Annotated in this window: 50 protein-coding genes and 2 tRNA genes; 22 read left to right on the top strand and 30 right to left on the bottom strand. The window is 64.0% G+C overall.

Features of this window, described 5'->3' with window-relative positions; translation table 11 throughout:
- The 8 genes from C100_RS34270 to C100_RS34305 all read right to left on the bottom strand — a co-directional run.
- Positions 1-2,688: UvrD-helicase domain-containing protein (locus tag C100_RS34270; protein ID WP_024019564.1), on the bottom strand; the 2,688-nt coding region annotated here is incomplete at its 3' end.
- Positions 2,669-5,638 (bottom strand): double-strand break repair protein AddB, encoded by a 2,970-nt coding sequence (gene addB / locus C100_RS34275; RefSeq protein WP_024019565.1) that lies wholly within the window; start codon positions 5,636-5,638, stop codon positions 2,669-2,671. The genes addB and C100_RS34270, both read right to left, overlap by 20 nt.
- The gene (locus C100_RS34280) at positions 5,631-6,341 is read right to left on the bottom strand and encodes a nucleotidyltransferase family protein (protein WP_031309287.1); all 711 of its coding nucleotides are present in this window, start codon (positions 6,339-6,341) and stop codon (positions 5,631-5,633) included. Before C100_RS34280 ends, addB begins: the two co-directional genes overlap by 8 nt.
- Positions 6,342-6,351: 10 nt before the next feature.
- Positions 6,352-7,338: an aminoglycoside phosphotransferase family protein gene (locus C100_RS34285; protein WP_031309288.1), complete on the bottom strand. Its 987-nt coding sequence runs from the start codon at positions 7,336-7,338 to the stop codon at positions 6,352-6,354.
- Positions 7,335-7,754, bottom strand: coding sequence for a tRNA (adenosine(37)-N6)-threonylcarbamoyltransferase complex ATPase subunit type 1 TsaE (gene tsaE, locus C100_RS34290; RefSeq protein ID WP_442800312.1), 420 nt, complete (start codon positions 7,752-7,754; stop codon positions 7,335-7,337). The genes C100_RS34285 and tsaE overlap by 4 nt, the downstream gene beginning before the upstream one ends.
- A 31-nt stretch (positions 7,755-7,785) precedes the next feature.
- Positions 7,786-10,134 carry a sensor histidine kinase gene (locus C100_RS34295; protein WP_024019569.1) on the bottom strand — a complete coding sequence of 783 codons (2,349 nt, stop codon included), beginning with the start codon at positions 10,132-10,134 and terminating at the stop codon, positions 7,786-7,788.
- A gap of 188 nt (positions 10,135-10,322) precedes the next feature.
- Entirely contained in the window at positions 10,323-11,735 is a 1,413-nt protein-coding gene (gene ahcY / locus C100_RS34300; protein WP_024019570.1) for an adenosylhomocysteinase, read from the bottom strand.
- A gap of 137 nt (positions 11,736-11,872) precedes the next feature.
- Positions 11,873-12,433 (bottom strand): YqgE/AlgH family protein, encoded by a 561-nt coding sequence (locus tag C100_RS34305; protein WP_031309290.1) that lies wholly within the window; start codon positions 12,431-12,433, stop codon positions 11,873-11,875.
- Between the two features lie 145 nt (positions 12,434-12,578).
- Here C100_RS34305 and C100_RS34310 point away from each other — a divergent pair, with 145 nt between their 5' ends.
- Together C100_RS34310 and C100_RS34315 are read left to right on the top strand one after the other, a co-directional pair.
- Positions 12,579-13,061 (top strand): peroxiredoxin, encoded by a 483-nt coding sequence (locus tag C100_RS34310; RefSeq protein WP_031309291.1) that lies wholly within the window; start codon positions 12,579-12,581, stop codon positions 13,059-13,061.
- An 89-nt stretch (positions 13,062-13,150) separates the two neighbouring features.
- Positions 13,151-14,605 (top strand): AMP nucleosidase, encoded by a 1,455-nt coding sequence (locus C100_RS34315; protein WP_024019573.1) that lies wholly within the window; start codon positions 13,151-13,153, stop codon positions 14,603-14,605.
- A 12-nt stretch (positions 14,606-14,617) separates the two neighbouring features.
- Here C100_RS34315 and C100_RS34320 read toward each other — a convergent pair whose 3' ends face one another.
- From C100_RS34320 to C100_RS34340, 5 genes are read right to left on the bottom strand one after another with little or no spacing between them, the layout of a single operon-like run.
- The gene (locus C100_RS34320) at positions 14,618-15,766 is read right to left on the bottom strand and encodes a GGDEF domain-containing protein (protein ID WP_031309292.1); all 1,149 of its coding nucleotides are present in this window, start codon (positions 15,764-15,766) and stop codon (positions 14,618-14,620) included.
- 31 nt (positions 15,767-15,797) lie between these two features.
- Complete coding sequence (locus C100_RS34325; protein ID WP_024019575.1) at positions 15,798-17,618, bottom strand: M2 family metallopeptidase; 1,821 nt, start codon at positions 17,616-17,618, stop codon at positions 15,798-15,800.
- Between the two features lie 53 nt (positions 17,619-17,671).
- Positions 17,672-18,433: an alpha/beta fold hydrolase gene (locus C100_RS34330; RefSeq protein WP_024019576.1), complete on the bottom strand. Its 762-nt coding sequence runs from the start codon at positions 18,431-18,433 to the stop codon at positions 17,672-17,674.
- Positions 18,430-19,128 carry a DUF2238 domain-containing protein gene (locus C100_RS34335; RefSeq protein ID WP_031309293.1) on the bottom strand — a complete coding sequence of 233 codons (699 nt, stop codon included), beginning with the start codon at positions 19,126-19,128 and terminating at the stop codon, positions 18,430-18,432. Before C100_RS34335 ends, C100_RS34330 begins: the two co-directional genes overlap by 4 nt.
- Positions 19,129-19,132: 4 nt before the next feature.
- On the bottom strand, positions 19,133-20,158 hold the full coding sequence (locus C100_RS34340) for an aspartate-semialdehyde dehydrogenase (protein WP_024019578.1): 1,026 nt from the start codon (positions 20,156-20,158) through the stop codon (positions 19,133-19,135).
- Positions 20,159-20,322: 164 nt separating this feature from the next.
- Here C100_RS34340 and C100_RS34345 point away from each other — a divergent pair, with 164 nt between their 5' ends.
- A complete protein-coding gene (locus C100_RS34345; protein ID WP_024019579.1) occupies positions 20,323-21,033 on the top strand; it encodes a class I SAM-dependent methyltransferase in 711 nt (236 codons plus the stop codon).
- Between the two features lie 9 nt (positions 21,034-21,042).
- Here C100_RS34345 and C100_RS34350 read toward each other — a convergent pair whose 3' ends face one another.
- Together C100_RS34350 and C100_RS34355 are read right to left on the bottom strand one after the other, a co-directional pair.
- On the bottom strand, positions 21,043-23,307 hold the full coding sequence (locus C100_RS34350; RefSeq protein WP_024019580.1) for a S9 family peptidase: 2,265 nt from the start codon (positions 23,305-23,307) through the stop codon (positions 21,043-21,045).
- A gap of 115 nt (positions 23,308-23,422) precedes the next feature.
- A tRNA-Val gene (locus C100_RS34355) sits at positions 23,423-23,497 on the bottom strand.
- Between the two features lie 136 nt (positions 23,498-23,633).
- On the opposite strand from C100_RS34355, the gene C100_RS34360 reads away from it, so the two are divergent.
- Positions 23,634-23,762 (top strand): entericidin A/B family lipoprotein, encoded by a 129-nt coding sequence (locus C100_RS34360; RefSeq protein ID WP_024019581.1) that lies wholly within the window; start codon positions 23,634-23,636, stop codon positions 23,760-23,762.
- A gap of 24 nt (positions 23,763-23,786) precedes the next feature.
- Here the strand turns inward: C100_RS34360 and C100_RS34365 are convergent, their stop codons facing one another.
- On the bottom strand, positions 23,787-23,975 hold the full coding sequence (locus C100_RS34365; protein WP_024019582.1) for a hypothetical protein: 189 nt from the start codon (positions 23,973-23,975) through the stop codon (positions 23,787-23,789).
- Positions 23,976-24,151: 176 nt separating this feature from the next.
- Between C100_RS34365 and hslV the strand changes: the two genes are divergently transcribed.
- Together hslV and hslU are read left to right on the top strand one after the other, a co-directional pair.
- A complete protein-coding gene (gene hslV / locus C100_RS34370; RefSeq protein ID WP_024019583.1) occupies positions 24,152-24,721 on the top strand; it encodes an ATP-dependent protease subunit HslV in 570 nt (189 codons plus the stop codon).
- Between the two features lie 17 nt (positions 24,722-24,738).
- A complete protein-coding gene (gene hslU / locus C100_RS34375) occupies positions 24,739-26,040 on the top strand; it encodes an ATP-dependent protease ATPase subunit HslU (RefSeq protein WP_031309296.1) in 1,302 nt (433 codons plus the stop codon).
- Between the two features lie 97 nt (positions 26,041-26,137).
- Here hslU and C100_RS34380 read toward each other — a convergent pair whose 3' ends face one another.
- The 3 genes from C100_RS34380 to phaR all read right to left on the bottom strand — a co-directional run bounded on the left by C100_RS34380 (position 26,138) and on the right by phaR (position 28,705).
- A complete protein-coding gene (locus C100_RS34380) occupies positions 26,138-27,664 on the bottom strand; it encodes an aminoacyl--tRNA ligase-related protein (RefSeq protein ID WP_024019585.1) in 1,527 nt (508 codons plus the stop codon).
- 97 nt (positions 27,665-27,761) lie between these two features.
- Positions 27,762-28,103, bottom strand: a complete 342-nt coding sequence (locus C100_RS34385) for a hypothetical protein (protein WP_024019586.1) — start codon at positions 28,101-28,103, stop codon at positions 27,762-27,764.
- A gap of 5 nt (positions 28,104-28,108) precedes the next feature.
- Positions 28,109-28,705 carry a polyhydroxyalkanoate synthesis repressor PhaR gene (phaR, locus tag C100_RS34390; protein ID WP_024019587.1) on the bottom strand — a complete coding sequence of 199 codons (597 nt, stop codon included), beginning with the start codon at positions 28,703-28,705 and terminating at the stop codon, positions 28,109-28,111.
- Here phaR and C100_RS34395 point away from each other — a divergent pair.
- Both C100_RS34395 and C100_RS34400 read left to right on the top strand, forming a co-directional pair.
- On the top strand, positions 28,704-29,792 hold the full coding sequence (locus C100_RS34395) for an alpha/beta fold hydrolase (RefSeq protein WP_024019588.1): 1,089 nt from the start codon (positions 28,704-28,706) through the stop codon (positions 29,790-29,792). The genes phaR and C100_RS34395 overlap by 2 nt on opposite strands.
- A gap of 48 nt (positions 29,793-29,840) precedes the next feature.
- Complete coding sequence (locus C100_RS34400) at positions 29,841-31,013, top strand: acetyl-CoA C-acetyltransferase (RefSeq protein ID WP_031309301.1); 1,173 nt, start codon at positions 29,841-29,843, stop codon at positions 31,011-31,013.
- 54 nt (positions 31,014-31,067) lie between these two features.
- Here the strand turns inward: C100_RS34400 and C100_RS34405 are convergent, their stop codons facing one another.
- The 8 genes from C100_RS34405 to C100_RS34435 all read right to left on the bottom strand — a co-directional run bounded on the left by C100_RS34405 (position 31,068) and on the right by C100_RS34435 (position 40,045).
- Positions 31,068-32,117, bottom strand: a complete 1,050-nt coding sequence (locus tag C100_RS34405) for an alanine racemase (protein ID WP_031309303.1) — start codon at positions 32,115-32,117, stop codon at positions 31,068-31,070.
- 85 nt (positions 32,118-32,202) lie between these two features.
- Entirely contained in the window at positions 32,203-34,203 is a 2,001-nt protein-coding gene (locus C100_RS34410) for an acetyl-CoA carboxylase biotin carboxylase subunit (protein WP_024019591.1), read from the bottom strand.
- Complete coding sequence (locus C100_RS48285; protein ID WP_152536450.1) at positions 34,182-34,424, bottom strand: hypothetical protein; 243 nt, start codon at positions 34,422-34,424, stop codon at positions 34,182-34,184. Before C100_RS48285 ends, C100_RS34410 begins: the two co-directional genes overlap by 22 nt.
- A 133-nt stretch (positions 34,425-34,557) precedes the next feature.
- Positions 34,558-34,794 carry a hypothetical protein gene (locus tag C100_RS34415; protein WP_024019592.1) on the bottom strand — a complete coding sequence of 79 codons (237 nt, stop codon included), beginning with the start codon at positions 34,792-34,794 and terminating at the stop codon, positions 34,558-34,560.
- The gene (bioB, locus tag C100_RS34420) at positions 34,791-35,792 is read right to left on the bottom strand and encodes a biotin synthase BioB (protein ID WP_024019593.1); all 1,002 of its coding nucleotides are present in this window, start codon (positions 35,790-35,792) and stop codon (positions 34,791-34,793) included. The genes C100_RS34415 and bioB overlap by 4 nt, the downstream gene beginning before the upstream one ends.
- Positions 35,793-37,952 carry a methylmalonyl-CoA mutase gene (scpA, locus tag C100_RS34425; protein WP_024019594.1) on the bottom strand — a complete coding sequence of 720 codons (2,160 nt, stop codon included), beginning with the start codon at positions 37,950-37,952 and terminating at the stop codon, positions 35,793-35,795.
- Between the two features lie 107 nt (positions 37,953-38,059).
- Entirely contained in the window at positions 38,060-38,500 is a 441-nt protein-coding gene (gene mce, locus C100_RS34430) for a methylmalonyl-CoA epimerase (protein WP_024019595.1), read from the bottom strand.
- A gap of 12 nt (positions 38,501-38,512) precedes the next feature.
- Complete coding sequence (locus C100_RS34435; RefSeq protein WP_024019596.1) at positions 38,513-40,045, bottom strand: acyl-CoA carboxylase subunit beta; 1,533 nt, start codon at positions 40,043-40,045, stop codon at positions 38,513-38,515.
- A gap of 124 nt (positions 40,046-40,169) precedes the next feature.
- Here C100_RS34435 and C100_RS34440 point away from each other — a divergent pair, with 124 nt between their 5' ends.
- A complete protein-coding gene (locus C100_RS34440) occupies positions 40,170-41,585 on the top strand; it encodes a helix-turn-helix domain-containing protein (protein WP_024019597.1) in 1,416 nt (471 codons plus the stop codon).
- A 9-nt stretch (positions 41,586-41,594) separates the two neighbouring features.
- Here the strand turns inward: C100_RS34440 and C100_RS34445 are convergent, their stop codons facing one another.
- Positions 41,595-42,047, bottom strand: coding sequence for a DUF983 domain-containing protein (locus C100_RS34445; protein ID WP_024019598.1), 453 nt, complete (start codon positions 42,045-42,047; stop codon positions 41,595-41,597).
- A gap of 119 nt (positions 42,048-42,166) precedes the next feature.
- Between C100_RS34445 and ychF the strand changes: the two genes are divergently transcribed.
- The 5 genes from ychF (at position 42,167) to C100_RS34470 (ending at position 47,244) form a co-directional block, all read left to right on the top strand.
- Positions 42,167-43,267, top strand: coding sequence for a redox-regulated ATPase YchF (gene ychF / locus C100_RS34450; protein WP_024019599.1), 1,101 nt, complete (start codon positions 42,167-42,169; stop codon positions 43,265-43,267).
- Between the two features lie 25 nt (positions 43,268-43,292).
- Positions 43,293-43,796, top strand: a complete 504-nt coding sequence (locus C100_RS34455; RefSeq protein WP_031309306.1) for a DNA-deoxyinosine glycosylase — start codon at positions 43,293-43,295, stop codon at positions 43,794-43,796.
- An 80-nt stretch (positions 43,797-43,876) separates the two neighbouring features.
- The gene (locus C100_RS34460) at positions 43,877-45,154 is read left to right on the top strand and encodes an alkaline phosphatase family protein (RefSeq protein WP_024019601.1); all 1,278 of its coding nucleotides are present in this window, start codon (positions 43,877-43,879) and stop codon (positions 45,152-45,154) included.
- Between the two features lie 10 nt (positions 45,155-45,164).
- The gene (locus C100_RS34465; protein ID WP_024019602.1) at positions 45,165-46,718 is read left to right on the top strand and encodes an alkaline phosphatase D family protein; all 1,554 of its coding nucleotides are present in this window, start codon (positions 45,165-45,167) and stop codon (positions 46,716-46,718) included.
- Positions 46,719-46,779: 61 nt separating this feature from the next.
- Positions 46,780-47,244: a MaoC family dehydratase gene (locus C100_RS34470; RefSeq protein ID WP_024019603.1), complete on the top strand. Its 465-nt coding sequence runs from the start codon at positions 46,780-46,782 to the stop codon at positions 47,242-47,244.
- A gap of 13 nt (positions 47,245-47,257) precedes the next feature.
- Here the strand turns inward: C100_RS34470 and C100_RS34475 are convergent, their stop codons facing one another.
- Complete coding sequence (locus tag C100_RS34475) at positions 47,258-47,755, bottom strand: hypothetical protein (RefSeq protein WP_024019604.1); 498 nt, start codon at positions 47,753-47,755, stop codon at positions 47,258-47,260.
- A 4-nt stretch (positions 47,756-47,759) separates the two neighbouring features.
- Positions 47,760-49,550, bottom strand: a complete 1,791-nt coding sequence (gene mutL, locus C100_RS34480; protein WP_024019605.1) for a DNA mismatch repair endonuclease MutL — start codon at positions 49,548-49,550, stop codon at positions 47,760-47,762.
- A gap of 158 nt (positions 49,551-49,708) precedes the next feature.
- Here mutL and C100_RS34485 point away from each other — a divergent pair, with 158 nt between their 5' ends.
- The 8 genes from C100_RS34485 (at position 49,709) to C100_RS34520 (ending at position 57,436) form a co-directional block, all read left to right on the top strand.
- Positions 49,709-50,755, top strand: a complete 1,047-nt coding sequence (locus C100_RS34485) for a rod shape-determining protein (protein ID WP_024019606.1) — start codon at positions 49,709-49,711, stop codon at positions 50,753-50,755.
- Between the two features lie 16 nt (positions 50,756-50,771).
- On the top strand, positions 50,772-51,683 hold the full coding sequence (mreC, locus tag C100_RS34490) for a rod shape-determining protein MreC (protein WP_024019607.1): 912 nt from the start codon (positions 50,772-50,774) through the stop codon (positions 51,681-51,683).
- Positions 51,680-52,207 carry a rod shape-determining protein MreD gene (gene mreD / locus C100_RS34495; RefSeq protein ID WP_024019608.1) on the top strand — a complete coding sequence of 176 codons (528 nt, stop codon included), beginning with the start codon at positions 51,680-51,682 and terminating at the stop codon, positions 52,205-52,207. The genes mreC and mreD overlap by 4 nt, the downstream gene beginning before the upstream one ends.
- The gene (gene mrdA, locus C100_RS34500) at positions 52,204-54,273 is read left to right on the top strand and encodes a penicillin-binding protein 2 (protein WP_031309309.1); all 2,070 of its coding nucleotides are present in this window, start codon (positions 52,204-52,206) and stop codon (positions 54,271-54,273) included. The genes mreD and mrdA overlap by 4 nt, the downstream gene beginning before the upstream one ends.
- A complete protein-coding gene (rodA, locus tag C100_RS34505; RefSeq protein ID WP_024019610.1) occupies positions 54,270-55,382 on the top strand; it encodes a rod shape-determining protein RodA in 1,113 nt (370 codons plus the stop codon). Before mrdA ends, rodA begins: the two co-directional genes overlap by 4 nt.
- Before the next feature lie 118 nt (positions 55,383-55,500).
- A tRNA-Lys gene (locus C100_RS34510) sits at positions 55,501-55,576 on the top strand.
- 226 nt (positions 55,577-55,802) lie between these two features.
- Complete coding sequence (locus C100_RS34515) at positions 55,803-56,021, top strand: type II toxin -antitoxin system TacA 1-like antitoxin (protein ID WP_024019611.1); 219 nt, start codon at positions 55,803-55,805, stop codon at positions 56,019-56,021.
- 317 nt (positions 56,022-56,338) lie between these two features.
- Positions 56,339-57,436 (top strand): IS630 family transposase, encoded by a 1,098-nt coding sequence (locus C100_RS34520; protein ID WP_037530239.1) that lies wholly within the window; start codon positions 56,339-56,341, stop codon positions 57,434-57,436.
- Positions 57,437-57,533 lie beyond the last annotated feature (97 nt).

The following is a 57,533-nucleotide window of genomic DNA, read 5'->3' on the forward strand; positions in this document are numbered from 1 at the left end:
GGCGCCCCAGAGCGGATCAGCGTCCCAGTCCGCGCCCAACGACAGCATGGCCCCGTCCACGGCGGCGAACCAGCTTTCGGGCTTCACCTCGCCCTTAGCGCGCGGCCCTAGCGATCCGGCGACGACCAGCTTTTCCTCGGCGCGGGTCAGCGCGACGTAGAGCAGCCGCCAATGTTCTTCCCGCTCCACCTGCGCCGCCGCCTCTGCCGCCTCGCCGATCGGCCCCTGCCGTTCGGCCTTTCGCGGGGCCAGGATGGGCAGGCCGTTCCATTCGAGGGAATGGGCGCGGTTGCCCGCGTCGGGATCAAGGCAGGCGTCGGCCAATATCACGATCGGCGCCTGAAGCCCCTTGGCGCCATGCACCGTCAACAGCCGCAGCATGTCGCCCGCCGCCGCGGCATCGCGCACAATCTCCACCTCGCCCCGGTCGAACCAGTCGATGAAGCGTTGAAGCGAGGGATGATCGTCGCTTTCGAAAGCCAGCGCGGCGTTCAGCAACTCCTCGATCGGGTCGGCCGCTTCGGCCCCCAGCCGCTCAATCAGCCGGCGCCGACCGTCCATCGGCCCGGACAGGATCGCCTCCAGATAGCGATAGGGGGTGGAAAAATCCGCCACGCCCAGCAGGTCGCGCAGCGGCCGCAGCAGCGCATCGTCCAGCGTCTGGGTGAGGTGCCGCCACAATCCGGCCTTGCGCCCGATCAACCGGGTCATCAGTTCATCCTGGGTCCAGCCGATCAGCGGCGAGACCAGCAGCGACGCCAGGTTCAGCTCATCCTCCGGCTGCACCGCAAAGCGCAGCGCCGCCAGCAGGTCGCGCACGGCAAGCGGCGCATTCAGTCGCAGCCGGTCGATCCCGGCGACCGCCACCTGCTCCTCATAGAGGCGCGCAACGATCAGGCGCGCCAGTTCGCTGCGGCGGCGGACCAGGATCATGATGTCGCCCGCGCGCACCGGGCGTCCCCGGCTTTCGAGCATCAACCCGTCATCGATCCATTGCTTGATCTGGCGGGCGATGCGCTGGGCCAGCACCCGTTCCTGGTCATCGACCCAGTCTTCTTCGCCCTCCGCATCTTCGGACAGGTTGGCGATGACCGGTTTCCAGAGAATGACTTCGCCGGGGTGGCGATTGGCGCTGACATGGCGGACCTCGCCGCCCTCCAGCCCCAGCCGTTCCGCGCGCAGGGTGGAAATGGTGCGATCGACCACGTCCAGCACGGCGGGCGTAGACCGGAAGCTGCGGTCGAGCGAGAGGTTGAAGAAGTCATGGCCGGCCTGGCCCGCATCCCGCTGAAACAGGATTTGCGCCGCCGCGAAATTCTGCGGACTGGTGCCCTGAAAGCCGAAAATCGCCTGTTTGAAATCGCCGACGGTGAAGATGGTGCGAACCCGCTCCCCTTTCGCGCCCTCCCCGGCAAAAAACTCCTCCGCCAGCGTTCGGACGATGCGCCATTGCGCGGCGTTGGTATCCTGCGCCTCATCGACCAGAATATGATCGATTTGCTGGTCGAGCTTATAGCGTATCCATTCGGCGATGCCCGGCTGTTCCAGCAGGCTGGCCGTCCGTGCGATCAGATCGTCGAAATCGACCGCGCCGGCGAGCCGCTTGCCCCGCGCATAAGTGCGCGCATAGGCGCGGCCGGCGTGCAATGCCTGCGCCAGCAGCGCGGCATAGTCGGCGCGCAATTTCAGCGCGATCAGGTCGCCGCACCGTTCATGCAGGCGCGCCGCCATGTCGGCATAGCCGTCGATGGGCGGCACCCACCCCTTGGCATCGATGATGTCGCCATCGGTCTTTGCCCAGGCCCGGTGCAGGTCGGCCAGCCCCGCCGCGCGCCCGGCCGGGTCGAGCCTACGCCAGGCGGCGATACGGTCGCACCGTTCCAATCCGCGCGTCTTGCCCCAATCGGCATTGGCGCGCACGATCCAGTCGAGCGAGCGCATGTCGAATATCTCGTCGCAGCACTGGTCGGCCAGCCATTGATCGACATCGCCATCTGGCAGGCCCAGTTCGGCCATGAGCCAGGGCGCGATATTGTCGGGAAGCGCTTCCAGCGCCTGCACCCGCCCGGGGCAGCGCAGCAGGAACTGTTCCGCCCCGCCCTCGCCCATGCGCAGGCTGAGTGCCTGTAGCGCGGCGATCAACGGTGCGTCGCCCTGTTCCTGCGCCTCCACCACCAGTTCGGCGAGCATCTGGCGCGCCAGGCTCGATTGTTCGCGCTGGTCGAGCGGCCGGAAACCGGGCGCCAGGTCCGCCTCCAGCGGAAAGGCGGTCAGCAATTGCTGGCAAAAGCCGTGAATCGTCTGAATGCGCAGGCCGCCGCCGGTGGATTCCAGCACTTCGGCGAAAAGGCGGCGAGCATGATCGCGCGCGTCAGGGCCGGAGTCCTCGCCCAGCGCCTCCAGATCGTTGAACAGGTCTGGCTCATCCATTTGCACCCAGGCCGCGAGCCGGTCATGCACGCGATCGGCCATTTCGGCCGCGCCCGCCTTGGTGAAGGTGAGGCAGAGGATATTTTCCGGCCGCACCCCTTGGAGCAGCAGGCGAAAAACGCGCGCGGTGAGCACATGGGTCTTGCCCGTGCCGGCAGAGGCGGACAGCCAGACATGAGCGTCGGGCGCGGCGGCGCGGGCCTGTTCGCCCAGCAGCTTTTGCAGCGGATTGGGCTTCCTAGCCATCGTCGCGGCCATACCATTCCTCCAGCCGCATCAGCTGGTCATAGTCGCCGTAATTGGCGAGTTCGGGATTGACCTGCGCCTTGAAGGGCGCGGCGCCGAGCAGGTATTCGGCCGCCAACCGCTCGAAATGGTCATAGGCATGGGCGGTGAAATCGGCGGTGATGATCTTGTCCCGCTTGCCGAGCGGATCGACCGGGCGCTCGCGATAGCCGAATTGCTCGCCCTTCTTGGCGAGCGACCAATATTCGAAGTCGCCCGCGACCGGCCGGTCGCCCAGACCGACGAAACCGCCCGCTTCCGCGATCAGGCCCAACAGGCCCAATTGCAGCGCATAGCCCGCCTTCACCTGACGGGCGCTGGGCGGCTTGCCGGTTTTATAGTCGATGATGCCCAGGCCGCCGTCGGGCAGGCGGTCGATACGATCCGCCTTGCCCATCAAGGTTACGTCGGCAATCTCCGCCCGCCCTTCCTGTTCGACCGCGACGATGTGGCGCCCCTTCGCCATATCATCGGCGACTTCTGCTGCGATCCAGCGGATGGCTTCGATCAGGCGCGGTTGCCACAGCGCCTTGAGCAGGGGATGGACTTCGGGCTGGTCGAACATCGCCAGCGCGCGGGCTTCAAGGTCCGCGGGGTCGAGCCTGTCCCCCTGCGCCCAGCGTTGCAGCACGTCATGCACCGCCGTTCCCCGCCAGGCCGGGCCAGCGTCGGCATCGACCGGGTCGAGCCGCGACAGGCGCAGGATGCGGCGAGCATAGAAGGCGAAGGGATCGGCCTTCAATCGATCGACGTCGGTGACGGGGATGAGTTTGGGGCGCACGGACAGCGGCGGCACGGGCGCGGGCCGCCGGACCGGGTAATAGGCCGCCGGTGCGTCGATCATCCGTGCAAAGCCGGCATAGCGTTCGGCCGACCGCCATTGCGCGCCGGTCATCGCCTTGAGCCGAAGCCACAGGCGCGATGCCACCGCCGGGCCACCACTGCCCCGCCGCGCGCGAGTGATGAGGACATGGGGAGCGCCAAGCGCGCTGGCGAAATCATGCGCGGCAAGGCCGATCCGCGTTTCCAGTCCGGGCAGGCCGAGTTCGCGCCGGATGCGCGGGGCCAGCCATGGATCGGGCGCGGGAAGGCCGGGCCAGGTGCCTTCGTTAAGGCCGCCCAGGATCATGAGGTCGGCCTGCGTCAGCCGGGCCTCGATCAGGCCCAGGATCGCGAGGCGCGGATGGCCGCCCTGCGGCGGTCGAACCGAGACGCCGCCCAGCATGTGGTCGAGCAGCGCGGGCAAGGCGCGGAGATCGGCCTGCCGCGGCCCTTCTGGGGCTGCGGCCTCCATCTCGGCGAACAGGTCGGCGGCAGCATGGCCCTGATGCCCGGCCCAGATCGCATCGGCCGAAAGCGCGCCCGCCTGTTCCCGCAACGCCGCCAACTGACCGCCAAGGTCCACCGCAGCGGCAAAGGCGGTTTCGAGCGGTTCCAGCATGGCGCGGGCGGTGGGCCACCATGCGCGAACCTGGTCCCGCACGATCCGCTGCCGGTCATCCTCACGCGGCATGAGCAGCAGGTCGACGCCCTGCAAGCCCGCCTGCGGCCGTGGCCCGCGCAACAGCAGGTCGAGCGCGCGCACCCCCTCCAGCCAGGCAAGCCGCCCCTCGCCCCGCATCACCAATGGATGTTTGAGCAGGGTGAGCAGCGGCACAGGGGCGAAACGTTCCGCAACCGCTTCCGCCATCGCGATCAGCAAGGTTCCGGGCAGCAGGCGCGACAATGGCTGGCCGGCGCTGTCGTCCGCCTCAATCCCCCAGCGGCGCAGATGCGCGGACACGCGGGTCGCAAGCTGCCGGTCGGGCGTGACCAGCGCGGCGGTGCGTTCGGGCGTTTCCAAAGCCTCGCGCAGCGCGATGGCGATGGCCTGCGCCTCTTCGCCGGGGGTAGCGACTTCGAGCGCCTCCACGCCTGCAAGTGAGCGATCCGCCGTCTTGAGATCGCGCCAGCGGCTGGTGAGGCGCGGCGGCAGCATGGCGTTGGAGATATTGCGCCCGCGCACCGCCCGCGCGTCATGTTCGCTGCCCCAGCGCCATTGGGCGACATCGTCGCGCGTGGCGCTCATGCCGTCGAGCAGACGCTTCAGCGCATATTGCGGATGGCTTTCATGGCCGGGCGCGCGCCGTCCGCTGACCGGGTCTGGCGGAAACGGGCCGATGCCGTCCCAGGCGTCGGCATCCATATACTGGTCCAGCGCGGCGAATACCACCATGCCGCGCGGCATCTCCCCGATGCGGCGGAGCAGATGGGCGACGGCGGGCGCGGTGGTCGATATGCCGGCGGCGATCACGAATCCCGTCGGCGGGTGAGCGGCCCAGCGCTCGGCAAGTCGGTCGAACAGGCGATTGCGCCGGTCGGCCAGATCGATGCAGCCGATTAGCGCCAGTTCGCGTGGCCAGCGCGCGATCAGGATTTCGAACATCGCCAGCGACGTTTGCCAATGACGCGACAGCTCGGCGGAAAGGTCGAGGTCGCGCAGCGCGGTGAGCGGCACCCGCTCCACCTGCATCTGGTCCAGCACCGCGCCGAGCGCCTGCCCGAGTTGCAGCGCCTGCCCCGCATCAATGTCCGGCCGGGCGTCCTGCACCATGCGCGCCAGCATCATCTGACGGCGCATCGGGGCGATCGCGGGCGGGATCGGCTCTTCTTCACCCAGCGGATCGAGCGCGCCGCCGACCTGTTCGCCAAGGTCTGGATCGCCGATCGCGATGAGGCGCGGCAATAGCAGGCCACCGCCCGACCGCCGCACGAAGGCGTCGCTGACCGCACGGATCGCGCGGTTGTTGGGTAGCAGCACCATGGCCTGCGCCAGCGCCATCGGATCGCCGCGATGCTGCGCCAGCAGCCCGGCGACCAGCGCATCGGCAAAGGCGCGGTGCGCCGGTATGGTGAACAGTGACGGGCGCGCCCGATCACCCATGAGCGAGCATGGATTCCACGACGGGAATGGCCGCCGGCGTGCCGACATCGAACCAGAGCCCCTGATGGGACACGCCATAAAGGCGCCCGGACTCGATCGCCCTGTTCCAGAAGATATTGGTCGAAAACATGTCGCCCGGCGGATCGATGAGCAGCGATGGCGCCATGATCTGAATTCCGGTGAAGACAAAAGGCGCCACATAGGCCGTCTTGCGCCGCGAGAGCCGTCCGTCCGCATCCATATGGAAGTCGCCCGGCCCACGATGGCAGTGCGCGCGCGCCAACGGCACGACCAGCAGCAGCGCATCCATGCGCGCCGGATCCCAGACGCGTTGCATCATGGCCAGCGTTTCCTGCGGCCCATCTATCCACAGATTGTCGCTATTGGCGCAGATGAACGGCTCGTCGCCCAAAAGGGGCTTCGCCCGCATCAGTCCGCCGCCGGTTTCCAGCAGCTTGGCGCGCTCGTCCGACACCGCGAACTCCAGCCCGCAGCGGCGCGCCTTGAGATGCGCTTCGACCGTGTCGGCGAGATAATGGACATTCACCACCACCTTGCGCACGCCGCCTGCCTCCAGCCGGTCCAGCGCATGGTCCATCAACGGCTTGCCCGCCACCTTGACCAGCGGCTTGGGCCGGGTCGCGGTGAGCGGACGCATCCGCTTGCCCAGGCCGGCGGACATCAGCATCGCGGTATCGATCATGCGCCAGACCTCATGCCGGGGCGAACGCCTGTAGCGCATCGTGACGCTTGTCGGCGGGGATGTTGGCGGCGAACCAGTCAGCGACCGGCGCCAGCGCCGGATGCGCCAGATCGCGTTCCAGCAGCCCCCACATGCGCGGCAGATAGGATAGATAACGCGGCTTGCCATCGCGCTTCCACAGGCGGGTGAAGATGCCGATGATCTTCGCGTTGCGCTGGGCGCCCAGCACCGCATAGGCGGCGTCGAAATCGGCCGGCGGCGACGCGATCGCCCGATAATGGGCGAGCATAGCGGCTTCCACCGCGACCGGCACGTCGCGCCGCGCGTCCTGAAGCAACGAAACGAGATCATAGGCCGGGTGGCCGACCAGGGCATCCTGAAAATCCAGCAGGCCAAGGCCGTGCGAGGACGGGTCTTCGATCAGCATGATATTTTCGGCATGATAGTCGCGCAGCACCGTCACGGCGGGGCTGGCCGATCCTTCCACCAGAGGCAGCACCTTGTCCCACGCGCCGACATAGGCGTCGACATCGACCGGAAGGCCGATCGCCGGGCAATAATATTCCGTCAGCAGCCCCGTTTCCCGCTGATAGACGCCATGGTCATAGGGGGGCAGATCAGCAGGCGGCAGCCGATGCAGTTCGCCCAGCAGATCGACCGCGCGGCGATAGACCGCCATTTCGTCACCGGGCCGGGCGTCCAGATGTTCCTTGACGCGTGAGTCGCCGAAATCCTCGATCAGGACCAGGCCGTGCGTCAGGTCGCGGGCCAGGATGCGCGGCGCGGCGAACCCGTCGAGCCGGAGCTGTTCGGCGATGGCGATGAAGGGTCGCGGGTCTTCGTGCGGTGGCGGCGCATCCATCAGCACGGCGCGACGGCTTTCTTCAACGACGCGGAAATAGCGGCGGAAGGACGCATCGCCGGCAAGCGGCAGGATCGCCGCCCGTTCCCAGCCCGCCTGGGCGAGGAAAGCGGGCGCAGCAGCGGGGGGTATCATATCCGGGACCATCGATCCGTCCAAGCCTCCGGCACGTCCGCTGTCAAGCGTCGCGCGTCGTCCGTTATCATCTCGATGGTGAGATGCAGGCTGTGCGGCCATAATGCGCGCCCCAGCCGGTCCGGCCATTCGATGATGAGCAGCCCGTCCATCAGATAGTCGCCCAGCGCGAGTTCCCGCGCTTCCTCTGCATTATCGAGGCGGTAGAGATCGACATGGGCGACCGGCAGGCTGACCTCCGGCGCGTCATAGGGCTGGACGATGGCGAAGCTGGGGCTGGGCGCTTCATCCTGGAGACCGAGCGCTTCGAGCAGGCCGCGCGCCAATGTGGTCTTGCCCGCGCCCAATCCCCCTTCGAGCGCGATAACGTCGCCGATCCGCACCTGCGCCGCGAGCCGCCGGCCAAGATCCAGCATGGCCGCCTCGCCCACTAGGTCGAGTATATGTTCAGCCACGGGGCAATTCGATCAGGATCATCGTCCCCTGCCCTTCCTTCGACACGAGCTGCAACGATCCGCCATGCGCCTGCACCAGCTGCCGCGCGAGGGGGAGGCCCATGCCGGCCTTGGCCCCGCTGCGCGCCTGTTCGGCGCGCGCGAGCGGATCGAAGATCGCGCCCTGCTGCGCTACGGGAATGCCCGGACCGTCATCGGATATGACGATACGCACCTTGTCCGCCGCGCCATCGCCATGGAGCAGGACGCGGGCGCCCCGGCCGCAATAGTTGAGCGCATTTTCCAGCAGATGGTCGATACACTGCCCGATGCGGCGTTCGTCACCCTGGATGATGCCGAGCGAGGGTTCCAACTGGATCGCCAGTTCCATGCCCTTGGCCTTCGCATCGCCGCGCAGTCGATCCACCCGCGCGCGGGCGAGCGCCGCCAGATCGACCGGGTTGCGCTCGATCGGCAGCGTCCCTGCTTCCCCTTGGGTGAGGTCGAGGACATTGTCGATCAGCATGGCGAGCCGCCCCGTGCTCTGAAGGATACCGTCCACATAATCCTTCGCCGAGTCCGACAATGAACCGGCATAGCCCTCGCTCATCATCTCGGCGAAGCCAGCGATGGTGGTGAGCGGGGTGCGCAGTTCGTAACTCATGTTCGTGACGAAGGCGGTCTTGATCTTGTCCGCCTGCTCCAGCGCTTCGTTACGGTCGCGCAGCACCTGTTCGACCCGGCGGCTGTCGGTGACGTCGAGCATGGTGAAGAGCGCATTGCCGTCCGGCAGCGGGATGGCGGCGAATTCGAAGATGCGGCCGTCGGCGAAACCGACATGGCCCATGCGTTGCTTGCGTTCGACCGTGGCGGCGCGAACCAGTTCGCGGACGAGATTGGACTGCTGCGGCTTGGCAAGGCAGGACTGCACGTCGCGCATCAGGTCATCGATGCGCGGATGAGTGGCAAGCAGTTCCTCGCTTGCGCCCCAAACCGTACGGAAGCGGCTGTTCCACATCTGGAGTCGTCCGTCGGCGGCGAAGACGCCGATCGATTCGAAGAGATTGTCGAAGGTTGCGGTGCGCACCCGCAGCAGCGTGTCGCGGGCGCTCGACAGTTGGACCTGTTCGGTGCGGTCCTCGAAGATCAGCAGCAGGCCGCCATCGGGCAGCGGCTGCGCATAGACCCTAAGATGCGTGCCGTCGGCCAGCAGCCAATTTTCTTCCCGCGGCTCGGGCGAGAGGAACCAGTTGCGCCGTTCTCCGCGCCACGCGGGAAAATCGCGATGTTCGGGCAGACGCCGCGCATCGCGCATCTGATCGAGCACACGTTCGAACAGCGGGGCGTCGGCCAAAGCGTCCTGTCGCAGGCCGAACAGGCTGATGAAGGGCTGGTTCCAGAAGCGCAGCGCCCGGTCCGGCCCGAAGCGGGCGACGCCGGCCGACAGACGATCCAGCAGATCGCGCTGGGCGGCCTCGAGCCGGTCGCGTTCGACCCGCGCCTGTTCCAGTTCATGCTGGTCGACCGCATAACCGGCGATCCCCGCGTCGCCCAGCGGCACGTCCACCACCCGCATCATCCGGCGTTCGCCATCGATGGTGGCGGGCACCATTCGTTCGACCAGCTCGCCCCGCGCCATCGCATCGGCGGCAGCGGCCTCGGGCGGAACGCCGCCGACCGATTCGACCAGTTCGATGCTGTGGGCGATGACATCGCGCGCATCGCGGGCGTCGACCGCGCGGACATAGGCGCTGTTGACCAGGCTGAGCCGCAGGTCGGCCGTGCGATGCCACATCGGGAAAGGCGCGGCTTCCACCAGCCCGGCGAGCGCCTCCAGCGCTTCACGCAACTGATCGACCTGGGTCCGCAGCGCCTGGATTTCGGTCTGGCTGTCGGTCGCGTCAAAAATCCACAGCACGACGCCGCCACTGCCGGCAAGATCCGGCCCGGCGGGCGCGCCGCGCACCAGCAGCAGACGCGCCGAACCATGACCGCGAATCGGCAGCGAGAAGCTTTTGCCGGCGCGCTGGGCCGCGGCAATGTCCCGCGCGAGCAGTGCGGCGTCTTCCGGCTCGATCCCGCCATCTTCGGCGGTGAGTTCGGACAGGAAATTGGGAACGCGCGTCTTGCCCAACCATTTGGCGAGGCGGTCGGCCGCTTCCAGCCTGCCATCGGGATGGATGATGACGGGAGCGGCGGGGGCCGAGGACAACAGCACCGTCAGCCGGTCGAGCTTGCCCTGTGCGTGGGTGCCGTCGCGGCGCATACGCTGGCCGCTCAGCAGCGCCCAGATCGCGGCGCCAAGCCAGAGCGCCAGCACGACGCCCAAGATGATGGCGGCAACGGGTGATAGCGCCGTCATATGCGCCCGCCCTCCATTCGCCGAACCTGCCCGTCCCTTGTCATAGTCGGGACGGACCTATCCCAAGTCGGGCGCAGCGGGAAGCGGGCGTTGGAAAGATTCGTGCGACCGGCCCGGAATTCCATGAAAAAGGGAGAGAGCGTCGCCGCCCTCTCCCTTTGCCAACCGCAACAATGGCGATCATCGCATCAGTAGCGATAATGGTCCGGCTTGAACGGGCCTTCGACCGGCACACCGATATAGTCGGCCTGCTTCTGGCTCAGCTTGCTGAGCTTCACGCCCAGCTTTTCGAGGTGCAGCGCGGCAACCTTCTCGTCCAGATGCTTGGGCAGGACATAGACTTCGTTCTGATACTCGTCCGCCTTGGTCCACAATTCGATCTGGGCCAGCACCTGGTTGGTGAAGGAGGAGGACATGACGAAGCTGGGGTGGCCGGTGGCGCAGCCCAGATTGACCAGACGGCCCTTCGCGAGCACGATGATCTTCTTGCCGTCGGGGAATTCGACTTCATCGACCTGCGGCTTGATCTCGGTCCATTTCATGTTGTTGAGGCCCGCAATCTGGATCTCGCTGTCGAAATGGCCGATATTGCAGACGATCGCCATATTCTTCATTTCGCGCATATGGTCGACGGTGATGACGTCGGCATTGCCTGTGGCGGTGACGAAGATGTCGGCGCGCTTGGCCGCTTCTTCCATGGTCACGACCTCATAGCCTTCCATCGCCGCCTGAAGCGCGCAGATGGGATCGACTTCAGTCACGATGACGCGCGCGCCGCCGTTGCGCAGCGACGCCGCCGAGCCCTTGCCGACATCACCGAAGCCGGCGACGCAGGCGACCTTGCCGGCCAGCATGACGTCGGTGGCGCGACGGATGGCGTCGACCAGCGATTCCTTGCAGCCATAGAGATTGTCGAACTTCGACTTGGTGACGCTGTCGTTCACATTGATCGCCGGGAAGGGCAGCTTGCCCTTCTTGGCCAGCTCATAGAGGCGGTGAACGCCGGTGGTGGTCTCTTCCGACACGCCCTTGATGGCGGCGACGGTCTGGGTCAGATAGCCCGGGCGTTCGGCCAGGAAACGGCGCAGCGTGGCGACGAAGATTTCCTCTTCCTCGTTGGTCGGCGCGAACAGGTCTTCCCCGGCCTCGACCCGCGCGCCCCAGAGCGCGAACATGGTGGCGTCGCCGCCATCGTCGAGGATCATGTTGCAGGTGGTGTCCTGGCCCCAGTCGAAAATCTTGACGACATAGTCCCAATATTCCTCCAGCGTCTCGCCCTTGACGGCGAAGACGGGGATGCCGCGCGCGGCGATGGCGGCGGCGGCATGATCCTGGGTCGAGAAAATGTTGCACGACGCCCAGCGGATGTCGGCGCCCAGATCGGCCAGCGTCTCAATGAGGACGGCGGTCTGGATCGTCATGTGCAGCGAGCCGGTGATGCGCGCGCCCTTGAGCGGCTTGGCCGCGCCGAACTCGTCGCGCAGAGCCATCAGGCCCGGCATTTCGGTTTCGGCGATCTCGATTTCCTTGCGGCCGAAGCCGGCGAGGCCGATGTCGGCAATCACATAGTCCTGCGCCTGGGTGGCGGGTGCGGTGGCCACGAGCGTGTCTCCGTTGCTGTGAAAACTGGTCTTCGCCGCCGGGCGGTCCGGCGGCTGTATGGGGAGCGCCTTACCAACCGGGGCGCAGCAAGGCAACTCGATATAAAGTTTTCTTTATGTAGCGTGCAAGCCTTCCGTCAGGCCGAGCCCGCGCCGCCGACCAGATGGGCCGAATCGATGCCTGCCGCCGCGAAGATCGCCGCCCTTTTGCGGCGGGCGGGCGTGTCGAACAGCAAGTCCGCGTCACCGGGAGCAAGGAACCAGCTTTCGCCGGTCATTTCCTGCTCCAACTGCCCCGCGCCCCAGCCGGCATAGCCGAGCGCTACGAGATAGCGGCTTGGGCCGCGCCGTTCGGCGATGGCCTTCAATATGTCGAGCGAGCCGGACAGGCCCCATCGTTCGTTGACCTGGACCATGTCCTGCCCGCCCCAGTCGAGCGAGTGGAGGACGAAACCCCGACGCGGCTCCACCGGGCCGCCACGCAGCACGGGTAGGTCGGGCACATCGCTGCCGTCGATGTCGAAACTCTCGAGCAGATCATGGAGCCGCACGCCCTCCATCTCCTCGCCCACCGCGATGCCCAGCGCGCCTTGTGCGTCATGGACGCAAAGGGCGACCACCGAATGATCGAAACGCATGTCCTCCATGCCTGGCAGCGCGAGCAGGAAGTGCCCGCCATAATATTGGGCTTGCATCATGGGTCGAATATAGACAGCCGCCGCGCCTTGCCAAGGACGAGTGACCGCATGGGTGGGGCGGCGCGACATATTCCCGCGGCCGCGCCTTGACATGGCGCGCGCCACCACCGACTTCCCGCCGCACTACATGGCCAGGAGACAGAGCATGACCATTTCCAAGGGTGACCGCGTTCCGAGCACGACTTTCACGAAAATGACGGCCGACGGCCCTGAGCCGGTCGCTTCCGACACGTTTTTCAGCGGCAAGACCGTCGCGATCTTCTCCGTCCCCGGCGCATTCACGCCGACCTGCTCGGCCAAGCATCTGCCAGGCTTCATCGACAAGGCCGAAGCACTCAAGGCGAAGGGCGTCGACGAAATCGCCTGCACGGCGGTCAATGACGCCTTTGTCATGGGCGCCTGGGGCAAGTCGGCCGGCGCCGAAGGCAAGGTGACGATGCTCGCCGACGGCAATGGCGACTTCGCCAAGGCGGTGGGCCTCACCATGGACGGCAGCAAGTTCGGCCTGGGCACGCGCGGCCAGCGCTTTTCGATGATCGTCAAGGACGGCGTCATCAGCGAACTGAATGTCGAAGCGCCGGGCGACTTCAAGCTGTCGTCCGCCGAACATATGCTCGAACAGCTCTGATCCGGCCGATCGCGCGCCACCCAGCGGTGCGTGGCGCGCGATCCCATCTTCGTCTTCCTTCCGTCACGGAAAACCGTTAACAGGGGGCGATGACACAAAGCATCGGCAGCGCAACGGTCGCGCAACTCGACCAAATCTACCAGACAGCCATCGAAACCCTGCGCGAAGCAATGCGCGCCTATGCCCGCGACGGCAGCGTGCCGCCGCCCGAGGCGCGCACCGACCGGCGGTTCTGCTATCCCGAATTGCGCATAACCTATCATAACGACAGCGAGATGCCGCCGCCGGGTCGATCCTTCGCGCGCCTGTCGAAGCCGGGCCGCTACGTCACGACGATCACACGGCCCGCCATGTTCGCCGATTATCTGGCCGAACAGATCGACCTTCTGGTCCGCGACTATGGCGTGGAAGTCGAAGTTGGACCCAGCGCGCAGCAGATCCCCTTCCCCTATGTGCTGGATGGCCTGGACATCAGCGCGCTGGACGGCACGCCGCCGACCGAGCTGGCGCGCTATTTCCCCGCGACCGAACTGGCGGAAATCGGTGACGAGATCGCCGATGGGCTGTTTACTCCGGGGGCGGATGGTGGACGGCCGCTGGCGCTGTTCGACGGGTTGCGCACCGATTTTTCGCTCGCGCGCCTGAAACATTATACCGGCACGCCGGCCGAGCATGTGCAGCGCTATATCCTGTTCACCAACTATCATCGCTATGTCGACGAGTTCGTGGCGTGGGCCTGCGCCGAATTGCAGCGGGAAGGCAGCCGCTTCACTGCCCTGTCGGGCGCCGGCGGCGTCTATGTGACCAACGACACGGCCAATCCCCATGCCGCCATTGCCGAGGGCGCTTGGCGCAAGCACCAGATGCCCGCCTATCACCTGATCGCGCCGGACCGCAGCGGCATCACCCTGGTCAATATCGGCGTCGGCCCGGCCAACGCCAAGACGATCTGCGACCATCTGGCGGTGGTGCGGCCCGAAGCCTGGCTCATGATCGGCCATTGCGGCGGCCTGCGACCCAGCCAGCGGATCGGCGACTATGTGCTGGCCCACGCCTATCTGCGCGACGACAAGGTGCTGGACGAGATGTTGCCGCCGGAAATTCCGGTGCCGGCGATCGCGGAAGTCCAGGTCGCGATGGCCACGGCCGCCGAAGCCGTGCTGGGCGGCAATGATGCAGAGGATTTCCGGCGCCGCCTGCGCACCGGGACGGTCGTCACCACCGACGATCGGAACTGGGAATTGCGCTACTCCCATTCCGCGCTGCGCTTCAGCCTCTCGCGCGCGGTCGGGATCGACATGGAATCGGCAACGATCGCAGCGCAGGGCTATCGCTTCCGCGTGCCGTACGGGACGTTGCTGTGCGTGTCCGACAAGCCCATCCATGGCGAACTGAAACTGCCCGGTCAGGCCAACCGCTTCTACGAGGAAGCGATCGCGGGCCATTTGCGCGTGGGTTTGATGACGTGCGAGTTGCTGCGGCAGGAAGGCGCGAAACTGCACAGCCGCAAGCTGCGCGCCTTCAACGAGCCGCCTTTTCGGTGAAGCCTTGCCGGGTCAGGCCGCCGATCGCGCGATGTTGACCCGGTCCTTGCCCTGCTTCTTGGCGGCATAGAGCGCTTCATCGGCGCGCGCGACCATATCCTCCAGCGTCATGTCGGTCGCCACCAGTTCGGCCACGCCGAAACTGGCGCGCAACTGGCCACCTGGCACGCGTGGCAGGCAGAGGTGGCCCACCTCCGCACGGACGCGTTCCATCACATCGGCGGCAGCCGCGGAATCGGTGTCCTGCAACAGCAGGCCGAACTCGTCCCCGCCCATCCGGCCGACAATGTCCCCCCGCCGCACCGCCAGGGTCAGCAGTCCGGCAAAGCCTTTGAGCGCCTGATCACCGGCGATGTGACCATAGCTGTCGTTCAGCCCCTTGAACCCATCGAGGTCGCATACGACCAGGGCGAGCGCGCGGCCGTGGCGTCGCGCCTGCGCGATGGCGCGCGTGGCCGCCTCATCCAGCCCCCGGCGGTTGAGCACCTGTGTCAGCGGGTCGTGCCGCATCTGGTTCCGCAATTGTTGCGCCAGATCGCCGGCGACCACCAGCACGGCCGCTACCGCCGTCCCGACATAGATGGTGGGCATGAAAAGGCCCAGGATCGCGCGATAGAGTTCCTTCCCTTCCGCCGGTCCCCGGATGAACGTGGCGGAAACGGCGAGGGCGAGCTGGCAGAGCGCAAAGGCCAGCAAACAGGCAAAAAAGGCGATTTCAGGCGGCGTGAGCGAGCGATCGCGCGGCCAGAGCGAAAGCGCGCTCACCAGCAGCAGGGTGCCGACATAGGTCGGGATGATCATGCCCTGCATGATCTGGCTGCCCATCGGTCCGATGGCGAGGGCGATCGCCAGGCTCACAATCGCCGCAGGAACGACGAAAGCGGCGATGTGGAGCGGGCGGCCCGACCGTTGGCGAATACCGATCGCCAGCAAGGAGCCGCTTGCGATCAGGCCGACACCGGTGACGATGAAGAGCAGACGGCTTTGCAGGAAGAAGCCCCCGGCATTGGCGAGCCACTGGAGAATTCCGACGCCATAAGACGCGGTCCAGGTGAGGACATGCTTTTGACGACCGAAATGGAGCCATGCGACCGCCAGAGCGACGGTCATCACGGCAGCGGTTCCGAAAAGCAGGGAAAGAAGGATGGCTGGTGCACTCATACACCAGCCATTTACCAAGTTTTACTCAGCCTTACCAGCCGCAGGACTTGCCTTTATTCTGTTCGATCAACCACTTCTGGAGTGGCGCGAAATAATTGACCAATGCCTTGCCCGACATCTCGCGGCTGCCGGTGAAGGCCTGAAGCGCGTCGGGCCAAGGCTTCGACGCACCCATTTCCAACATGGCCTTCAGCTTCGCGCCGACCTGCTTGTTGCCATAGAAGGAGCAACGATGCAGCGGCCCTTTCCAGCCGGCCTGCCTGCACGCGGCCTCGTAAAACTGGAATTGCAGCACGCGGGCCAGGAAATAGCGGGTATAGGGGGTGTTGCCGGGGATATGATATTTGCCGCCCGGATCGAACTTCGTCTCATCGCGCGGCACCGGGGGCACGATGCCCTGATATTTGAGGCGCAGGTCGTTCCAGCCCTTTTCATACTGGCTCTGCGGGATCGACCCGTCGAACACGCCCCAGCGCCATTTGTCGATCAGCAGGCCAAAGGGCAGGAACGCGACCTTATCCATCGCCTGGCGCAGCAGCAGACCCAAATCCTTGTCGGCGCCGGGCACCTGAGCGGGATCGAGCAGGCCGATCTTCACCAGATAGTCGGGCGTGATGGACAAGGCGACGAAATCGCCGATCGCTTCATGGAAACCGTCATTGGCGCCATCGAGATAGAGCGGTTTCTGCACCTGATAGGCGCGCTGGTAATAATTATGGCCCAACTCATGATGGATGGTGACGAAATCGTCGCCATTCACCTTCGTGCACATCTTGATGCGGATATCGTCCTTATTGTCGAGATCCCAGGCCGAGGCATGGCAGACGACTTCGCGATCCCGCGGCTTGACGATCTGCGAGCGGTCCCAGAATGTCTGGGGCAGCGGATCAAAGCCCAGCGAACTGTAGAAGCCCTCGCCCGTCTTCACCATCTTGACCGGGTCATAGCCTTTGGCTTCAAGCAGATCGGTCACGTCATAGCCAAGATCCCCTGCGCCTTCGGGCGCGACGATCTTATAGATATTACCCCATTCCTGCGCCCACATATTGCCCAGAAGATCGGCGCGGATCGGCCCGTTCGCGGGCTGGACGGCATCGCCATATTTTTCATTCAGCTTGGCGCGGGTGTAGCAATGGAGCTCGTCGTAGAGCGGCTTCACTTCCGCCCAGATCTTGTCCGTCAACCTGGCGAAATCATCGGCCGGCATGTCATATTTGGACCGCCACATCGCGCCGGTATCGGCAAAACCCAGTTCTTTCGATCCGGCATTGGCGATGCCGACCAGCCTGGCATAGTCTTCGCGCATCGGTGCGCCGACATTGTCATGCCAGCTCACCCACATTTCCTTGAGTTCCTCGGGGTTGCGATTGAGCCCCATCTGCTCTTCGATGTCGCTGCCGTTGATCGGCTGACCGTTCAACGTGCCCTTGCCCTTGCCATAAGCGGACTGGAGGCTGGTCGCCAGATCGTTGAGTTCCTCGGCCGCGCCCGCCGTCGTGGGCGCGGGCAAGGTCAGGGCGGTGCGCAGCAAGGTAAGGCGGCGCCTGGTTTCTTCGGTCAATCCGGGTGCAGCCGCATATTTGGCGGCATCCAGCGCGTAGTCGACCCGCTGGCGGGTGTCGATCGCGCCGAAATAGGATGCGATCGCGTCGGTATCGTCGGTGATATAGGTCGCGTTGATCCAGGCGGCCCGGCCGCTGATGATCGATTGATCGAACAGGCTTTTCTCCGCCTTCGCGAGGAAGGCCTCCGCTTCCGCAGCGGAAGGTGCGACGGTCGACGCCTGCTGCGCCAAGGCCGGCGAAACAACGAGAGCGGCCGCGAGCGCGGCCAGCGAGATAGCGATTTTCATGGGGTTCCCCTTATCCACTTATAAGGGGAAGGTGGCTTGGTCCCGCGATGCAGTCAAGCGGTGAGAAAATCGACCATCGCCTGACCCAATTCCTTGCGCGTGACCGCATTCATATGGTTGCCCGGCACTTCGACATAGCGGCCATTGGGCAATATATGGGCCAGCTCCTGCGCGTTGCCGTTGCTATCGTCATCCGTGCCGCAAATCACCTCGGTCGGCTGCTGAAAGCCTGCGATGATGTCCTCCGGCGTGTCCACGAAGGTGTTGAGAATGTTCAGCAGAGCCACCGGATCGCCCTTGGTGGTTTTGAGGAAGGCTTCCGTCATCCACTCGGACGAGCCGCGCTCGAAGCTGCCGAGATTGGTCAGCACGTTGCGGTAATAGCCGCCATTGTCGAGCGTCTGCACCAGCCCGCGCAGGCCCATGCCGGCCAGGATCACCCGCCGCGGCGTTGCACCGCGCGCCAGCATCCGCACCGTGGTCCGGGCGCCCAGCGAATAGCCGCCCAGATCATAGTCGGTAAGGCCCATCTGCTCGACCAGGGCAAGATTGTCGTCGGTCAGCGCATCGGGTTGATAGGCGGCGACGTCGTGCGGCTTGCCGCTTTCGCCATGGCCGCGCAGGTCGGGCATGATGAGGCGGAAGCCGGCCGCCACCAGGGCCGCCGCATGGCCGTAGCGAATCCAGTTGGTCCAGGCGTTGGAGAAATAGCCATGGATCAGCACCAGGTCGCGCCCCTCCCCCACGACATGCACGGCGATCGGCAGTCCGTCATGTCCTTCGATGTCATGGCGTTCGATGGGGAGGTCGGTCATCGGGCGGTTCCTTGCGAGGACGGGGGCGGGGGTGGGGGCGGCTTGCCGATAGATTTTCCACCGGGACGGCGCAAGAGCGCGATCAGGGCCAGTGCGCTGCCGGCCTGCGCCAGCGCCATGTCTTTCTGCGCGTCCCAGGCATCGCCCTGCTGGCCATTATAGTAATCGGCGGTGTCGCTCGCCGCGACGATGGTGAGCAACCATTCGAATATCTCGTAAAGCGTGCTGCCAAGGCCAATGGCGGCAAAGGCGAAGGCCAGCGCCCATCTCCACGACAGTCCTCCATGGCGATGCGCGCCCTGCGCGATCGGGAAGGTCAATAGCGCCCCGAACGCAAAGTGGACCAGTCGGTCATAGCCGTTGCGCGTCATGCCGAAGATGCTGGAAATATCATGACCGCCAAGCATCCGCGCCCAGTCGTCATAAGGCACATAGCTGTATATCCAGCGCGCGCCCAGCGTGTGTAGCAGAAGGAAGAACCAGATGCAGGCGATAGCGGAGGTCGAAAGCGGCCAGCGACGCAAGAACCATGGCGCGGCCAAGAGCAGCGCGACCGTCGGCCCGTGCTGGAGCGGCGCGAGATCGGGATAGGGCTGGGCGACATTGGCGAGGCCGATCGCGACCAGCAACAACAGGATCATCCGGCGCTGGGCGATGGGAAGCAGCTTCCACATCGCCGCAACGCCGGAGATCATGGGTTCAGCCCTTTTTGAGGTGGCGGCGGCCCAGCAGTTCGGCGATCTGCACGGCGTTGAGCGCCGCGCCCTTGCGCAGATTGTCACTGACGCACCAGATGTTCAGGCCGTTGTCGACGGTCGAATCCTCCCGCACGCGGCTGATGAAGGTCGCATAGTCGCCGACGCATTCGACCGGCGTGACGTAACCGCCATCCTCACGCTTGTCGATCAGCATGATGCCCGGCGCCTCACGCAGGATGTCCTGCGCTTCCTTGGCCGAGATTTCATTCTCGAACTCGATGTTCAGCGCCTCGCTATGACCGACAAAGACGGGCACGCGCACGCAGGTCGCGGTCAGCTTGATCTTCGGATCAAGGATCTTCTTCGTTTCCGCGACCATCTTCCATTCCTCCTTGGTCGATCCATCGTCCAGGAAAACGTCGATATGCGGGATCACGTTGAAGGCGATCTGCTTGGTGAATTTCTTCGGTTCGGCCGGATCGCCGACGAAGATGTTGCGCGACTGTTCGAACAGCTCGTCCATGCCTTCCTTGCCCGCGCCCGACACCGACTGATAGGTGGCGACGACGACGCGCTTGATCTTTGCGATGTCGTGCAGCGGCTTCAAGGCAACGACCATCTGCGCGGTCGAGCAGTTGGGGTTAGCGATGATATTCTTCTTGGTGTAGCCGGCAATCGCGTCCGGGTTCACTTCGGGCACGATCAGCGGCACGTCCGGGTCCATGCGATAAAGCGACGAATTGTCGATCACGACACAGCCGGCCGCCGCAGCCTTGGGCGCATATTCGGCCGTCGGGCCGGAACCTGCGGCAAACAGGGCGATGTCCCAGCCGGTAAAATCGAAATGCTCGATATTCTTGCATTTGAGCATCTTGCCGGTTTCACCGAACTCAATTTCAGTGCCGTGCGACCGGGACGAAGCAACCGCCGCGATCTCGTCAATCGGGAACTCGCGCTCGGCGAGAATGGTCAGCATTTCGCGGCCCACATTACCGGTGGCTCCGACGACGACGACCTTGTAACCCATGACTTAAGACTCCACTGAAACAGACATATTGCGGATTGCGCGGCATAGCGATACTGGGGCATTTGTCCAGAAAGAAGGGCTTTTCGATCCGATAGCGCGCCCAGTCGCCGGCCCATATCGATGGCCTGTTCCTCCCCATCCTCCTGCCACCGGATTTACAGTCGATGCAGTCAAAGCCGCTGCCGCCCCTGCCCCAGCGCTGGTTCCACAGTTTCGAATTTCCCGATGGCGAACGGGTCGATGGCATCAAGCCGCTCGCGTCGCTGCGCGAGGAAGCCGACCAGATTTTCGCCGGACCGCTGGCCGGCAGGCGGGTGCTCGACATTGGCGCGTGGGACGGCTTTTTCTCTTTCGAGGCGGAGCGGCGCGGCGCGGCCGAGGTGCTGGCGACCGATCATTTCTGCTGGTCGGGCCAAGGCTGGGGCGACAAGCGCGGTTTCGACCATGCCCATGCTCGTTTCGGATCGAAGGTGCGATCGATGGACCTGGACGTCGCCCAGCACCGGGTCGAGGAGTTGGGGCAGTTCGACACCGTGCTGCTGCTGGGCGTCCTCTATCACGTCACCGACCCCTATCGCATATTGGAAGCGGCCGCCGCAATGAGCCGCGACCATCTGGTGATCGAGACGGTGACGGCGTTGCGCCACGAACCGGTGCCGGCAATGCGGTTGTTCACGGAACTGGAACTGGACAGCGACTCCACCAATTTCTGGGCGCCCAATATCCTGGCGCTCCGCGAAATGTGCCACCGGTTCGGCTATGCGCGTTTCCAGGTCCTGCCCGAGGCGCTGGATAATGCGGGCTGGCGCAAATGGGCCATGCCCTTCCGCAAGAAGGATCGCTATCGCCGGGCGGTCTTTCACGCCTGGCGATAGCGCCCCGCTTCAGTCTTCGGCCGGTCCACCGGCATGTTCGGCGAGGAAATGCTCGATCGTGCGCCAGACATGGACGCTGATGCCCGGCCCGCCGACGCGATGGGTTTGCCCCGGATAGGCCATCATTTCGAACGGCACGGCCGCGCCCTGCATCTTCGCCATCAGCGCCGTCGCATTGTCGAACACCACATTGTCGTCGGACATGCCGTGGATCAGCAGCAGCGGATCCGTGATCTTCACCGCATCATCGACCGCGCCCGCAGCCGGGTAGGCGCTGGGCTTGTCCTGTGGCTGGCCGAGATAGCGTTCGGTATAATGGGTGTCATATAGCTGCCATTTGGTGACCGGCGCGCCCGCGACTGCGGCAGCGAAGACGCCCGTCGCCTTTTCCAGCAGCTTGACCGACATATAGCCGCCATAGGACCAGCCATAGGTGGCGATCCGGTTCGGATCGACATAGGGTTGCGCCTTGAGCCATTCGACGCCCTTGAGCTGGTCCTCGACTTCCACCGTGCCCATGGCTCGATAAAGATGATCCTCGAACGCCTTGCCGCGATCAGGCGTGCCGCGATTGTCGATGGCGAAGACGATCCAGCCACGATCGACCAGATATTGATTGAGCGCGCCGGACCAGCTGTTGGTCACCTGCCGCCCGCCGCCAGGACCGCCATAATGGATCATGAAGACGGGATAGCGTTTCCCCGGCTCCATCGGCGGGGTCATGATCTTGGTGTAGAGCGTCGTGCCGTCGGCGGCCTTGACCGTGCCGAAGCGGGTCTTGGCATGACTGGCGACATAGGGGGCATAGGGATGGTCGCCGGTCAGTGCGTTTTCCGATAGCCACTGAAGCTGCTTGCCGCTGCTGTCTGCCAGATAAAGCTGCTTGGGCTGGTCACTATTCTGGCGCGTCACCACGATCCGTGTCGCCGCGCGGTCCATTACCGCGTCGTTCCACCAGCCAGCCTGGGTCAACGCGCGCGCCGGCGCAAGCTTGCCGAGCGTCGTGACATAGAGCTGCTGCTCCAACGGCGTTTCGCGATTCCCAGTAAAATAGACGAGGCCCTTCGTTTCATCCACGCCCACGACATCGCGCACCTCCCAGTCCCCGCTGGTGAGGGCTGTCCATTTGCTCTCGTGCACACGATAGAGATGGCCATGGCCGGTCCGTTCCGACCACCAGAGGAAGCTGCCGTCCCGCAGCGGATGGAAGCTATTGGACAGGTTGATCCAGCTCTTGGCCGTTTCGGTGAGCGCAACCTTGGCCGCGCCGGTGGCGGGATCGACGGCGAGCAGGTCGAGCCGCTTCTGGTCGCGGCTCTCCCGCTGGACGTAGAGCGTCTTGCCATCTTTCGACCAGTCGACGCGAGCGAGATAGACGTCCTTGTCTGCACCCAGATCGACTTTCACCTGACTCGACCCGTCGGGCTTCATCACATAAAGTTCGACGATCGCGTTGGGTGTTCCGGCGGCGGGATAGCGTTGCTGATAGACCTTCGTCCCTTCCCCGCCGATGGCGGTGCGGGTGACGATGCCGACCGGGCTTTCATCGACGCGGGCGACGGCGATCAGGCTGTCGTCCGGCGACCACCAATAGCCGGTGCGGCGGTCCATTTCCTCCTGCGCGACGAATTCGGCAACGCCCCAGCTGACCGTGTCGCTCGCGCCCTTCGTCACCTGCCGCTCTGCGCCGTCGATCGGCTGCACGAACAGATTGCCGTCGCGCACGAATGAGACGAAGCTGCCGCCGGGGCTGACCACGCCGTTTAATTCACCCTCGGGCGTATCGGTCAACCGCGTGACTTGGCCGTCCAGCGCGGCGAGATAGAGGTCGCCATCAACCGGCACGAGGATCGATTTGCCGTCGGGCGACCAGTCATAGCCGGTGATGCCGGTGCTGCCCGCCACCGAACGGTCGCGCTCACGCTGCATTTTTTCCGCTTCGGACAATTCGGCGCCGCTGCCGGTCTTTTTGGAATCGACCAGCATCCGCTCCGCGCCCGTCCGGGTGTCGATCGCCCAGAGGTCCAGTCGCTCCTTTTCATCCGGCCGCGGTTTCAACAGCGTGACCAGCGCCCCGTCGGGCGACAGTTTGAGCGCGCGGGGCTGCGGTCCGGCGAGATCCGGGCTGGCGAAGACCCGTTCCAGGGTCAATTTTTTCGCCGCCTGTGTGGGCGCCTGTGTCGGGGCCTGTGCCTGGGCAAATGCCTGTGCCGGGAGGGCCGGGATAAGCAGAAGCGCACAAAAAGCCGCGCCGCATTTCAGATAGGGAGGCATGATCGTCCTTTCAGGCGGGCGCGCAGACGCACCGCTTCACGCCGCAGGCTTAACGCGAGAGACAAGAAAAGATCAATGCCGGGAAATTATCTGTCCTGCCATGACCGGGAGGCCATGGTGGGCGCGACAGGGATTGAACCTGTGACCCCACCCGTGTGAAGGGTGTGCTCTACCGCTGAGCTACGCGCCCCCTGTAAGGAGGAGGCGGCCATTGGCATCGGCCGTGCGCCCTGTCAAGCGCACTCTGCGCCATTTGAGTCAAAACGCTTCTCGCATTTGCCATCCATGCCTATAGAAGTCGGCCATATTTCAGGAGATGCCGCGACATGCGTCATATTTATGCTCTGGTGATCGGCGGCCTGTTGCTGACCGCTCTTGCCGCCTGCAACACGGTGCAGGGTGTGGGCCGCGACATTGAATCGGTCGGACGGGCAGGCCGGGACGTCATGCATTGAGCGGTTGCGTGCCGGCTTCGTTGGCTACTGAAGATTGCGGTTGATCGCCGCCAAATTCTTACGCAGGCGCACGCCGTCGCAGTCCGGTTCACCGCAATCGCAAGCCTCGACGCTATAGCGCACGCCGCACATGACCAGCACGTCCTGGTCGAAGGAATAGTTTGAGATTCCCGCTCGCTCGACTTTCTCTTTGGCCCTGGCCTTGAGAGTCATGCACGTCACTCCCTGTCGAATTCGGTCGTTTATCATTCGTTGTGCAATGCACAATGTCAATTGACGCAGATTTGTTCCTCATCATTTTGTAAGAATATTGTCGCTCAAATGACACGCTATGGCGCGAAAAACAGACCGACTTGCGCCCTGCGACCCGGCATCCCATATGCCGCGCCATGAACGACCAACGCAGCTCTTCGGCCATGCCCGTCTGGCATGGCACCACCATCATGTCCGTCCGCAAAAATGGCAAGGTCGTCGTCGCCGGCGACGGCCAGGTCTCCATGGGCCAGACCGTGATGAAGCCCAATGCCCGCAAGGTCCGCCGCCTGCATGACGGATCGGTGATCGGTGGCTTTGCCGGCGCCACCGCCGACGCCTTCACCTTGTTCGAGCGGCTGGAGGCCAAGCTGGAGCGTCATAACGGCCAGTTGATGCGCGCCGCCGTGGAATTGGCCAAGGATTGGCGCACCGACAAATATCTGCGCAACCTGGAAGCGATGATGATCGTCGCGGACAAGGATGTGACCTTGATCCTGACCGGCAATGGCGATGTGCTGGAACCGTTGAACGGGGTCGCGGCCATCGGCTCTGGCGGGAACTTCGCCCTGGCCGCCGCCCGCGCCTTGATGGAATATGAGGCGGATGCCGAAACCCTTGCCCGCAAGGCGATGGCCGTGGCGGCCGACATCTGCGTCTATACCAACGACCAGCTCACCATCGAAACGCTCGACAGCGCATCCTGAGATTTCAAGAAATGACCATGAACGACAACCTGACCCCGAAAGCCATTGTCGCTGCGCTCGATGCCCATATCATCGGCCAGCAGGACGCCAAGCGCGCGGTCGCCGTCGCGCTGCGCAATCGCTGGCGTCGGCAGCATCTGTCCGCCGATCTGCGCGATGAGGTGACGCCCAAGAATATCCTGATGATCGGCCCGACGGGCTGCGGCAAGACCGAGATCAGCCGTCGCCTTGCACGGCTTGCCGACGCCCCGTTCGTCAAGGTGGAGGCAACGAAGTTTACCGAAGTGGGCTATGTCGGTCGCGACGTCGAGCAGATCGTGCGCGACCTGGTGGAAGAAGCGGTGCGGCTGGAGAAGGACCGTCGCCGCGAGGCCGTGCGCGAAGCGGCCTCCGAAGCCGCGATGAGCCGCCTGCTCGACGCCCTGACCGGCAAGGAAGCGAGCGAGGCCACCCGCCTCTCCTTCCGCCAGAAAATCGAAAATGACCAGATGAACGATGTCGAGGTCGAGGTGGAGGTTGCCGACAGCCCCTCCATGCCGATGGAGATACCCGGCATGGGTGGCCAGGTCGGCATGATCAACCTGTCCGACATGATGTCCAAGGCGTTTGGCCAGCAACAGAAGAAGCGCAGAAAGATGCGCGTCGCCGAAGCGTGGGACAAGCTGGTCGAGGAAGAACAGGACAAGCGTCTGGATCAGGACGATGTCGCCCGCGTCGCCATCGCCAGCGCGGAACAGAATGGCATCGTGTTCCTGGACGAGATCGACAAGATCGCGGTCAGCGACGTGCGCGGTGGATCGGTGAGCCGCGAAGGCGTGCAGCGCGATCTGCTGCCGTTGATCGAGGGCACCACGGTCTCGACCAAATATGGCCCGCTCAAGACGGACCATATCCTCTTCATTGCATCAGGCGCCTTCCATGTGGCCAAGCCCAGCGACCTGCTGCCCGAACTCCAGGGCCGCTTGCCGATCCGCGTCGAACTCAAGGCGCTGACGGAGGAGGATTTCGTCGCGATCCTGTCCGACACCAAGGCCAGCCTGGTCACGCAATATAAGGCGCTGCTGGCGACCGAGCAGGTAACGATCGACCTGACGGCGGACGGGATCGCCACGGTCGCGCGCATCGCCGCCGAGGTGAACAGCCAGGTCGAAAATATCGGCGCGCGGCGGTTGCAGACGGTGATGGAGAAGCTGCTCGACGACGTCAGCTTCCATGCGGAGGACCGCCAGGGTGAAACCTTGGTGATCGACGCCGCCTATGTGGAGAGCCAGTTGGGCGAAGTGTCGCGGGATACCGATCTCAGCCGGTACGTCCTGTAACCCATCGTGCCATTGCGAGCGTAGCAGAGCAATCAAGCGCCGCGGCAATGGATTGCTTTGCTATAATCGCAATGGCGAATGTGGTTGGAAGTGCGTTTTAGTAGCTGCGTCCCACCAGCACCCGTTCCACCGCTTTATCGCCGGTAAACACGCACACGCCGTCCGCCGCAGCCGCGTCCAGCGGCACGTTGCGCAGAGTGAGTTTCTCGCTTTTGAGCCACTGCACCACTTCGTCCAGCGCGGCACCGGTTGGCTTGGCCCATTGCACTTCGGCCCAGCCGGGCTTGGCGCTGGCGTCGAAATAAGCTTTTAGCGCATCCAGCGAGCTGATCGATCTGTCGATATTGCCGTCGAGCCGCGCCTTGGCGTCAGCGAACAGCGACCGCTGAATATCATCCAGCATCGCGGCGGCGCTCGCGACGAAATCGCCCTTTGCAACGATCTGGCTGTCGAGCTTGCCATCTTCGCGATAGAGCCGGTCGCGGCGGATGACCGAGACATTGCGCCCGGCGACATCGCGGCCACCGACCTCGATCACGATCGGCGCGCCCTTCTTGACCCAGCCCCAGCGCTTGGTCGCTGCCTTGGCCGGGCGCTTGTCGAGCAGTGCGCGCACCGGCTCGCGAAACGCATCCAGCCCGTTCAACTGCGCCACCAGATCGGCGCAATAATCCACGATCGCCGCATCCTCGTCACTATCTCGCAGCATCGGCACGACCACGACCTGATAAGGGGCGACGCGCGGCGGCACGCGCAGGCCGTCATCGTCGCCATGCACCATGATGAGGCCGCCGATCATGCGGGTCGATACGCCCCAGCTGGTGGTCTGCGCCAGCTCCTGGCTACCTTCCGCATTCTGGAACTTGATATTCTGCGCCTGGCTGAAGGTCGTGCCCAGGAAATGCGAGGTGCCAGCCTGGAGCGCCTTCCCGTCCTGCATCATCGCTTCGATCGAATAGGTCGCAACCGCGCCGGGGAAGCGCTCATTTTCCGGCTTCTCGCCGGCGACGACGGGCAGGCCGACGCAATCTTCGGCAAAGGCTCGATAGACTTCGAGCATCTTGAGCGTCTCTTCCATCGCCTCCTCGACGGTGGCGTGGGCGGTATGGCCTTCCTGCCAGAGAAATTCGGCGGTGCGCAGGAACATGCGCGTGCGCATTTCCCAGCGCACGACATTGGCCCATTGGTTGATGAGCACGGGCAGATCGCGCCAGCTCTGCACCCATCGGGAAAAGGCCGCGCCGATCACGGTTTCGGACGTGGGGCGCACCACCAGCGGCTCTTCCAGCTTCGCGTCGGGATCGGGCACCAGCTTGCCGTCCTGCTGAATCAGTCGGTGATGGGTGACGACCGCCATTTCCTTGGCAAAACCATCGACATGCTCGGCTTCCTTCTCGAAGTAGGACAGCGGGATGAACAGCGGGAAATAGCAATTTTCATGGCCGGTCGCCTTGATCTGCGCGTCCAGCAGCTTCTGCATCCGTTCCCAGATGCCATAGCCCCAGGGACGGATGACCATGCAGCCGCGCACGCCGCTTTCCTCCGCCATGTCGGCTTCCGAAATGACAGCCTGATACCAGGCGGCGAAATCCTGTTCGCGGGTAACCGAAAGGGCGTGCTTCACGTGGGGTCGAGCCTTGGCTAAATCTGGAAAGAATGGCGCGCCATAAGCCAGACGCGCCATGCCTGTCGACCCCTCAACGGCAGAACAATGGCGTCCTCTAAGGCGCCACGCCCATCCGGTCCAGCCACGCGCGGGCCTGCTTGGGCTCCCCGACCGCATCGGCGGCCGGTCGCCCCCGTGCGCCCAGAAACGCCTGATGCAGATCGAAGCCGTCCATCGCCAGTTGATCGCGGAGTCGATCGATGTCGCCTGCCAACTCCTCAAGCCGGTCGAGCACCGGCTGGGCATTGGCGCGCGACCAGCGATCGTCCTTGTGCCCGAACAGCCCCCACACGCCGCCTGCGGTCACGCGCAACGCCGCGATCAGCGCGTCACGATATTCCGCCCCCAGTTCCTCGCGGCGCATGTCGACACGTTCAAGCCGGTCAGCCTTGGCCATCGAGTTCAGCTCAGCTTGTCGATCTTCGCATTGAGCGCTGCGAGCTGGGCCTTCAAATCGGCGATTTCGTCGTCCTTCGCGCCTTCGGATGTGGGCGTCGCAGTTCCGGGCATGGTGCCGGGCATACCGGGCATCCCCGGCATACCAGGGACATTGGTGCCAAAGGCGCTGGCTGCTGCCTCGAACATCTGCATGTTGCGCTTGGCGATTTCGGCCAGGGGGCCACCGCCAAAGGCGCCCTTCATCGCTTCCTGGAATTGCTGCTGATTCTTGCGGAAGGCGTCCATCGACGCTTCGAGATATTGCGGCACCATCGACTGCATCGAATCGCCATACATGGCGATGAGCTGGCGCAGGAAGTTGACCGGCAGCATGTTTTTGCCGCGCTGCTCCTCTTCCATGATGATCTGTGTCAGGACATTATGGGTGATGTCCTCGCCCGACTTGGCATCGACCACGACGAACTCCCGCCCTTCACGCGTCATTTGCGAGAGCAGATCCAACGTGATGTAACTGGACGTTTCCGTGTTATAGAGCCGCCTGTTGGCGTACTTCTTGATGACGACTGGTTCCGAACTGTTGGTGGCCTTAGATTTGGACATGGATTCCTCTCCCACACCTGCATCCGCCGCAGTAGCACAAGCCGATGCCGCACCGCAACATGGCCCACGGCCTTTACCCCTTTTTCTCAATATTTTATGGCGCGAAACGGAAAGCGACCCTGAACTGCGCCGCCGCGCCTTCCAGGGTTTGCGCAAATATCAGGCGGCGAAACGCCCTTCGATGCCACCTTCCGGCCACTGCGTCGCGACGGCCGGACCTGCGCGATTGATGCAGCATGGCGCAGAAAACGGCCGGTTTCCTGTCGTTTTCATACCCTCTTTGATCAATCCGCCGCAAGTGCTGGACCTTTCCGAGCGCCGGTCTTTGCTGCGCCACATGGCCGCAGCAGGACATGACGCCTATCTGGTGGACTGGGGCGCGCCGGCGTCAGGGGATGCAATGCTGGGGCTGGACGGGCATGTGACGGAGCGGCTGCTGCCTTTGCTCGCCGCGCTGCCTCGGCCACCGATCCTGGTGGGCTATTGCCTGGGGGGCAGCCTGGCGCTGGGCGCGGCTGCGGTGCGGTCCGTGCCGGCGGTGGCGACCATTGCCGCGCCATGGCGGTTCGACAGCTTTGCGGCGGCGGACTTGGACCTGATCGGCAACCTCTGGCGCGGCGCCAAACCGATGTGCGAGCGGATCGGCTATGTGCCGATGGAGGTGTTGCAATCCGGCTTCTGGGCGATGGACCCGGCGCGCACCATTCGCAAATATGCCGCTTTCGCCGATGCGGAGCCCGGTTCGGACGCCGAGCGTGCATTCCTTTCGGTAGAAGATTGGGCGAATGGCGGCGCACCGCTGACCTTCGCCGCAGGGCGCGATCTATTCGAGCATTTCTATGCCGCTAACCTCAGCGGCCGGGGCCGGTGGATGGTTGCGGATCGCGTCGTCGATCCGGCGGCGCTCGACTGCCCGAGCCTGTCGATCGTGTCGATCAACGACCACATCGTGCCGGCTGTGGCCGGCCCGCGCCTGCACGAAGAACGCAGCCTGCATCTGGGCCATGTCGGCATGGTCGTGGGCGGCCGCGCGCGCGAAATGCTTTGGGAACCGCTGTCCCTCTGGCTTTCCAGTCAGGGCGGTTGATGCTATGTGCGCCTGCGAAAAACGTCACCATCAATGAGGATCAAGGCATTGTCAGACATCGTCATCACCGCCGCAAAGCGCACGCCCGTCGGCAGCTTCCTGGGGGCGTTCGCCGCCACTCCGGCGCATGAACTGGGACGTCAGGCGATCCTCGCCGCCCTCGCGCAGGCAAACGTCGCGCCCGAAGAAGTGGATGAGGTGATCCTGGGCCAGGTGCTTACCGCCGCTCAGGGGCAGAACCCCGCGCGGCAGGCGGCGGTCAATGCCGGCATTCCGGTGGAGCGCACCGCAATCGGCCTCAACCAGCTATGCGGTTCGGGACTGCGCGCCGTGGCGCTCGCCGCGCAGGCGATCCGCGCGGGCGACGCGAACATCATGCTGGCGGGCGGTCAGGAAAGCATGTCGATGGCGCCCCATGCGCAGATGCTGCGCGCCGGCGCCAAGATGGGACCGGTGACGTTGGTGGACACGATGATCCATGACGGCCTGACCGACGCCTTCAACAATTATCACATGGGCATGACCGCAGAGAATCTGGCGGAAAAATATCAGATCAGTCGTGAGGCGCAGGACGCCTTCGCCGTCGCCAGCCAGAACAAGGCCGAAGCGGCACGCGCCGCTGGCCGGTTTGCCGACGAGATACTGCCGGTGACGGTGAAGGGCCGCAAGGGCGACACGATCGTCGATCAGGATGAATATATCCGCGCCGGCGCGACGATCGAAGCGATGCAGAATCTGCGTCCCGCCTTCAAGAAGGACGGCACGGTCACGGCCGGCAACGCCAGCGGCATCAACGACGGCGCGGCCGCACTGGTGCTGATGACCGCCGACAACGCGGCCAAGCGCGGCGCCAATGTGCTCGGCCGCATCGCGGGCTTCGCCACCTGCGGCGTCGATCCCTCCATCATGGGCATCGGCCCGGCACCGGCGAGCCGCAAGGCGCTGGAAAAGGCCGGCTGGTCGGTGGCCGACCTCGACCTGATCGAAGCCAATGAGGCGTTCGCCGCGCAGGCGCTGTCGGTCGGGCAGGAACTGGGCTGGAACCCCGAAAAGGTGAACGTCAACGGCGGCGCGATCGCCATCGGCCATCCGATCGGCGCATCGGGCGCGCGTGTGCTGACCACGTTGCTCTATGAGATGGCAAAGCGCGACGCGAAAAAGGGTCTTGCGACCCTGTGCATCGGCGGCGGCATGGGCGTTGCCATGTGCATCGAGCGCTGAAGCAGGGCTAAAGGCAAAAAGGGGCGCCGGTCGAATGATCGGCGTCTCATTTTCTTATCCGTCCCAAATTCGGTCGTACCGGGCGCCCAGACCCGTCAGCAGTTCATATTGCGACAGGCCGGATGCGGCAGACGCTGCCGGCAGATCATAGGCGATATCGAGCCACTCGCCCTCGACAAGCCATGGCGCGGTCCCAACATCGACCGCCAGCAGATCCATCGACACGCGGCCAAGCACAGGCAGCCGAACGTCCCCGCGCAGCGCGACACCCTTGCCCGAAAATCCGCGCAGATACCCATCGGCATAGCCGATGTTCAGTACTGCGACCTCCATGTCGTGGCTGGCGGTGAAAGTGGCATTATAGCCGATCGTATCCCCCGCCATGACGCGACGGCGCTGCAATATCTGCACCTGCGGGTGAACGACTTGCCGAATATGCGGCGCGGCGACGGGGGAAGGAACACCGCCATAGAGCGCCAGCCCCGGCCGCGTCAGATCGAACCCATAGTCCGTGCCGAGACAAATGCCGGCGCTGTTGGCGAGGCTGTAGCGGGTCGCCTTCACTTGCCGCGCGACATCACGGAAGCGCGCCAACTGCGTGGGGTTGAGAGAGGTGTCCTCGTCAGCCGAGGCGAGGTGGCTGAGCAAGGTGATGATGGACAATCCCTCGCTTGCCGCCGTCAGGCCACCGCGCCAGTCGAGCCCCAGCCGGTTCATGCCGGTGTCGACCATCAGGTCGCATGGGCCACCGCCCGCCGCCCGCCATCGCGCCGCCTGCGCCGGCGTGCTCAGCACCGGCCGCGCGCGGGAGGCGAGCGCCTGCGCCATATCCTCGTCCCTTACGCCATGGAGGACGGACAGGCTGACGCCATCGTCCAGCAATGGCTCCACCGCCCTCGCTTCGCCCCAATTGGATACGAAAAAGTCCCGGCATCCAGCACGAACCAGCCGCGCCATCACTTCGACCGCGCCCAGACCATAGCCATCAGCCTTGATCGCGGCGCCGCAGGCCGCACCGCCGCTCATCCCCGCGAGCCAGCGCCAGTTGGACAAGAGCGCATCGCCATTCAGGCGCAGGCGTAACGGAGCGATATAGCCGTGCATGTGCGTGCCGATAGCGCCCCCAGCCGCAAGCGTCGAGGGGGCGTGGGTCAGATGCATGACGCCATCAAACCATGGCCGAGGCGCGTTACGCGAGTTCCAGGATCACGGCATCCACAGGCAGGCTTTCACCTTGCGCCGCCGAGACGCTCTTGACCGTGCCGGCCTTTCCGGCGCGCAGGATATTTTCCATCTTCATCGCTTCGATCACCGCAAGTGGCTGGCCGATCTCGACCTTGTCGCCTTCCTTGACATTGAGCGCGACCAGCAGGCCCGGCATCGGACAGATGAGGAATTTCGACAAATCCGGCGGAATCTTCTCGATCATGTGCGCGGCATAGGGCGCCGCATGGGCAGGCAGAATGCGCAGGCGGTGGCTGGCGCCATGGGCAGTCAGCAGGAAGCCAGAGCGGACCGGGGCGATCTTGACCGCCAACAGATCATCGCCGAACTCAGCCTCGATCAGGCGATCGCCCGGCGTATATTCCAGCGCCATGTCGATCGCTTCGTCATCGACGCGCACATCGTCGCCATCGATCTCCACCTCGTGCAGGACATCGCCGATCTTTACTTGCCATCCCGTCGGGGGCGACAGGCGCTTGCCCAGTTGCCCGTCGATGCGACGGGCGCGATCGGCCTGCGCCATCGCCGCGAAGGCGCCGATGGCGGCGAGCCGCTGGAGCAGTCCCGCGGATGCGGGCGCACCCTGAAACCCGTCGGGATATTCCTCGGCGATGAAGCCGGTCGTGATATTGCCAGACCGGAAGCGATCATGCTGCATCAGCGCGGACAGGAAATCGATATTATGGCCCGGCCCCTCGATCTCGAAACGGTCGAGCGCCTCGATCTGCTTGTCGATCGCCTCCAGCCGCGTGGGCGCCCAGGTGATGAGCTTGGCGATCATCGGGTCGTAGAACATAGAGACCTCGCCACCCTCCTGCACGCCGTCATCGACGCGGATCAGCGCGCCGCTGCCATCGACCCCGGTTTCGGGCGGATTGTAGCGGATCAGGCGGCCGGTCGACGGCAGGAAGCCGCGATAGGGGTCTTCGGCATAGACGCGGTTTTCGATCGACCAGCCGTTGATCTTCACATCATCCTGGGTGAAGCCCAGCGCTTCGCCATTCGCGACGCGGATCATCTGCTCGACCAGATCGACGCCAGTGATTTCCTCGGTGACGGGATGCTCGACCTGGAGCCGGGTGTTCATTTCGAGGAAGTAGAAGCCGTCGCCGGTCTTGTCCTCGCCGCTCACGATCAGTTCGACCGTGCCCGCGCTGAAATAACCGACCGCACGGGCCAGCGCGACGCACTGCTCGCCCATCTTCTTGCGCATCTCCGGCGACACGAAGGGCGACGGCGCTTCCTCGACCACCTTCTGGTGTCGGCGCTGGATCGAGCATTCGCGTTCGTTCAGATAGACGATATTGCCATGCTGGTCGCCCAATATCTGGATTTCGATATGGCGCGGGCTTTCGATGAACTTCTCGATGAAGACGCGGTCATCGCCGAAGCTGTTGAGCCCCTCGCGCTTGGTCGCTTCAAAGCCCTCGCGGACATCCTGCTCGGAATAGGCAAGGCGCATCCCCTTACCGCCGCCGCCGGCCGACGCCTTCATCATCACCGGATAGCCAATCTCGTTGGAGATGCGGACCGCATGTTCGGTATCGTCGATCACCCCGACAAAGCCCGGCACAACATTGACGCCCGCCGCCAGCGCCAGCTTCTTGGACTCGATCTTGTCGCCCATGGCGGCAATCGCGTTGGCCGGGGGGCCGACGAAGATGATCCCCTCGGCGTCCAGCGCGTTACGAAAACTCTCCCGCTCCGACAGGAAGCCATAGCCCGGATGCACCGCATCGGCGCCGGTTTGCTTGCACGCTTCGATGATCTTGTCGGCGATCAGATAGGACTGGGCGGCGGGCGGTGGACCGATATGCACGGCTTCATCCGCCATCAGCACATGCGGCGCGCGCGCATCGGCATCGGAATAGACCGCCACGGTCTTGATGCCCATCTTCTTGGCGGTGCGCATGACCCGGCACGCAATTTCGCCACGGTTCGCGATCAGGATCTTGGTGATTGCCACTTATTGCTCCAGCGTCGGATAAGAAAAACTGAGCCAGCGTAACCGGCCATTGAAAGAATTGCGGCAATCACCAAGGCGATCAGCAGGGAATCACCGGCCGCCACTGGAAACACGCCAGCTAATGGCATCATCAGCACCCAAAGGAGGGGACCGGCCAGCATTCCCCAAAGGATCGCGAGCAGACTTCTACCAATCAAAGCCGAGTTCGATTGAGCCTTCATTCAGCAACTCCAATCTCGCACCCAATCGTCATGCCGGACTTGATCCGGCATCCCGCTACTTTCGCGCACAACGGTAGCGGAGAAGCGGGACCCCGGATCAAGTCCGGGGTGACGAGGTGGGAGGTAGCCGCGATCATGCATCAACGCTGAAAATTCGAGCCTTGAAGAAGGCAAATGACAAACCAGCAAATAGCAGCGCGACGATACCAACCACCATGTTAATGGGCGCTGGATCGCAAAACTCGACCGAGTCCGGCGACATGCCACACGTCCGGATGGCAGCCAGCACGATCTCGATGGACGCGACGACCCAATATGCAATACTGAGAATCCCGTAGAGCATGATCTTGCTGCCTCTGGGTTTGTTCACTCCACCGCCTCCAGATGTTCCTTCACCTCGGCCTGCATCGGCACGAGGCCCAGCTTCGCGAACAGCGCGGTATCGGCATTGTCGCCCGCATTCGCCGTCGTCAGCAGCTTGTCGCCCGTAAATATGCTGTTCGCGCCCGCCATGAAGCAGAGCGCCTGACACGCATCCGACATGCTTTCCCGCCCGGCGCTCAACCGCACCATGCTTTCCGGCATCACGATCCGCGCCACAGCAACTGTCCGCACGAACTCGATCTCATCGATCTTGGCGAGGGGGGTGTCGGCCAACATGTCGCCCAGCACCGTGCCCTTGACCGGCACCAGCGCGTTGATCGGCACGCTCTGCGGATGCATCGGCAGCACCGCCAGCGCGTGGAGGAAGCCGACGCGGTCCTCGCGCGTCTCGCCCATGCCCACGATCCCGCCGCTGCACACGTTGATGCCCGAATTGCGGACATTTTCCAGCGTCTCCAGCCGATCGCCGAAGGTTCGCGTCGTGATGACCTTCTCATAATGTTCGGGCGAGGTGTCGATATTATGGTTGTAATAATCGAGGCCAGCGTCCGCCAAAGTCTTGGCCTGATTTTCGTCCAGCATCCCCAGCGTCATGCAGGTTTCCATGCCCATCTGGCGCACGCCCTTCACCATCTGGACGATGGCGGGCATATCCCGCTCCTTGGGGTTGCGCCAGGCTGCGCCCATGCAAAAGCGCGAGCTGCCCGCATCCTTCGCCTGCGCCGCCGCCTGCATGACAGCCTGCACGGTCATCAGTTTCTCAGCCTTCAGGCCGCTTTCCGCCGACGCCGACTGGTTGCAATAGCCGCAATCCTCCGGGCAGCCGCCGGTCTTGATGGACAGCAAAGTGGACAGTTGCACTTCGTTGCGCGGAAAATTCGCGCGATGGATCGACTGCGCTTCGAACATCAGGTCGTTGAACGGCAGGTCGAACAGCGCGGCGATTTCCTCGCGGGTCCAATCGGTGCGGGCGGTGATGGTCATTTATGCAGCTTCCTCCAGCGGGGGCATGTTGTGGCCGAGCAGGCGCAGCACATCGGCGGCGCACTCCACGACATTGGAACCCGGCCCATAAATGCCCTGCACGCCTGCGTCGCGCAAATAGTCATAATCCTGCGGCGGGATGACGCCGCCCGCGATCACCTTGATGTCGCTACGCCCCGCCTCGCGCAGCTTGCCGATCAATTCAGGGATCAGCGTCTTGTGTCCCGCCGCCAGGCTCGACGCCCCGACCACGTCGACGCCGCTGTCGAGCGCCAGCACCACCGTTTCCTCCGGCGTCTGGAACAGCGGCCCCGAAACCACATCAAAGCCCATGTCGCCAAAGGCCGACGCGATGATGTTGGCGCCTCGATCGTGCCCATCCTGCCCCATCTTGGCGACGAGCAATTTGGGCTTGCGACCGAGGCGCCGTTCGACGGCCTGCACGCCATCGAGAACCTGTTTCCAGCGATTGTCGTCCTTGTAGGGCGCGCCATAGACGCCCTTCACCGGCGTCGGCTGTGTGCCATAGCGATCGAAACTATCCTCCATCGCGGCGGAGATTTCGCCGAGCGTCGCGCGCGCGCGCGCCGCTTCGACCGCATGGGCGAGCAGGTTATTCTCGATCGTCTGCGGCCCGGCGGCGGCATCGCGCAGGCGCAGGAGCGCTTCCTGGCACGCATCCTCGTCCCGCTGCGCCTTTACCCGGTTGATGCGGGCGACCTGCGCCTCGCGCACCTTGCTGTTGTCGATGTCCAGCGTTTCGAGCATATCCTCGTTCGCCAGCCGATATTTGTTCACGCCGACGATGACATCCTCGCCCCGGTCTACCCGGGCCTGCCGCGCCGCCGCCGCCGTCTCGATCATCGCCTTGGGCCAGCCGGCCGCGACCGCCTTGGCCATGCCGCCTTCGGACTGCACCCGGTCGATGATATCCTGCGCCGCGTCGACCAGTTGCTGGGTCAGCGCCTCGACATAGTATGAGCCGCCCAGCGGATCGACGACATTGCACATGCCCGTTTCTTCCTGAATGACGATCTGCGTGTTGCGCGCGATCCGGGCGGAAAAATCGGTGGGCAGCGCGATGGCCTCGTCCAGCGCGTTGGTGTGCAGCGACTGGGTGCCGCCCAGCATCGCGGCCATCGCCTCGATCGTGGTGCGCATGACATTGTTATAGGGGTCTTGCTCGGTCAGCGACACGCCACTGGTCTGGCAATGGGTGCGCAGCATCTTGCTGCGCTCGTCCTGCGCGCCCAACTTGGTCATCGCGCGGTGCCACAACACGCGGGCGGCGCGCAGCTTGGCGATCTCCATGAAGAAATTCATGCCGATCGCGAAGAAGAAGCTCAGCCGCCCGGCGAACTTGTCGATGTCGAGGCCGCTCGCCACGCCATATTTCACATATTCCATGCCGTCGGCGATGGTGAAGGCCAGTTCCTGCACCTGCGTCGCGCCGGCTTCCTGCATATGATAGCCGGAAATGGAGATGCTGTTGAACTTGGGCATCTCACGCGACGTATAGCCGAAAATGTCGCTGATGATGCGCATCGACGGTTCGGGCGGGTAGATATAGGTGTTGCGGACCATGAACTCCTTCAGAATGTCATTCTGAATGGTCCCGTCCAGCAGCTTGCGCTCGACCCCCTGCTCCTCGCCGGCGACGATGAAGAAGGCCAGGATCGGGATGACCGCGCCGTTCATCGTCATCGACACGCTCATCTTGTCGAGCGGAATGCCGTCGAACAGGATTTTCATATCCTCGATCGTGTCGATCGCCACCCCCGCCTTGCCCACGTCGCCGGTGACGCGCGGATGGTCGCTGTCATAGCCGCGATGGGTGGCCAGATCGAACGCGACCGAAAGCCCCTTCTGCCCGGCGGCCAGGTTGCGCCGGTAAAAGGCGTTCGATTCCTCGGCGGTGGAAAAGCCCGCATATTGCCGGATGGTCCAGGGACGGCCCGCATACATGGACGCGCGCACGCCCCGCGTGAAGGGCGCGAAGCCGGGCAGGCCCGGATCGACGGTCACATCCTCGGACGTGTAGAGCGGCTTGACCATGATCCCCTCCGGGGTCTCCCAGTTCAAGTCCTTGCCCTTCACTTCCTTGGCGGCAGCGGCGGCCCACTGGTCGATTGTCGGCGCTGGCGTCGGCTTCTCGGTCATCTGCGTCCTATCCTACCCATTTCGTCACCCCGGCCTTGAGCCGGAGTCCGCTGCTTCTCCCGCCTGCAAGGCAGCGGGATGCCGGATCAAGTCCGGCATGACGTCATTCAATGACCGCCGCCCTTGGGCGTCTCCATAATCTCGGTCAGCACCCCGTTCATGTCCCTGGGATGCACGAAGAAGATCGGCGTACCATGCGCCCCAATGCGCGGCTCGCCCAGCACGCGCTTGCCCAGGCCCTCGAACCAGGCCTTGGCCTCGTGAATGTCGGGCACTTCGTAACACATATGATGCTGCCCGCCGGCCGGGTTCTTGGCGATGAAGCCGTGAATCGGGCTGTCCTCGCCCAGCGGCTCGATCAGCTCGATCTGCGTCCCGGCCGTGCCATTTTCCCCTGGCGTATCGACGAAGCAGACCTTCACGCCCTGCGCCGGCAGGTCGAACGGCTGATGGGTCAGCGTCGCGCCCATGACGTCGCGATAATAGGCCAGGCTGGCCTCCAGCGAAGGCGTTGCGATGCCGATATGATTCAAGCGGCCGAGTTTCATGTTGCCAACCCTTCAAAGCGGAATATTGTCATGCTTCTTCCACGGGTTCTCCAGCGCCTTGTTGCGCAACTTGCGCAGCCCCAGCGCGATGCGCTTGCGGGTCGAGTGCGGCTGGATCACCTCGTCGATAAAGCCCTTGCTCGCCGCCACGAAAGGATTGGCGAAACGCCCCTCATATTCCGCCGTCCGCTCGGCGATCTCATCCGCCGTCTTGCCACGGAAGATGATCTCCACCGCGCCCTTCGCGCCCATCACCGCGATCTCGGCGGTCGGCCAGGCATAGTTCAAATCGCCGCGCAAATGCTTGGAGCTCATCACGTCATAGGCGCCGCCATAGGCTTTGCGCGTGATGACGGTGATCTTCGGCACGGTGGCTTCGGCATAGGCGAACAGCAATTTCGCGCCATGCTTGATGATGCCCGAATGTTCCTGCGCCGTCCCCGGCAGGAAGCCCGGCACATCGACGAACGTGACGATCGGAATCTCGAACGCGTCGCAGAAGCGGACGAACCGCCCGGCTTTCTTCGCCGAATTAATGTCCAGCACACCGGCCAGCACCATCGGCTGGTTGGCGATGATGCCCACCGTCTTGCCCTCGATCCGGCCGAAGCCGCAGAGGATGTTGCCGGCATGAGCAGGCTGCACCTCGAAAAAGTCGCCCTCGTCCACGACCTTGCGGATCAGTTCATGCATGTCATAGGGCTGGTTGGCGTTGGCCGGGATCAGCGTGTCGAGGCTGTCCTCCATCCGGTTCCAGGGGTCGGCGCTCGGCCGCTCGGGCACCAGCTCGCGGTTGGACGCGGGCAGGAAATCGACAAAATCGCGGACCGCCAGCAGCGCCTCGATGTCATTTTCGAACGCAACGTCGGCGACGCCCGACTTGGTGGTGTGGGTGATCGCGCCGCCCAGTTCCTCCTGCGTCACGACCTCATTGGTGACGGTCTTCACCACGTCGGGACCGGTGACGAACATGAAGCTGCTGTCCTTCACCATGAAGATGAAGTCCGTCATCGCCGGCGAATAGACCGCGCCGCCCGCGCATGGACCCATAATGACGCTGATCTGCGGCACCACGCCCGACGCCAGCACGTTGCGCTGGAAGATTTCGGCATAGCCGGCAAGCGAAGCGACGCCTTCCTGAATACGCGCGCCGCCGCTGTCGTTGAGGCCGATCACGGGCGCGCCGACCTTCATCGCGCTGTCCATGATCTTGCAGATTTTCATCGCGTGCCGTTCGGACACCGCGCCGCCATAGACGGTGAAATCCTGACTGAAGACGAACACCAGCCGCCCGTTGATCGTGCCCGACCCGGTGACGACGCCGTCGCCCGGCACATGGGCTTCGTCCATGCCGAAATCGACGCAATTATGTTCGACATACATGTCGACTTCCTCGAAGCTGCCTTCGTCCAGCAGCACCTCGAGCCGTTCGCGGGCGGTCAGCTTGCCCTTGCTGTGCTGGGCGTCAATCCGCCGCTGGCCGCCGCCCAGGCGGGCGGCATCGCGCTTGGCTTCGAGTTGTTCGATGATGGCGAGCTTCGACATTCGTGCGTCTCTCCAGAAATGATGCGGCTGCCGCCCTGCCATCCCCTACTCAGGCTTTCGCATTTTCCGCAAATGCGAATTTGCCAATTTGCAAATCACGACTTCGCAAATTAGGACAGGCTTTATGGCACGCGGCAATCGTATCTTCGCAGGTCCACGCCTGCGCCAGCTTCGCCTGGACCATCGGATGGACCAGGCGACGATGGCGCAGGCGCTGGGCATATCCGTATCCTATCTCAGCCAAATGGAAAATGACGATCGTCCCCTGACCGCCAAGGTCAAGGCGGCGCTCGCCAGCGCCTTTCCAACCGACTGGGCCAGCTTCGACAGCCGTGAGGATGAACAATTGCTGGGCGCCTTCACCTATGCGCTGGGCCATCCCGAACTGCCGGCGACCCCGATGGAGCCGGAGCGGATCGAAAAGCTGCACCTGCAATTTCCCGAATTCGCGGCCCGCTATGTCGATCTCTACAATGCGCATATGCGCGCCAATGAACGCATCAACATGATCGAGGAGGCGATCGCCAACGATCATGCGGTGCAGGCTCGCCTGCCATGGGAAGCGGCGCGCGACTGGTTCCACGAGGCAGGCAATTATGTGCATCCGCTCGACTGCCTGGCCGAGGATATGGCGGAAAGTTTCGGCCAGGGGCAGGTGCTGGACGAAGGCATGTTGGTTGAAGCGCTGGCCCGGCGGCACGGTATCGAAACGCTGATCGCCGAAACGCCCGACAGCGCGCTGCGCGCCTATCGCGCCGCCGACAGACGATTGTTCATCAACGCCGCGCTGCCGACCGAAAGCCGCAAGTTCATGCTCGCGCACCAGCTCATGATGCTGGAAGGACAGGCCGTCATCGCCGATGTGGTGAGCAAGGCGGCCCTCCCCGTTCCAGGCTCCGACCGGCTGCTGGCGATCGGCCTTGGCAATTATGCGGCGGGCGCGCTGCTGATGCCCTATGCCGCCTTCCGCGAAGCGGCGCGGGCGATGCGGCACGATATCGACCGGCTGGCGCGCACCTTCGGCGTCAGTTTCGAACAGGCCTGCCATCGCCTGTCAACGTTGCAACGGCCGGGGCTGCGCGGCATCCCCTTCTTTTTTTGCCGCGTCGATATGGCCGGCAACATCACCAAGCGTCACAGCGCCACGCGCCTGCAATTCGCCCGCTTCGGCGGCGCCTGTCCGTTATGGAATGTCCATGAAGCGGTCGCCGTCCCGGACCGGATCAACGTGCAACTGGGCGAGACGCCTGACGGGGTGCGTTATGTCTCCATGGCGAAGGGGCTGGTGAAGCCATCGGGCAGCTACAAGCGCACGCCGCGCCGTTTCGCCGTGGTGTTGGGGTGCGAGACCGCCCATGCCGCGAACTTCGTCTATGCCGACGGCCTGCAATTGGAGGTGGAGGGGGCAGCGACGCCCATCGGCATCACGTGCCGCCTATGTCCCCGCCAGAGCTGCGACCAGCGCGCCTTTCCCCCCGCAGACCGGCCGATCCATGTCGATCCCGACAATCGCCAGATCGTGCCTTACTGGATCGGATGACGCAGAAGATCAGGCGCGCCGGTCTCCATGGAGCTTCGCCCACAGATCGGCCGTTCCGGCCTCTTGCGCGCGCGTGGTGAACTGGGCTGCGATCAGCCAGCCCTTGATCGGTCGCAACGGTAGCACCGTCGTCAGGATGACCACCGGCAGTCCAACCGCCAGATGCACCCATAAGGGCGGCCGCGCCATGATTTCCAGCATCAGGATGAAGATCACCCCCGGCACGCAGGCGAACAACTGGACGAAAACCGCGGGGCCATCGGCGGGATCGGCAAAGCTGTAGTCCAGACCGCACATCTCGCAATGGTCGCGCACGGTCAGGAAGCCCTTGAAGATATGCCCCTCACCGCAGCGCGGACAGCGGCCGAAGACCCCGGTTTCGTGCGGCGGTCGTTTCTTCCAGCGCCCGCCATGCGCGTCCGTCCAGAAGGCGTCGCTCTGTTCGTCCATATCCTGTCCCATCCTGCTCCTTTCGCCCGCGCGAAGCTTTGTGTCGAGTGCGCCTTTTGTCCAAGGCTGGCCTTTGTGCGCGCAAGGCGCTATCGGGCGCGCCAATCATCCCGATCTTGTAAGGCAGTCAAATGGGTTTTCGTTGCGGTATCGTCGGTCTTCCCAATGTGGGCAAGTCCACCCTGTTCAACGCGCTGACCGAGACGCAGGCGGCGCAGGCGGCCAACTATCCCTTCTGCACCATCGAGCCGAATGAGGGCCGCGTGGCGGTGCCCGACGAGCGACTGGAAACCATCGCAAAGATCGGCGGATCGGCCAAGATCATCGAAACCCAGCTCAGTTTCGTGGACATCGCCGGATTGGTGCGCGGCGCGTCGAAGGGCGAAGGGCTGGGCAACCAGTTTCTGGCCAATATCCGCGAAGTGGATGCGATCGTCCACGTCCTGCGCTGTTTCGAGGATGACGACATCACCCATGTCGAGGGCAAGGTCGATCCCATCGCCGACGCCGAAACGGTCGAGACCGAACTGATGCTCGCCGACCTTGAGTCGCTGGAGAAGCGCGTTCCGAACCTCGCCAAGAAAGCCGCGCAGGGCGACAAGGAGGCCAAGGCCGCCGCCGCCGTGCTGGGCCAGGCGCTCGACCTGCTGCGCGAAGGCAGGCCCGCGCGCCTGACCGTCCCCAGGGATGTCGAGGAAGAGCGTCTCTTCGCCCAGGCGCAACTACTGACCGCCAAGCCCGTCCTCTATGTCTGCAATGTCGAGGAGGATGCTGCATCTGAGGGCAACGCCTTTTCCGCCCGCGTGTTCGAAAAGGCGGCTGCCGAAAATGCCAGCGCGGTGATCGTGTCCGCCGCGATCGAAGCGGAACTCGTGACCATGCCGGTCGAAGAACGCGCCGAATATCTCGAAGCGCTGGGCCTGAGCGAAGCCGGCCTCGCCCGCATCATCCGTGCGGGCTATGAACTGCTCGGCCTCATCACCTTTTTTACCGTGGGGCCGAAGGAAGCGCGCGCCTGGACCGTGGCGAAGGGCAGCAAGGCGCCCCAGGCCGCCGGCGCGATCCACACCGATTTCGAAAAGGGCTTCATCCGCGCCGAGACCATGGCCTATGCCGATTATGTCCAATATAATGGCGAGGCCGGGGCCAAGGAAGCAGGCAAGTGGCGGTCCGAAGGCAAGGATTATGTGACGCAGGACGGCGACATCATGCTGTTCCGCTTCAACGTCTGATCCTGTGGCGCTGCGCCCCGGCCAGATGTCCGCGCAGCGCAAGACCGCGTTTCCGCCCAGCGTGGACGCACAGACGCGGCTGCTGATCCTGGGCAGCCTGCCCGGCGATGCTTCCATCCGGCAGGGTGAATATTACGCCCATCGCGGCAACGCCTTCTGGCATCTGATCGGCGACGTTCTGGGCGAAGATCTGCGCGGCGCACCCTATGCCATGCGCCTGAAGCGGCTGCGCGCGCGGGGCGTGGGCCTCTGGGACGTGATCGAAAGCGCGGAGCGGCCGGGGAGCCTGGACAGCGGCATTCGCGGGGCGGAACTGCGCGATCTCGGCGCGTTTATCGCGCGACTGCCGGCCCTGAGCGCGATCGCTTTCAATGGCAAGACCGCTGCGCTGCATGGCCGCCGGCAATTGGGCGAGCAGCAGCAGGGACTTGTGCTCATCGACCTGCCGTCATCCAGCGGCGCCTATGCCAGCCTGTCGCGCGAAGCGAAGCGGGAGGCATGGAGCAGCTTGCGCGAGCATCTGGTGTAAAAGCCTACCAAAACGTCACTTTACCGTCATGGCATCGCTGCTAAGCGATTTTCTCCAGAAGAAAATCACATAGAGTCGCCATGCTGAGCCGTTCCCCCGCCATTCTCGCCCCCGCCCTTATCGCACTTGCGGCGTTGAGCGCCTGCGCCACCGCGCCGAGCGGACACCCCGCCCCGATCGCCCAGGCCGAGCAGCGCGCGCCGGTGACAATCCTCGTGTCCATCGACGGTTTCCGTTCCGACTATCTGCACCGCGGCGTCACGCCTCATCTGGCGGCGCTGGCGGCCGGCGGGATCGAAGGGCCGATGCGCCCTTCCTTCCCGACCAAGACTTTCCCCAATCACTGGGCGATCGTCACCGGCGACCGGCCCGACCGCAACGGCATCGTCGCCAACAGCATGGAGGACGCCAGCCGGCCGGACGAAAAATTCACGATGGCGAGCGACGATCCCTATTGGTGGAACGAGGCCGAGCCGATCTGGGCAACGGCGGAACAGGCGGGTGTGCGCACCGCCACCATGTTCTGGCCCGGCTCCAATGTCGCATGGGGCGCGACCCGCGACACCGACTGGCCCCATATGATCCATGGCGGCACCCGCCCGAGCGACTGGGCGCAGTTCAACCAGGCCATCGGCGGCACGCAGCGCGTCAACATGGTGCTGGACGTGCTGCGTCGTCCCGCCGACATCCGTCCGCACTTCGTGACCCTCTATTTCGACACAGTGGACACTGCCGGCCATATCTACGGGCCGGACGCACCGGAAACAGCGCAGGCCCTGACCGAAGTCGATGCGCATGTCGGCGAACTCGTTGCGGGTCTCAAGGCTATGGGCCAGCCGGCCAACCTCGTGATCGTCGCCGACCATGGCATGGCGGCGCGCGCGACCGACCGGGTCGTGGCGCTCGACAAAGTCGCCGATCCGGCCGACTATCGCATCGTCGAATATGGCCCCTATGCCAGCCTCACCGCCTTGCCGGGCCATGAGAAGGCGTTGGAAGCCGCCTTGCTGAAACCCCAGCCGCATATGCAATGCTGGCGCAAGAGCGAGATCCCGGCGCGCTTCCACTATGGCACGCACCGCCGCATTCCGCCCTATTTCTGTCTGGGCGAAACCGGGTGGGAGATCCAGCCCACAACACCGACCAAGCCGGTAACCGGCGGCAACCATGGCTGGGACGATCGCGCGCCGGAAATGCAGGCGCTGTTCATCGCCAACGGCCCGGCCTTCGTCCCCCACGCCAAGGCTCCCGCAGACTTCGCCAATGTCGACGTCTATCCGCTGCTCGCGCGGCTGCTCGGCGTGACGCCGCGTCCTTCCGATGCCGACCCCGCCGCGCTTGCCGACATTGTCCGATAAGGTAAAAATCATGCTGACCCGCCGCCAGATACTGACCGCCGCCACCGCTTCGCCACTGATCGGCGCGCCCGCCATCCTGCACGCACAAAGCTGGTTCGCCGGCTATCCCTTCGCATTGGGGGTAAGCTCGGGCGATCCCGCGCCGGATGGCTTTGTCATCTGGACCAAACTGGCCCCCAGGCCGTTCGAACCACATGGCGGAATGCCGATGGTTCCGCTGCCGGTGAAATGGGAAGTGGCGAGCGATGAGCGGTTCAAGACGATCGTCGCAGCGGGCGAGGCGACGGCGCGGCCCGAACTGGGGCATAGCGTCCATGTCGAGGTGACCGGCCTGCAAGCCGATCGCCCCTATTGGTATCGTTTCTCGCTGGGCAGCGACCAGTCGATGCGCGGCCGCGCCCGCACCTTGCCGCTCGCATCGTCCAGCCCCGCCAGCCTGAAATTCGGCGTCGCCGGCTGCCAGAATTATGAGGACGGCTATTACACCGCCTTCCGCCATCTGGCGCGCGAGGACGATCTGGCATTCGTCTATCATTATGGCGATTTTATCTATGAATATAAGCAGCGCGGGCCGGACTATGACAAGGATGGCCTGCCGGTCGAACAGGTGCGGCACCATATCGGCCAGGACTGTTTCGACGTCGCCGACTATCGCCTGCGCTACGCCCAATATCTGAGCGACTATGACCTTCAGGCGGCGCGCGCCAAGCACACATGGTTCCCGACCTTCGACGACCATGAGGTCGAAAATAACTGGGTCGGCGACTTTGCGGGCAAGGGCACGGCGCCGGCTGATATCTTCCGTCTGCGCCGCCAGGCCGGGCTTCAGGTCTGGTATGAATATATGCCGGTCCGGGCCGCGATGCTGCCCCGCAACGGCATCATCACCGACATGTATCGCGAAGCGCGGTTCGGCGACCTCCTTTCGATCGACTTTCTCGACACCCGCTCCTTCCGCACCGATCAGCCCTGCGGTGACGGGTTCAAACCCTATTGCCCTGGCATCGACGACAGCAAGGCGCAGGTCATCTCGCCGGAAGAGGAAAACTGGCTGACCCGCAACCTGACGCGCCGGCAGGCCAAATGGAATTGCCTTGGCCAGCAGGTGATGATGATGTCGCTCGACCGGCGCCGCTATGCCGACGAGAAGGAGAAGATCTACAATCTCGACACCTGGGCTGCTTATGGCGCGCAACGCAGCCGGCTGCTCGCAAAGATGCGCGGCCTGGACAATGTCATCGTGCTGACCGGCGACGAGCATCAAAATTATGCCGGGTTGCTCGACAATGGCGACAAGGCCGTCGCGGTCGAATTCGTGTCGACATCCATCTCCTCGGGCGGGGACGGATCCGATCTGCGCGCGGGCAGCGACATGATGCTGAAGAATAACCCGGAGCTGAAATTCATCAACGACCAGCGCGGCTACCTGATCTGTGAAGTGACCCCCGACGCGTGGACGACGCAGTTCCGCGTGATGGACCAGGTGTCGAGCCCCGGCGGCGCGATCAGCACACGCGCCAGCCTGACGGTGCCGCGCGGCCAGCCGTCGATCAACATCGCCTGACATTGACGTAAACGTAAGTTGTCATTACATCGCTACCCGTTGCAATAGGAGACGGGTAGCGATGGACGACATTCCCTATTTCGAGGATATCGTGGTCGGCGACAGCTTCGACTTCGGCCCGCTGACCGTCACGCGCGAGGAAACGATCGCCTTCGCCGCCGAATTTGATGCACAGCCTTTCCATTTGTCCGACCAGGCGGCGGCGAAAACGCATTTCGGCACCATCTCGGCCAGCGGCTGGCACACGACCGCATTGTTCATGAAGATGCTGGTCGCTGAAATGCAGAAGCATCCGGGGCGACAGGCGGCCAGCCTGGGCGCGATGGGCGTGGATGAACTGCGCTGGCTGCGGCCGGTGCGCCCCGGCGACACCCTGCGCGGCACCAGCGAGGTGATCGACAAGAAGGCGTCGCAAAGTCGCCCGGAAATGGGGATCGTCCGCAACAAGGTGACGATCTTCAATCAGGACGACAAGCCGGTGATGACGATGATACCCATCGCCATGTGGCGGACGCGGCCGGTCTGAACCGGGGGCTGCGCTAAAGCGGCTGCTTTGCCTTCGCGACGGTCGCCATCACGCGGATGGTCTGCGCCTTCGCCCCGGCGATCTGGACGATATGCCGCCCGGCGGGCAGATCGAACCAGACGATCTTGCGGATGCCCGAACATTCAGGCCCATGACCATGACCGTTCGATTCCGCCGCTTGCGTTTCGGTAACGACATCCACCCAAGCCGCGTCCGACAAAGCTATGCCGACCCGCGCCGCTTGCTGGAGCGAGAGCGCAAAGAGACCGCCATACCCATCCTTGCCGCCCCTGCCCGGCGCGGCGGCGAAGTGCACATGATCGCCCGGCGTCAGGCCCGCCGTCACCGGATTGCCCAATAGGAGCGCTGGTGTGCCCGGACTTTGCGTCCCGGCCGTCGCGGCGCTGCTTTGGTTCCAATTCGTCCATGGCTCGGTTGGCGACGCAGGTGCGGCGCAGACCGGATCGGCGGCCGATGAGGCGCCGGCGAGCAACAGGGCGGCAAGCATCATGGCGTCACTTCCTTCCGAACAATTTTTCAATATCCCCATGGCCGAGCTTCACCCAGGTCGGCCGGCCGTGGTTGCACTGGCCCGAACGCGGCGTGACTTCCATTTCGCGGAGCAGGGCGTTCATTTCCGCGACGCTCAGCATCCGGCCCGCGCGAACCGAACCATGACAGGCCATGGTCGCGGCGACGAGGTCGAGCCGTTCCTTCAATGACAAGGCGCTGTCATAGGCGGCAAGATCGTCGGCAAGGTCGGTGACCATGCCCTGCACATCGGACTGACCAAGCATGGCGGGGACAGCGCGGACCAGCATCGCCGCGGGACCGAACCGCTCCAGATCGAGGCCGAAATCGCTGAGTTCAGCGATGCGCGACTCCAGCCGGTCGCAAGCGGGCTCGTCCAGTTCCACGACTTCGGGCAACAACAGCGCCTGCGAAGCCACGCCCTGCCCTTCCATCGCCCGGCGCATCCGCTCCAGCGTCAGCCGTTCATGCGCGGCATGTTGGTCGACAATGACGAGGCCATCCTCCGCTTCGGCAACGATATAGGTGCGCGCCACCTGTCCGCGCGCGACGCCCAGCGGGAAGCTCGTGCCTTCGGGCGCGGGCGCGGCGGCAGGTTCGGCGCGCGCCTGCGGCGGGGGCGCCTGAAAGGCCGGTCGGCGATCGGCGAAGGCGGATTGGACAAACTGGTTATAGCTGACCTGCGCGGACGCCGCCGCTTCGAAGATCGGCATGGCGCCGATCGGGGTCGGCGACAATGGTTCGGGCTTCCAGGCTGAAAGGGCCGCTGGGTCGGCATGTTGCACGGCGCGGAAACCTTCGGCATCGAGCGCGCGGCGCAGGCCCGAAACGATCATGCCGCGAATCAGGGCGGGATCGCGAAAACGCACCTCGGTCTTGGCGGGGTGGACATTGACGTCCACCTCCAGCGGCGGAACGTCGAGGAACAGTGCCACCACCGGATGGCGGTCGCGCGCCAGCATGTCGGCATAGGCGCCCCGCAGCGCGCCAATCAGCAGCCGGTCCTTCACCGGCCGGCCATTGACGAACAGATATTGATGATCGCCAACGCCGCGATTGTAGGTCGGCAGCGACGCGACGCCGGACAGGCGGATGCCTTCGCGTTCCAGGCTGACGATGACATGATTGTCGGCCAGTTGCCGGTCGGTCAGCGCGGCGACGCGATCTTCCCGCGCGTCGCCGGCCTGCACGCCCAGCACGCGGCGACCGTCATGCTCGACGGAAAAGGCGACGGAGGGATGCGCCATGGCGAGGCGACGGACAATGTCCAGGCAGGCGGCATATTCGGCCTTCGCCGAGCGCAGGAATTTGCGCCGCGCCGGCACTTTGGCAAAAAGCTGTTCGACGATGATGCGCGTGCCGGGCGGCAGCGCAGCCGGTCCTTCGGCGACCAATTGTCCGTTATCCACCGTACGGTTCCAGCCATCGGCGCCGCGCGGCCGGCTGTCGACCGACAGCCGCGCCACGCTGGCGATGGACGGCAGCGCTTCCCCGCGAAACCCCAATGTCGCAACATTTTCAATGGCATCATCAGGCAGCTTGGATGTGGCATGGCGTTCCAGCGCAAGCGCCATGTCGGCCGAATCCATGCCGCAGCCATCGTCGCTGACCTCAATCCTGTCGAGGCCGCCGTTCGACAGGCGGATTAAGACGCGAGTCGCACCCGCATCCAACGCATTTTCAACGATTTCCTTGAGCGCGCTGGCGGGTCTTTCGACCACTTCACCGGCAGCGATACGATTGACCAGATGTTCGGGCAGACGGCGTATTGACATTGATTAGTGACTAGCCCAAGCGAGCGCTTTCCGCGAGCCGCGCACCGGAATTTTTTGCACCGCACGAGGCAAAGTTTACGGTTAAGCGGTGGAGCAGAACAGATTTCCGACCGGCCCCTTTTCGCGTCGCGGGGACGGCGGGCGAAACAGGATAAGGCATGTCGATCTTCTCGCGTCTCTTCAAATTTTCCTCGCAGGATATGGCCATCGACCTCGGCACTGCCAATACGGTGGTCTATGTGCGCGGCCGCGGCATCGTGCTTAACGAGCCTTCGGTGGTCGCGGTCGAGACGCTGAACGGCGTCAAGCGCGTCAAGGCCGTGGGTGTAGACGCCAAGCTGATGATGGGCAAGACCCCGGACTCGATCGAGGCGATCCGCCCCTTGCGCGATGGCGTCATCGCCGACATCGACGTTGCCGAACAGATGATCAAGCATTTCATCACCAAGGTGCATGGCGGCAAGCACAGCCCCTGGCGCGCGCCGGAAATCGTGATCTGCGTTCCCAGTGGCTCCACCAGCGTCGAACGCCGCGCCATCCGCGACGCGGCCAGCAATGCGGGCGCCTCCCAGGTTTTCCTGATCGAGGAACCGATGGCCGCCGCGATCGGCGCCGACATGCCCGTGACCGAACCGATCGGTTCCATGGTGGTCGATATTGGCGGCGGCACGACCGAGGTTGCGGTCCTGTCGCTGCGCGGCCTCGCCTACACCACTTCGGTCCGCGTGGGCGGCGACAAGATGGACGAGGCGATCGTATCCTTCGTGCGCCGTCATCATAATCTGCTGATCGGGGAAGCGACGGCCGAGCGGATCAAGAAGCAGTTCGGCGTCGCCCAGCCGCCCGAGGACGGCGTGGGCGAAACGATCCACATCAAGGGTCGCGACCTGGTGAACGGCGTGCCCAAGGAAATCTCGATCAATCAGGGCCAGATCGCCGACGCGCTGGCCGAGCCTATCAGCACCATCGTCGAGGGGGTGCGCATCGCGCTTGAAAATACGGCGCCCGAACTGGCGGCCGACATTGTCGACCAGGGCATTGTCCTGACCGGCGGCGGCGCGCTGCTCAAGGGTCTGGACGATGAGCTGCGCGACGAGACCGGCCTGCCCGTCACCATCGCCGAAGATCCGCTGACCTGCGTCGCTATCGGCACCGGCCGCGCGATGGAGGATCCGATCTTCCGGGGCGTGCTCCAAACCGCCTGATCGAAGGGAACCCCTGATGGCGCGGCCACCCAGCCGACGCCCCGGCATCAACCGGAGGGCGCAATATAGCCTGTTCGCGAGCTATGTGATCGCGGTTGCCGGTGCGGTGGCAAGCCTGTTGCTGGTCGTGGTGTCGATTTTCGATCCGACTGGTTTTGCCGGCTTGCGCACAGTGACGACGGAACTGACGCGTCCTCTGTCGGTCGGCCTTAAAAATATGGTGAGCGGCGTCAGTTCGGTCGATGAATTGCTGGCCGCCTATTGGCGTGCCGGATCGCAGAATGTCAGCCTGCGCCGACAGGTTGAGACCAATCGCAACCGCATTATCGAAGCGCGGGCGATCGCGCAGGAAAATGCCCGCCTCAAAAGGCTGTTGAAACTGGTCGATGAAGACCAGAGCGACCTGCTGACCGCGCGCCTCATCAGTTCATCCTCCGGTAGCGCGCGGCGGTTTGCGCGGCTGAATGCCGGGCGTTGGCAGGGCGTTCGGCCGGGTATGCCCGTGCGCGCCGCCGAAGGGTTGATCGGGCGCGTGAACAGCACCACCCCCAACACCGCCGAAGTGCTGCTGTTGACCGATACGGGCAACATCGTCCCGGTCCGCCGCGCCAATGACAGCGTGCCGGCCATTTCGACCGGCGCGGGTGACGGATCGCTGGAAATTCGTGCTTTGTCGGCGGGTCGCAACCCGTTCAAGCCCGGCGATCTGCTGGTCACGTCGGGAATCGGCGGCATCTACCAACCCAATATCCCGGTTGCGGTCGTCGTCCGGGTTCAAGGCGAAATCGCCTGGGGCTTTCCGCTCGCCAACCCGTCACGGACCGACGCCGTGGTCGTGGAGCGGGCCTTCGAAGAAGTGGTCACGCGCACTGACCCCGTGGACGCGGCAACGGAGGTCGCACCCGCCAATGCCATGGCCGCGCCGTGATCGACCCGCATTTGCAGCATGTGCCGCGGCTTGGTCGTCATCCAAGCCGCTTTCGCCTGGCGGGCACGCCCGTCATCACCGTGATGCTGGGATCGGCCCTGACCCTCCTTCCCATCGTCGCCCAATCGCCGGTGATGCCGCCCTTCGGACTGCTGCTTCTGCTGGCCTGGCGGCTGCTTCGCCCCGAATTATGGCGCGCGTGGATCGGACTGCCGCTCGGCCTGTTCGATGACATGATGAGCGGCCAGCCGATCGGGTCGGCCATGTTCCTGTGGACAGTGACGCTGATCGGTGTCGACGCATTCGAACATAGGCTGGTGTGGCGCAGCTACCGACAGGACTGGCTAATTGCCTGTTTAGCCATTATCTTCTGCATCATTGGTGGCTGGTTCTTCGCGCGGATCACGGGCGGAGGCGAGATAAGATTGATTTTGGTCGCGCCGCAGATGCTCTGGTCGGTCCTGCTTTTCCCCTTCGTCGTCCGGCAATGCGCACGGATCGATCGCTGGCGCGTGATGGCATGAAATTTCTGACGTCCAAGCGCAAGACTGTCACCGAAGCCACCCAGTCCTTCACCTTCACCCGGCGCGCGATGGTGTTGGGGGGGGTGCAGGGGGCGGTCGGCGCGATGCTGATCGGCCGGATGGCCTGGATCAGCGTCGCCGAAAATGAAAAATATAATGCCCTGTCGGAAAGCAACCGGGTCAATCTGACGCTCATTCCGCCCCGGCGCGGCTGGATTCTCGATCGCAACGGGCGGGCGCTGGCCAATAACCGCACCGATTTTCGCGTCGACCTGATCCCCCAGCGTATGGTCGATGCCGAAGGGACGATCAAGCACCTGGCCCAGTTGCTGAGCCTGGAATCCGACGAAGTCGACCGCATCCGCGAAGAGTTGGACAAGTCCGCCGGCTTCCGTCCCGTGCAGGTCGCCGACACGCTGACCTACGACCAGTTCGCCGCCGTCAGCGTGCGGCTGCCCGACCTGCCTGGCGTCGCCCCTAGCCAGGGCTTTTCCCGCTATTATCCAGCGGGGGCCACGGTGGGGCACCTGCTGGGCTATGTCGGCGCGGCCACGGCCGAGGAGTATAAGGAACGCAAGAATCCGTTGCTCATCACCCCCGGATTCAAGGTGGGCAAGGACGGGCTGGAGAAGGCGTTCGACCGCCATCTGACCGGCAAGCCCGGCGCCAAGCGGGTCGAGGTGACGGCACGCGGCAAGATCGTGCGCGAACTCACGACCCGTCCCGACACGCCGGGCCGGACGATCAAGCTGACGATCGACGCGGGGTTGCAGGAATTTGCCGGGCGGCGGCTGGCGACGCAGAGCGGTTCAGTGGTGGTGATCGACTGCAAGAATGGCGACGTACTGGCCATGGCATCCATGCCCAGCTTCGATCCCAACAGCTTTTCAGACGGCATCAGCCATCTGGAATGGGACATGTTGTCGAAGGACGATCATGTCCCGCTCCGCAACAAGACGCTGCAAGGTCTCTATCCGCCCGGTTCCACCGTCAAGCCGATGGTGGCGCTCGCGCTGCTGGAAGCAGGCGTTGGCCCGGAGGAAACCATCAGTTGCGGCGGGGCGATCCGCGTGGGCAACACCCTGTTCCACTGCCACCGGCGTCGCGGCCATGGAGCGCTCAACATGCGTGGCGCCATCGCGCAGAGCTGCGACATTTATTTCTACCAGATGGCGCAGCGCATCGGCATGGACCGTATCGCCGCCATGGCGCGCCGGGTCGGCATGGGCCAGCGTTTCGATCTCCCGTTCCCCAGCCAAAGCTATGGCACTGTCCCGGACCCGGCGTGGAAAGAACGAAAATATAACCAGAAATGGCAGGTCTATGACACGGTGAACGCCACCATTGGGCAGGGCTATATGCTGATCAATCCTCTGCAAATGGCGGTGATGGCGGCGCGCCTGGCGACCGGCCGGCAGTTGACGCCCAATTTCCTCTTTGGCGCCGCCAGACCGGCAGCCCCTCTGGCGGGCACCACGGAGGAGCATCTGACCGTCATCCGCAATGCCATGAGCGCCGTGGTGAATGGCGGCGGCACTGGCGGCGCGGCGCGCATGAATGTGCCCGGCGTGCTGATCGCGGGCAAGACCGGAACGGCGCAGGTGCGCCGGATCACCATGGCGGAACGCGCGGGCGGCGTACGCGGCAACAGCTCGCTCGCCTTCAAACTGCGCGACCATGCCCTGTTTCAGGGTTTCGCCCCGTTCGACAATCCCCGCTATGCGGTCGGCTGCATCATCGAACATGGCGGCCACATGATCCGCAACGAAGATGCTCCGATGATCGCCAGCGATACGCTGTCCTATCTGTTCGACCCCACCAAGGCGATGGAAAAGCTGGTCACGCTGGAAAAGGGATGGGGCGGCACGCCGGCCGAACGACAGGAGCGCCAGATGGCTGCCTTCCGCTTGGCCAGAGCGATCGAGAAGGGCGAGGCGCCGCCGCCAGTGGCTGACAACGTCGCCAACGCCGCCAATGCCGTTGCCCAAAATGCTACAGCCTCCGCGCCGGACGACAGCGACGACGCCCCGCCTCCCCCCGGCAGCGATGGGGCGGATGTGCCATGAGCATCATACCTCATCCCTTGACCCAATTTCCCTGGCGGGTGCTGCTGCTGCTGCTCGCGATCGCGGGCTTCGGCACGTTGGTCCTGTATAGCGCGGCAGGCGGCAGCATTTTTCCCTGGGCGATCAACCAGGGCGTCCGCTTCTGCATCTTTTCGGGCATGGCGATGGCCCTCAGCAGGATCCCCGTCGATATCTTCGCCCGCTTCACGTTCGCCGCCTATGGCGCATTGCTGGCCGCGCTGGTGCTTGTCGAACTGATCGGCGGCGTCGCGGGGGGCAGCCAGCGATGGATCAATCTGGGCTTCATGCAGTTGCAGCCCTCCGAATTCATGAAGCCGGTCATCGTCCTGACGGTGGCGCGCTTCTATGCGATGCTGCCGGTGGGCGAGATACGGCGCTGGAACGCGATATGGCCTGCCCTCGTGCTGATCGGCCTGCCCTGGTCGCTGGTGCTGGTGCAACCGGACCTGGGCACCGCCACGATGATCGCGGCGGGCGGCGTCACGGTCATGTTCCTGGCCGGCCTGCCGCTGCGGCTTTTCGTCGGCTCCGGCCTGGCGGTAGCGGCTGCAATCCCGATCGCCTTCAGTTTTCTTCACGATTATCAGCAAAAGCGCGTGCTGATCTTCCTCGACCCGGAAAGCGACCCGCTGGGCGCTGGCTACCATATCAGTCAGTCCAAGATCGCGATCGGATCGGGCGGCATCTGGGGCAAGGGCTTTCTCCAAGGAACGCAGAGCCATCTCGACTATCTGCCCGAGGGCCATACCGACTTCGTGTTCGCCACCATGGCCGAGGAATGGGGGCTGGTGGGCGGCGTCCTGATGATAGGCGGTTTCCTGCTGCTGTTCCGCTGGGGGTTGCGGGTCGCGATGCGAACCCAGGACAAGTTCGCGCGCATGGCCGCCGCCGGGTTGACGACGACCATCTTCTTCTATGTCGCGATCAACCTGATGATGGTGATGGGACTGGCGCCGGTCGTCGGCATCCCCCTGCCCTTCATGTCCTATGGCGGATCGTCCATGCTGACGGTGATGATGTGCATCGGCATCATCATGGCGATCGACCGTTCGAGCAGGCGTCAGCAACGGCCGGGCAACTGGGCCTGACACCGGATCGACGTGAAAATTTCCATCATGACGCGATTTTCTATTTGCAAACGAGCAGCCTGCTGCTAACAGCCCGGCCACGCCGGAACGATGGCCCGCATGGGCTGCCACCCCGCATGGACGCATAGCTCAGATGGTAGAGCAGCTGACTCTTAATCAGCGGGTCCTAGGGTCGAGCCCTAGTGCGTCCACCAAAATTCTCCAATAAAATCAATAACTTACGAGAGAAATACTCTCGCTCGCCAGGTCTCTTTGCACCCGGGTGTCGCTATGGGTGTCAAATGGGTGTCATGGCAACACCGATCGTTACCGGGCTTTGACGGCCGCTGACGGAAAACGCGAATCTATCCTGAGCAGGCTCCGCAGTGCGGCAGGACATTGCCCCGGTAGTTCGACAAGCACGGGCAAGGAATTAGCGATATGGCACGGCAAGTCTGTTCGGACCGAAGCGCCTCCGCGCAGAAAGACGACGTCATCCAGATCGGAGCGGTGGCCGAACTCAAGACGACCCTGAATCAGCACACTTTCTTTCTGGATGCAGAGCAGCACGAGCTGTTTCTTGCTACACTTGATGCGCCACCCTCTCCATCGTCGCAGCTTAAAAGGCTCATGCAGCGCGAGCCGCTCTGGAATCGATGACCGGACAGTCCACTCGTTTTTATCTCAACACACCCGGCTATGCGCCCCTTCTGCCAGTGGCCTTCGCCCCGATATCGTCGGTAATGCAGACGAAAGCGACACAGGTCGACCCGTCCGCCACGATGTCCAGATACGCGGCGGCACTCAACGATTTTGGAATGATGGCCTCGGCGATGTCATCCTGTTGGGAGACTGCGCTCTGCCTATTTGAATCTAGCGACAGGGATGCAGGCTATTGCCCGATCTTATCCTATTCACCTGGAACTGAAGTAAGCATCATTGTATATGTCTTTGCCTGACAGGTAGGGATGTGCACGATGGCGGGCAGACAGGCGGATTTGGTTGTTCTGAGCGGGGAGGAACGGACCTTTCTCGAAGCTCAGGTTCGGCGGCACAAGGCGCCTCGCTCCCTGTCGGATCGGTGCCGGATGGTTCTGCTCTGCGCGGAGGGATTGCAGAGCAAGGAAGTTGCCCAACGCCTTGGTGTCCACGAGCATACGGTTGGCAAATGGCGGCGGCGGTTCGTGCAGGATGGCATTGAAGGACTAACCGACGAATACCGCGCGGGTCGCCCACGCACGGTGTCGGATGTGCAGGTTGCGCAGGTGATCGAGCGCACGCTGAACGCCGCTCCGAAGGATGCCACCCATTGGTCGATCCGCTCCATGGCGGCCGAGAGCGGGCTGTCGCACACCACCATCCGCCGGATATGGAGCGCGTTTGGGCTACAGCCGCACCGGTCCGAGACGTTCAAGCTGTCCACTGACCCCCTGTTCGTCGACAAGGTTCAGGATATTGTCGGCCTCTATATGTCGCCGCCGACCCGGGCAGTTGTGCTGTGCGTGGACGAAAAGAGCCAAATCCAGGCGCTGGATCGCGAGCAACCAGTCCTTCCCATGGCGCCGGGCGTGCCCGAGCGTCGGACGCATACCTATGTCCGCAATGGCACGACATCCCTGTTCGCAGCACTCGACATCGCCACCGGCGCCGTGATCGGAAAATGTTACAAGCGCCATCGGGCGACCGAGTTCCTCAACTTTCTCAAGCGGATCGACGCCGCGATGCCCGAGGGTCCCGACGTACACCTGGTGATGGACAACTATGCCACCCACAAGACGCCGAAGATCAAGGCCTGGCTGGCGCGTCGGCCTCATTGGCATGCCCACTTCACACCGACATCGGCGTCCTGGATCAATCAGGTCGAACGCTGGTTGGCGGAGCTGACGCGCAAGCAACTGCAACGCGGCGTTCATCGATCTACCGCAGAGCTTGAGGCCGACATCATCGCCTTCATTGCGGCTCACAATGAAAATCCGAAACCCTACAAGTGGGTCAAATCCGCCGACGAAATCCTCGCATCCGTCAAACGCTTCTGCCAGAAAACAATGAGCCGAACTTCGGATTCAGGTGACTAGCTAGAAGCCTCGTTGCTGCCGCCCGTCTCGGACAACACATGGATGGGAGGATGCTGGAATAGCTTCAGTAGCCTCCGGTAGAGTCAGGAAGTGGCGC

Source organism: Sphingobium sp. C100 (assembly GCF_000508185.1).
Classification (GTDB): Bacteria; Pseudomonadota; Alphaproteobacteria; order Sphingomonadales; family Sphingomonadaceae; genus Sphingobium.

Bases quoted from the DNA above. Each gene is read 5' to 3' on its own strand.
- addB (WP_024019565.1), bottom strand. From the start codon at position 5,638: ATGGGTGATCGGGCGCGCCCGTCACTGTTCACCATACCGGCGCACCGC.
- C100_RS34280 (WP_031309287.1), bottom strand. From the start codon at position 6,341: ATGATCGATACCGCGATGCTGATGTCCGCCGGCCTGGGCAAGCGGATG.
- C100_RS34285 (WP_031309288.1), bottom strand. From the start codon at position 7,338: ATGATACCCCCCGCTGCTGCGCCCGCTTTCCTCGCCCAGGCGGGCTGG.
- tsaE (WP_442800312.1), bottom strand. From the start codon at position 7,754: ATGCTGGATCTTGGCCGGCGGCTCGCGGCGCAGGTGCGGATCGGCGAC.
- C100_RS34295 (WP_024019569.1), bottom strand. From the start codon at position 10,134: ATGACGGCGCTATCACCCGTTGCCGCCATCATCTTGGGCGTCGTGCTG.
- C100_RS34305 (WP_031309290.1), bottom strand. From the start codon at position 12,433: ATGATGCAAGCCCAATATTATGGCGGGCACTTCCTGCTCGCGCTGCCA.
- C100_RS34310 (WP_031309291.1), top strand. From the start codon at position 12,579: ATGACCATTTCCAAGGGTGACCGCGTTCCGAGCACGACTTTCACGAAA.
- C100_RS34315 (WP_024019573.1), top strand. From the start codon at position 13,151: ATGACACAAAGCATCGGCAGCGCAACGGTCGCGCAACTCGACCAAATC.
- C100_RS34320 (WP_031309292.1), bottom strand. From the start codon at position 15,766: ATGAGTGCACCAGCCATCCTTCTTTCCCTGCTTTTCGGAACCGCTGCC.
- C100_RS34325 (WP_024019575.1), bottom strand. From the start codon at position 17,618: ATGAAAATCGCTATCTCGCTGGCCGCGCTCGCGGCCGCTCTCGTTGTT.
- C100_RS34330 (WP_024019576.1), bottom strand. From the start codon at position 18,433: ATGACCGACCTCCCCATCGAACGCCATGACATCGAAGGACATGACGGA.
- C100_RS34335 (WP_031309293.1), bottom strand. From the start codon at position 19,128: ATGATCTCCGGCGTTGCGGCGATGTGGAAGCTGCTTCCCATCGCCCAG.
- C100_RS34340 (WP_024019578.1), bottom strand. From the start codon at position 20,158: ATGGGTTACAAGGTCGTCGTCGTCGGAGCCACCGGTAATGTGGGCCGC.
- C100_RS34345 (WP_024019579.1), top strand. From the start codon at position 20,323: ATGCAGTCAAAGCCGCTGCCGCCCCTGCCCCAGCGCTGGTTCCACAGT.
- C100_RS34350 (WP_024019580.1), bottom strand. From the start codon at position 23,307: ATGCCTCCCTATCTGAAATGCGGCGCGGCTTTTTGTGCGCTTCTGCTT.
- C100_RS34360 (WP_024019581.1), top strand. From the start codon at position 23,634: ATGCGTCATATTTATGCTCTGGTGATCGGCGGCCTGTTGCTGACCGCT.
- C100_RS34365 (WP_024019582.1), bottom strand. From the start codon at position 23,975: ATGACTCTCAAGGCCAGGGCCAAAGAGAAAGTCGAGCGAGCGGGAATC.
- hslV (WP_024019583.1), top strand. From the start codon at position 24,152: ATGAACGACCAACGCAGCTCTTCGGCCATGCCCGTCTGGCATGGCACC.
- hslU (WP_031309296.1), top strand. From the start codon at position 24,739: ATGAACGACAACCTGACCCCGAAAGCCATTGTCGCTGCGCTCGATGCC.
- C100_RS34385 (WP_024019586.1), bottom strand. From the start codon at position 28,103: ATGGCCAAGGCTGACCGGCTTGAACGTGTCGACATGCGCCGCGAGGAA.
- C100_RS34395 (WP_024019588.1), top strand. From the start codon at position 28,704: ATGGATTCCTCTCCCACACCTGCATCCGCCGCAGTAGCACAAGCCGAT.
- phaR (WP_024019587.1), bottom strand. From the start codon at position 28,705: ATGTCCAAATCTAAGGCCACCAACAGTTCGGAACCAGTCGTCATCAAG.
- C100_RS34405 (WP_031309303.1), bottom strand. From the start codon at position 32,117: ATGCACGGCTATATCGCTCCGTTACGCCTGCGCCTGAATGGCGATGCG.
- C100_RS48285 (WP_152536450.1), bottom strand. From the start codon at position 34,424: ATGAAGGCTCAATCGAACTCGGCTTTGATTGGTAGAAGTCTGCTCGCG.
- bioB (WP_024019593.1), bottom strand. From the start codon at position 35,792: ATGACCATCACCGCCCGCACCGATTGGACCCGCGAGGAAATCGCCGCG.
- scpA (WP_024019594.1), bottom strand. From the start codon at position 37,952: ATGACCGAGAAGCCGACGCCAGCGCCGACAATCGACCAGTGGGCCGCC.
- mce (WP_024019595.1), bottom strand. From the start codon at position 38,500: ATGAAACTCGGCCGCTTGAATCATATCGGCATCGCAACGCCTTCGCTG.
- C100_RS34435 (WP_024019596.1), bottom strand. From the start codon at position 40,045: ATGTCGAAGCTCGCCATCATCGAACAACTCGAAGCCAAGCGCGATGCC.
- C100_RS34440 (WP_024019597.1), top strand. From the start codon at position 40,170: ATGGCACGCGGCAATCGTATCTTCGCAGGTCCACGCCTGCGCCAGCTT.
- C100_RS34445 (WP_024019598.1), bottom strand. From the start codon at position 42,047: ATGGGACAGGATATGGACGAACAGAGCGACGCCTTCTGGACGGACGCG.
- ychF (WP_024019599.1), top strand. From the start codon at position 42,167: ATGGGTTTTCGTTGCGGTATCGTCGGTCTTCCCAATGTGGGCAAGTCC.
- C100_RS34455 (WP_031309306.1), top strand. From the start codon at position 43,293: ATGTCCGCGCAGCGCAAGACCGCGTTTCCGCCCAGCGTGGACGCACAG.
- C100_RS34460 (WP_024019601.1), top strand. From the start codon at position 43,877: ATGCTGAGCCGTTCCCCCGCCATTCTCGCCCCCGCCCTTATCGCACTT.
- C100_RS34465 (WP_024019602.1), top strand. From the start codon at position 45,165: ATGCTGACCCGCCGCCAGATACTGACCGCCGCCACCGCTTCGCCACTG.
- C100_RS34470 (WP_024019603.1), top strand. From the start codon at position 46,780: ATGGACGACATTCCCTATTTCGAGGATATCGTGGTCGGCGACAGCTTC.
- C100_RS34475 (WP_024019604.1), bottom strand. From the start codon at position 47,755: ATGATGCTTGCCGCCCTGTTGCTCGCCGGCGCCTCATCGGCCGCCGAT.
- mutL (WP_024019605.1), bottom strand. From the start codon at position 49,550: ATGTCAATACGCCGTCTGCCCGAACATCTGGTCAATCGTATCGCTGCC.
- C100_RS34485 (WP_024019606.1), top strand. From the start codon at position 49,709: ATGTCGATCTTCTCGCGTCTCTTCAAATTTTCCTCGCAGGATATGGCC.
- mreC (WP_024019607.1), top strand. From the start codon at position 50,772: ATGGCGCGGCCACCCAGCCGACGCCCCGGCATCAACCGGAGGGCGCAA.
- mrdA (WP_031309309.1), top strand. From the start codon at position 52,204: ATGAAATTTCTGACGTCCAAGCGCAAGACTGTCACCGAAGCCACCCAG.
- rodA (WP_024019610.1), top strand. From the start codon at position 54,270: ATGAGCATCATACCTCATCCCTTGACCCAATTTCCCTGGCGGGTGCTG.
- C100_RS34515 (WP_024019611.1), top strand. From the start codon at position 55,803: ATGGCACGGCAAGTCTGTTCGGACCGAAGCGCCTCCGCGCAGAAAGAC.
- C100_RS34520 (WP_037530239.1), top strand. From the start codon at position 56,339: ATGGCGGGCAGACAGGCGGATTTGGTTGTTCTGAGCGGGGAGGAACGG.